The organism is Nevskia sp. (assembly GCF_051860985.1).
In the GTDB taxonomy this organism is placed as follows: Bacteria; Pseudomonadota; Gammaproteobacteria; order Nevskiales; family Nevskiaceae; genus Nevskia.
Genome location: NZ_JBIMKV010000014.1, coordinates 60,789 through 117,119, shown reverse-complemented (window position 1 = coordinate 117,119; position 56,331 = coordinate 60,789). Strand labels below are relative to the sequence as shown.

The 56,331-nt window shown below is 68.6% G+C and carries 51 protein-coding genes and 1 tRNA gene (1 of these 52 cut by a window edge); 19 read left to right on the top strand and 33 right to left on the bottom strand.

The genetic code is table 11. The features are described 5' to 3' along the window. The 13 genes from odhB to ccmA form a co-directional block, all read right to left on the bottom strand. Positions 1–808, bottom strand: the 5' portion of a protein-coding gene (gene odhB / locus ACTIGJ_RS14590) for a 2-oxoglutarate dehydrogenase complex dihydrolipoyllysine-residue succinyltransferase (protein ID WP_439641057.1). Its footprint begins 419 nt before the window's first position; 808 of the gene's 1,227 nt are visible here — the first part of the coding sequence; the start codon lies at positions 806–808; its stop codon lies off the left edge, out of view. A 67-nt stretch (positions 809–875) separates the two neighbouring features. Next, a complete protein-coding gene (locus ACTIGJ_RS14585) occupies positions 876–3,737 on the bottom strand; it encodes a 2-oxoglutarate dehydrogenase E1 component (RefSeq protein ID WP_439641056.1) in 2,862 nt (953 codons plus the stop codon). 30 nt (positions 3,738–3,767) lie between these two features. Then, a complete protein-coding gene (galU, locus tag ACTIGJ_RS14580) occupies positions 3,768–4,688 on the bottom strand; it encodes a UTP--glucose-1-phosphate uridylyltransferase GalU (protein ID WP_439641055.1) in 921 nt (306 codons plus the stop codon). A gap of 87 nt (positions 4,689–4,775) precedes the next feature. Continuing rightward, complete coding sequence (locus tag ACTIGJ_RS14575) at positions 4,776–5,666, bottom strand: MaoC family dehydratase (RefSeq protein WP_439641054.1); 891 nt, start codon at positions 5,664–5,666, stop codon at positions 4,776–4,778. A 94-nt stretch (positions 5,667–5,760) separates the two neighbouring features. Continuing rightward, complete coding sequence (gene ccmI / locus ACTIGJ_RS14570) at positions 5,761–7,023, bottom strand: c-type cytochrome biogenesis protein CcmI (RefSeq protein ID WP_439641053.1); 1,263 nt, start codon at positions 7,021–7,023, stop codon at positions 5,761–5,763. Further along, entirely contained in the window at positions 7,020–7,487 is a 468-nt protein-coding gene (locus ACTIGJ_RS14565; RefSeq protein ID WP_439641052.1) for a cytochrome c-type biogenesis protein, read from the bottom strand. The genes ccmI and ACTIGJ_RS14565 overlap by 4 nt, the downstream gene beginning before the upstream one ends. Next, positions 7,484–8,029: a DsbE family thiol:disulfide interchange protein gene (locus tag ACTIGJ_RS14560; protein ID WP_439641051.1), complete on the bottom strand. Its 546-nt coding sequence runs from the start codon at positions 8,027–8,029 to the stop codon at positions 7,484–7,486. Before ACTIGJ_RS14560 ends, ACTIGJ_RS14565 begins: the two co-directional genes overlap by 4 nt. A gap of 10 nt (positions 8,030–8,039) precedes the next feature. Next, positions 8,040–10,016: a heme lyase CcmF/NrfE family subunit gene (locus ACTIGJ_RS14555; protein ID WP_439641050.1), complete on the bottom strand. Its 1,977-nt coding sequence runs from the start codon at positions 10,014–10,016 to the stop codon at positions 8,040–8,042. After that, on the bottom strand, positions 10,013–10,492 hold the full coding sequence (ccmE, locus tag ACTIGJ_RS14550) for a cytochrome c maturation protein CcmE (RefSeq protein ID WP_439641049.1): 480 nt from the start codon (positions 10,490–10,492) through the stop codon (positions 10,013–10,015). Before ccmE ends, ACTIGJ_RS14555 begins: the two co-directional genes overlap by 4 nt. After that, a complete protein-coding gene (gene ccmD / locus ACTIGJ_RS14545; RefSeq protein WP_439641048.1) occupies positions 10,489–10,638 on the bottom strand; it encodes a heme exporter protein CcmD in 150 nt (49 codons plus the stop codon). Before ccmD ends, ccmE begins: the two co-directional genes overlap by 4 nt. Beyond that, entirely contained in the window at positions 10,635–11,453 is an 819-nt protein-coding gene (locus ACTIGJ_RS14540) for a heme ABC transporter permease (RefSeq protein ID WP_439641047.1), read from the bottom strand. Before ACTIGJ_RS14540 ends, ccmD begins: the two co-directional genes overlap by 4 nt. A gap of 146 nt (positions 11,454–11,599) precedes the next feature. After that, positions 11,600–12,265 (bottom strand): heme exporter protein CcmB, encoded by a 666-nt coding sequence (gene ccmB / locus ACTIGJ_RS14535; RefSeq protein ID WP_439641046.1) that lies wholly within the window; start codon positions 12,263–12,265, stop codon positions 11,600–11,602. Next, a complete protein-coding gene (gene ccmA, locus ACTIGJ_RS14530; RefSeq protein ID WP_439641045.1) occupies positions 12,262–12,861 on the bottom strand; it encodes a heme ABC exporter ATP-binding protein CcmA in 600 nt (199 codons plus the stop codon). Before ccmA ends, ccmB begins: the two co-directional genes overlap by 4 nt. A 119-nt stretch (positions 12,862–12,980) precedes the next feature. Here ccmA and folD point away from each other — a divergent pair, with 119 nt between their 5' ends. Further along, the gene (gene folD / locus ACTIGJ_RS14525) at positions 12,981–13,838 is read left to right on the top strand and encodes a bifunctional methylenetetrahydrofolate dehydrogenase/methenyltetrahydrofolate cyclohydrolase FolD (RefSeq protein WP_439641044.1); all 858 of its coding nucleotides are present in this window, start codon (positions 12,981–12,983) and stop codon (positions 13,836–13,838) included. 1 nt (position 13,839) lies between these two features. On the opposite strand, the gene ACTIGJ_RS14520 is transcribed toward folD, so the two are convergent. After that, complete coding sequence (locus ACTIGJ_RS14520; RefSeq protein ID WP_439641043.1) at positions 13,840–14,955, bottom strand: substrate-binding domain-containing protein; 1,116 nt, start codon at positions 14,953–14,955, stop codon at positions 13,840–13,842. Positions 14,956–15,135: 180 nt separating this feature from the next. Here ACTIGJ_RS14520 and ACTIGJ_RS14515 point away from each other — a divergent pair, with 180 nt between their 5' ends. The 6 genes from ACTIGJ_RS14515 to ACTIGJ_RS14490 are packed head-to-tail and all read left to right on the top strand — an operon-like array spanning position 15,136 to position 22,965. Continuing rightward, positions 15,136–16,794 (top strand): OFA family MFS transporter, encoded by a 1,659-nt coding sequence (locus ACTIGJ_RS14515; RefSeq protein WP_439641042.1) that lies wholly within the window; start codon positions 15,136–15,138, stop codon positions 16,792–16,794. A gap of 22 nt (positions 16,795–16,816) precedes the next feature. Continuing rightward, positions 16,817–17,335, top strand: a complete 519-nt coding sequence (locus ACTIGJ_RS14510; protein WP_439641041.1) for a formate dehydrogenase subunit gamma — start codon at positions 16,817–16,819, stop codon at positions 17,333–17,335. Beyond that, positions 17,332–18,936 carry a formate dehydrogenase beta subunit gene (locus ACTIGJ_RS14505; RefSeq protein WP_439641040.1) on the top strand — a complete coding sequence of 535 codons (1,605 nt, stop codon included), beginning with the start codon at positions 17,332–17,334 and terminating at the stop codon, positions 18,934–18,936. The genes ACTIGJ_RS14510 and ACTIGJ_RS14505 overlap by 4 nt, the downstream gene beginning before the upstream one ends. 15 nt (positions 18,937–18,951) lie before the next feature. Further along, positions 18,952–21,891 (top strand): formate dehydrogenase subunit alpha, encoded by a 2,940-nt coding sequence (gene fdhF / locus ACTIGJ_RS14500; RefSeq protein ID WP_439641039.1) that lies wholly within the window; start codon positions 18,952–18,954, stop codon positions 21,889–21,891. After that, positions 21,866–22,753 carry a formate dehydrogenase accessory sulfurtransferase FdhD gene (fdhD, locus tag ACTIGJ_RS14495; protein ID WP_439641038.1) on the top strand — a complete coding sequence of 296 codons (888 nt, stop codon included), beginning with the start codon at positions 21,866–21,868 and terminating at the stop codon, positions 22,751–22,753. Before fdhF ends, fdhD begins: the two co-directional genes overlap by 26 nt. Further along, on the top strand, positions 22,750–22,965 hold the full coding sequence (locus ACTIGJ_RS14490; RefSeq protein WP_439641037.1) for a formate dehydrogenase subunit delta: 216 nt from the start codon (positions 22,750–22,752) through the stop codon (positions 22,963–22,965). The genes fdhD and ACTIGJ_RS14490 overlap by 4 nt, the downstream gene beginning before the upstream one ends. 15 nt (positions 22,966–22,980) lie before the next feature. Here ACTIGJ_RS14490 and ACTIGJ_RS14485 read toward each other — a convergent pair whose 3' ends face one another. Together ACTIGJ_RS14485 and ACTIGJ_RS14480 are read right to left on the bottom strand one after the other, a co-directional pair. Next, positions 22,981–24,282 carry a patatin-like phospholipase family protein gene (locus ACTIGJ_RS14485; RefSeq protein ID WP_439641036.1) on the bottom strand — a complete coding sequence of 434 codons (1,302 nt, stop codon included), beginning with the start codon at positions 24,280–24,282 and terminating at the stop codon, positions 22,981–22,983. Positions 24,283–24,441: 159 nt separating this feature from the next. Then, the gene (locus ACTIGJ_RS14480) at positions 24,442–25,299 is read right to left on the bottom strand and encodes a bile acid:sodium symporter family protein (protein WP_439641035.1); all 858 of its coding nucleotides are present in this window, start codon (positions 25,297–25,299) and stop codon (positions 24,442–24,444) included. A 141-nt stretch (positions 25,300–25,440) separates the two neighbouring features. On the opposite strand from ACTIGJ_RS14480, the gene ACTIGJ_RS14475 reads away from it, so the two are divergent. Continuing rightward, positions 25,441–26,895: a M20 family peptidase gene (locus ACTIGJ_RS14475; protein ID WP_439641034.1), complete on the top strand. Its 1,455-nt coding sequence runs from the start codon at positions 25,441–25,443 to the stop codon at positions 26,893–26,895. Positions 26,896–26,905: 10 nt separating this feature from the next. Here the strand turns inward: ACTIGJ_RS14475 and ACTIGJ_RS14470 are convergent, their stop codons facing one another. Then, complete coding sequence (locus tag ACTIGJ_RS14470) at positions 26,906–27,673, bottom strand: glucose 1-dehydrogenase (RefSeq protein WP_439641033.1); 768 nt, start codon at positions 27,671–27,673, stop codon at positions 26,906–26,908. Positions 27,674–27,994: 321 nt separating this feature from the next. Here ACTIGJ_RS14470 and ACTIGJ_RS14465 point away from each other — a divergent pair, with 321 nt between their 5' ends. Next, positions 27,995–29,278 carry an OmpP1/FadL family transporter gene (locus ACTIGJ_RS14465; protein ID WP_439641032.1) on the top strand — a complete coding sequence of 428 codons (1,284 nt, stop codon included), beginning with the start codon at positions 27,995–27,997 and terminating at the stop codon, positions 29,276–29,278. Here the strand turns inward: ACTIGJ_RS14465 and malQ are convergent. Genes malQ through glgB form a run of 3 tightly spaced genes read right to left on the bottom strand, consistent with a single transcriptional unit; the run spans position 29,262 to position 35,649 of the window. After that, positions 29,262–31,346 (bottom strand): 4-alpha-glucanotransferase, encoded by a 2,085-nt coding sequence (gene malQ / locus ACTIGJ_RS14460; protein WP_439641031.1) that lies wholly within the window; start codon positions 31,344–31,346, stop codon positions 29,262–29,264. The genes ACTIGJ_RS14465 and malQ overlap by 17 nt on opposite strands. After that, complete coding sequence (gene glgX, locus ACTIGJ_RS14455) at positions 31,346–33,454, bottom strand: glycogen debranching protein GlgX (RefSeq protein ID WP_439641030.1); 2,109 nt, start codon at positions 33,452–33,454, stop codon at positions 31,346–31,348. Before glgX ends, malQ begins: the two co-directional genes overlap by 1 nt. Next, positions 33,451–35,649, bottom strand: a complete 2,199-nt coding sequence (glgB, locus tag ACTIGJ_RS14450) for a 1,4-alpha-glucan branching protein GlgB (protein ID WP_439641029.1) — start codon at positions 35,647–35,649, stop codon at positions 33,451–33,453. Before glgB ends, glgX begins: the two co-directional genes overlap by 4 nt. A 210-nt stretch (positions 35,650–35,859) precedes the next feature. Between glgB and glgC the strand changes: the two genes are divergently transcribed. The 3 genes from glgC to cysC all read left to right on the top strand — a co-directional run bounded on the left by glgC (position 35,860) and on the right by cysC (position 39,272). Beyond that, the gene (gene glgC, locus ACTIGJ_RS14445) at positions 35,860–37,116 is read left to right on the top strand and encodes a glucose-1-phosphate adenylyltransferase (protein ID WP_439641028.1); all 1,257 of its coding nucleotides are present in this window, start codon (positions 35,860–35,862) and stop codon (positions 37,114–37,116) included. 28 nt (positions 37,117–37,144) lie between these two features. Further along, positions 37,145–38,572, top strand: a complete 1,428-nt coding sequence (glgA, locus tag ACTIGJ_RS14440; RefSeq protein WP_439641027.1) for a glycogen synthase GlgA — start codon at positions 37,145–37,147, stop codon at positions 38,570–38,572. A gap of 79 nt (positions 38,573–38,651) precedes the next feature. Next, a complete protein-coding gene (gene cysC, locus ACTIGJ_RS14435; RefSeq protein WP_439641026.1) occupies positions 38,652–39,272 on the top strand; it encodes an adenylyl-sulfate kinase in 621 nt (206 codons plus the stop codon). Between the two features lie 61 nt (positions 39,273–39,333). Here the strand turns inward: cysC and ACTIGJ_RS14430 are convergent, their stop codons facing one another. From ACTIGJ_RS14430 to ACTIGJ_RS14390, 9 genes are all read right to left on the bottom strand, one after another. Beyond that, positions 39,334–40,116 (bottom strand): SapC family protein, encoded by a 783-nt coding sequence (locus ACTIGJ_RS14430; protein ID WP_439641025.1) that lies wholly within the window; start codon positions 40,114–40,116, stop codon positions 39,334–39,336. A 95-nt stretch (positions 40,117–40,211) separates the two neighbouring features. Then, the gene (locus ACTIGJ_RS14425; protein WP_439641024.1) at positions 40,212–40,565 is read right to left on the bottom strand and encodes a hypothetical protein; all 354 of its coding nucleotides are present in this window, start codon (positions 40,563–40,565) and stop codon (positions 40,212–40,214) included. A 122-nt stretch (positions 40,566–40,687) separates the two neighbouring features. Continuing rightward, on the bottom strand, positions 40,688–41,437 hold the full coding sequence (locus tag ACTIGJ_RS14420; protein ID WP_439641023.1) for a PP2C family protein-serine/threonine phosphatase: 750 nt from the start codon (positions 41,435–41,437) through the stop codon (positions 40,688–40,690). A gap of 216 nt (positions 41,438–41,653) precedes the next feature. Beyond that, positions 41,654–41,727 (bottom strand) — tRNA-Gln (locus ACTIGJ_RS14415). Positions 41,728–41,799: 72 nt separating this feature from the next. Further along, positions 41,800–42,207, bottom strand: coding sequence for a 30S ribosomal protein S9 (gene rpsI / locus ACTIGJ_RS14410; protein WP_439641022.1), 408 nt, complete (start codon positions 42,205–42,207; stop codon positions 41,800–41,802). Positions 42,208–42,210: 3 nt separating this feature from the next. Next, positions 42,211–42,645: a 50S ribosomal protein L13 gene (gene rplM, locus ACTIGJ_RS14405; RefSeq protein ID WP_439641021.1), complete on the bottom strand. Its 435-nt coding sequence runs from the start codon at positions 42,643–42,645 to the stop codon at positions 42,211–42,213. A gap of 192 nt (positions 42,646–42,837) precedes the next feature. Continuing rightward, complete coding sequence (locus tag ACTIGJ_RS14400; protein WP_439641020.1) at positions 42,838–43,899, bottom strand: PilT/PilU family type 4a pilus ATPase; 1,062 nt, start codon at positions 43,897–43,899, stop codon at positions 42,838–42,840. Positions 43,900–43,934: 35 nt separating this feature from the next. Beyond that, a complete protein-coding gene (locus ACTIGJ_RS14395; protein ID WP_439641019.1) occupies positions 43,935–45,101 on the bottom strand; it encodes a PilT/PilU family type 4a pilus ATPase in 1,167 nt (388 codons plus the stop codon). 23 nt (positions 45,102–45,124) lie between these two features. Beyond that, positions 45,125–46,165: a type IV pilus twitching motility protein PilT gene (locus ACTIGJ_RS14390; protein ID WP_439641018.1), complete on the bottom strand. Its 1,041-nt coding sequence runs from the start codon at positions 46,163–46,165 to the stop codon at positions 45,125–45,127. A gap of 90 nt (positions 46,166–46,255) precedes the next feature. Between ACTIGJ_RS14390 and ACTIGJ_RS14385 the strand changes: the two genes are divergently transcribed. The 3 genes from ACTIGJ_RS14385 (at position 46,256) to ACTIGJ_RS14375 (ending at position 47,981) form a co-directional block, all read left to right on the top strand. Then, positions 46,256–46,963 (top strand): YggS family pyridoxal phosphate-dependent enzyme, encoded by a 708-nt coding sequence (locus tag ACTIGJ_RS14385; protein WP_439641017.1) that lies wholly within the window; start codon positions 46,256–46,258, stop codon positions 46,961–46,963. Between the two features lie 69 nt (positions 46,964–47,032). Continuing rightward, the gene (gene rpiA, locus ACTIGJ_RS14380) at positions 47,033–47,695 is read left to right on the top strand and encodes a ribose-5-phosphate isomerase RpiA (protein WP_439641016.1); all 663 of its coding nucleotides are present in this window, start codon (positions 47,033–47,035) and stop codon (positions 47,693–47,695) included. Positions 47,696–47,702: 7 nt separating this feature from the next. Continuing rightward, positions 47,703–47,981: a hypothetical protein gene (locus ACTIGJ_RS14375; RefSeq protein WP_439641015.1), complete on the top strand. Its 279-nt coding sequence runs from the start codon at positions 47,703–47,705 to the stop codon at positions 47,979–47,981. 74 nt (positions 47,982–48,055) lie between these two features. Here the strand turns inward: ACTIGJ_RS14375 and ACTIGJ_RS14370 are convergent, their stop codons facing one another. Together ACTIGJ_RS14370 and ACTIGJ_RS14365 are read right to left on the bottom strand one after the other, a co-directional pair. Beyond that, positions 48,056–48,334: an RNA recognition motif domain-containing protein gene (locus ACTIGJ_RS14370; RefSeq protein ID WP_439641014.1), complete on the bottom strand. Its 279-nt coding sequence runs from the start codon at positions 48,332–48,334 to the stop codon at positions 48,056–48,058. Positions 48,335–48,402: 68 nt separating this feature from the next. Continuing rightward, entirely contained in the window at positions 48,403–49,803 is a 1,401-nt protein-coding gene (locus ACTIGJ_RS14365) for a DEAD/DEAH box helicase (RefSeq protein ID WP_439641013.1), read from the bottom strand. 606 nt (positions 49,804–50,409) lie between these two features. On the opposite strand from ACTIGJ_RS14365, the gene ACTIGJ_RS14360 reads away from it, so the two are divergent. Together ACTIGJ_RS14360 and ACTIGJ_RS14355 are read left to right on the top strand one after the other, a co-directional pair. Next, a complete protein-coding gene (locus tag ACTIGJ_RS14360) occupies positions 50,410–51,174 on the top strand; it encodes a serine aminopeptidase domain-containing protein (protein ID WP_439641012.1) in 765 nt (254 codons plus the stop codon). Then, entirely contained in the window at positions 51,171–52,001 is an 831-nt protein-coding gene (locus ACTIGJ_RS14355) for a hypothetical protein (RefSeq protein ID WP_439641011.1), read from the top strand. Before ACTIGJ_RS14360 ends, ACTIGJ_RS14355 begins: the two co-directional genes overlap by 4 nt. On the opposite strand, the gene ACTIGJ_RS14350 is transcribed toward ACTIGJ_RS14355, so the two are convergent. Continuing rightward, positions 51,979–52,665 (bottom strand): 4'-phosphopantetheinyl transferase family protein, encoded by a 687-nt coding sequence (locus tag ACTIGJ_RS14350; RefSeq protein ID WP_439641010.1) that lies wholly within the window; start codon positions 52,663–52,665, stop codon positions 51,979–51,981. The two genes, ACTIGJ_RS14355 and ACTIGJ_RS14350, sit on opposite strands and share 23 nt — an antisense overlap. Positions 52,666–52,687: 22 nt before the next feature. Continuing rightward, positions 52,688–53,596, bottom strand: a complete 909-nt coding sequence (locus tag ACTIGJ_RS14345) for an alpha/beta fold hydrolase (RefSeq protein ID WP_439641009.1) — start codon at positions 53,594–53,596, stop codon at positions 52,688–52,690. Between the two features lie 73 nt (positions 53,597–53,669). Between ACTIGJ_RS14345 and ACTIGJ_RS14340 the strand changes: the two genes are divergently transcribed. Both ACTIGJ_RS14340 and ACTIGJ_RS14335 read left to right on the top strand, forming a co-directional pair. After that, positions 53,670–54,539: a mechanosensitive ion channel family protein gene (locus tag ACTIGJ_RS14340; protein WP_439641008.1), complete on the top strand. Its 870-nt coding sequence runs from the start codon at positions 53,670–53,672 to the stop codon at positions 54,537–54,539. 96 nt (positions 54,540–54,635) lie between these two features. Then, on the top strand, positions 54,636–56,048 hold the full coding sequence (locus ACTIGJ_RS14335) for a YdgA family protein (protein ID WP_439641007.1): 1,413 nt from the start codon (positions 54,636–54,638) through the stop codon (positions 56,046–56,048). The last annotated feature ends 283 nt before the right edge of the window (positions 56,049–56,331 follow it).

Sequence of the window (56,331 nt, the reverse complement as noted above, 5' to 3'; positions counted from 1 at the left end):
AGTAGCCGTGGTAGACCACGTCATTGCCGTCGATCGAGGCATTGACGGCCGGATACTTCTTCAGCGCTTCGACGGCGGCGCGGACGAAGAAGCTCATGAAGCCGAGCTTGACGCCGTGGGCCTTCTCGAACGGTTCCTTGTACTTGGCGCGGATGTCGCCGACCGCCTTCAGGTCCACTTCGTTGAAGGTGGTCAGCATCGCGGCGGTGGCCTGGGCTTCGACCAGGCGCTCGGCGATGCGGGCACGGATGCGGGTCATCGGCACGCGCTGTTCGGTACGGGCGCCGAGCACGGCCTTCGGCGCGGCGGCAGCGGCCACCGGGGCAGCGGCCTTCGGCGCAGCAGCAGCGGCAGCCGGCGCGGCCTTCTGGCGCGCTGCGTAGGCCTTGACGTCGTCAGTGGTCAGGCGGCCGCCCTTGCCGGTACCGGTGATGGCCGAAGCCGACAGGCCGAGCTCGGCCAGCAGCTTGCGCACTGCCGGACCCTGGCCATCGTCATCGGCACCGGCAGCCGGGGCGGTGGCAACGGCAGCCGCCGGCGCAACCGCTGCGGCAGCAGCAGCAGCGGCGGCCCCTTCGGCAACCACGCCGATGACGTCACCGGCCTTGACCGTCTGGCCCGCCTGCACGCGGATTTCCACCAGCACGCCATCGGCCGTCGACGGCACTTCGAGCATCACCTTGTCGGTTTCCAGATCGACGAGGTTCTGCTCGCGGCTCACCCGATCACCGGCCTTCAGGTGCCAGGTGGCGACGGTGGCCTCGGAAACCGATTCCGGCAGGTTGGGGACTTTGATCTCGATACTCATGCTCGCTCCGCTGTTCGTTCTTTTCTGGTGTAGGGGTCGCGGGCCCGCAGGCCCGCCGTGATTCGGTTCAGGCGCCGCCCTGCAGCGGCAGGCCGCCGCTGAGCGCGGCCTCGACCAGTTCTTCCTGTTCCTTGTTGTGCACCTTCAGGTAGCCGACGGCGGTCGTCGCGCTGCCCTTGCGGGTGACGTAGAACAGCTGGTGGTCGGCGGCCAGATAGGCGCGCAGGCGGTGCTTGATCTGGTACCAGGCGCCCTGGTTTTCCGGTTCTTCCTGCGCCCAGACGACATCCTTGGCGTTTGGATAGGCGGCGATGATCGCTTCGTAGTCGACGCGCGGGAACGGATACAGCTGCTCCAGGCGCACCAGCGCCACGTCGTCGCGGCCCGATTTCTGGCGAGCTTCGTAGATGTCGTAATAGACCTTCCCGGAGCAGAACACGATGCGCTTGACCTTGTTCTTGTCGACTTCGGCGTCGTCGATCACGTACTGGAAGCTGCCGCTGGTGAGGTCGTCGAGCGTCGACACCGACAGCTTGTGGCGCAGCAGCGACTTCGGCGTCATCACGATCAGCGGCAGGCGAAGCGAGCGCTTCATCTGCCGGCGGATCATGTGGAAGAACTGCGCCGGGGTCGACGGCACGCAGACCTGGATGTTGTTCGCGGCGCACAGCTGCAGGTAACGCTCCAGACGCGCCGAGGAATGCTCCGGGCCCTGGCCTTCGTAGCCGTGCGGCAGGAACATCGTCAGGCCGCTGAGACGGCCCCACTTGACGTAGCCCGACGAGATGAACTGGTCCACCACCACCTGGGCGCCGTTGGCGAAGTCGCCGAACTGCGCTTCCCAGATGACCATGCAGTCCGGATCGGTGGTCGAGTAGCCGTACTCGAAGCCGAGCACCGCTTCTTCCGACAGCAAGGTGTCGCTGACGATGAACTTGTCCTTGTCCGCTTCCAGGTGACGCAGCGGCGTGTAGCTGTAGCCGGTCTTGGTGTCATGCAGCGTGGCGTGGCGGTGGAAGAAGGTGCCACGGCGCACGTCCTGGCCGGACAGGCGCACGTTGAAGCCTTCGGTGACCAGACCGGCGTAGGCGGTGATCTCGGCGAAGCCCCAGTCCATCGGCAGTTCGCCGGCCGCCATCTTGGCGCGGTCCTCGAGAATCTTGGCGACGCGGGCGTGCGGCGTGAAGCCTTCCGGAAGCGTCAGCAGGCGCTGGTTCAGCGACTGGATCATCTCGCGGCTCATCGCGGTGTCGGCCGGCGTGGCCCAGTCACCCTTCGAGTAGTTCGCCCAGTTGACGGTGTGCTTGTTGCCGACCAGCCCCAGGGTGCTGCGGGCAATGTTCTCGCCGCGGTCCAGCGCATCGCGGTAGGCGCGCACCAGCTTTTCCGGTTCGTCCTTCGGCACCACGCCTTCCGCCACCAGCCGCTGGCCGTACAGCGTCAGCGTGGTCGGCAGCTTGCGAATGGTGTCGTACATCACCGGGCTGGTGACGCTCGGCTCGTCGGCCTCGTTGTGGCCGAGACGGCGGTAGCAGCAGATGTCGACGATGACGTCCTTGTGGAAGGCGTTGCGGAAGTCCATCGCCAGACGGGTGACGAACACCACGGCATCGGGGTCGTCGCCATTGACATGGAACACCGGCGCTTCCGACATCTTGGCGAGGTCGGTGCAGTAGCGGCTGGTGCGGCTCTCGTGGCCTTCGCGGGCTTCGATCGGGTTCGGCGTGGTGAAGCCGATCTGGTTGTTGACGATGAAGTGCATCGTGCCGCCGGTCGCGTAGCCCTTCGACTGCGACAGCTGCAGCGTTTCCATGACCACGCCCTGGCCGGCGAACGCGGCATCGCCGTGGATCAGCACCGGGATCACCTGGTCGCCGCGCTCGTCCTTGCGGCGCGTCTGGCGGGCCTTGACCGAGCCTTCGACGACCGGGTTGACGATTTCCAGATGCGAAGGGTTGAAGGCCAGCACCAGATGCAGGCGCTTGCCGGCCACCTCGACATCGGTGGAGAAGCCCATGTGGTACTTCACGTCACCGGCGCGCGACAGCGATTCCGCCGAATACTTGCCTTCGAACTCGGCGAACAGGTCCTTCGGCGACTTGCCGAGGACATTGATCAGCACGTTCAGGCGGCCGCGGTGGGCCATGCCGATCATCACTTCCTCGGCATTGGCGTAGGCGGCGGTGCGCATCACCTCGTCCAGCGCCGGGATCAGCGACTCGCCACCTTCCAGCGAGAAGCGCTTCTGGCCGACGTACTTGTTGTGCAGGTAGCGCTCGATGCCTTCGGCGGCGACCAGCTGGGTCAGCACTTCGCGGCGGCGATCCGGTGCCAGACGCGGCAGGAAGGCGCGGGTTTCGAGGCGGGCCTGGATCCAGCGCTTCTGCGCCGTCTCGGTCACGTACATGTACTCGGCACCGATGGTGTCGGTGTACACGGCCTTGCAGATGCGGATGATCTCGCGCAGCGGCAGGCGGTCGGCAGCGGCCAGGGTGCCGGTGTTGTAGACGGTGTCCATGTCCTCGGGCATCAGCCCGTGGAACACCGGGTCGAGGTCGGCGATCGCCGGGACCGGCGTCAGGCCCAGCGGATCGAGCTTGGCGGCCTGGTGGCCGCGGACGCGGTAGTAGTTGATCAGCCGCAGCACAGCCGCCTGCTTCTCGGCGGCGACCAGATCTTCCGAGCTGGCCCGGCCGGCGACCGCCACCTTCGGCTCGCGCGCCAGCTTCTCGAACTGGGCGCGGATCGGGCCGTGGGCGGTGTCGTTGCCGCCGTCGGCGCCCTGCACGCTGCGGAAATAGGCCCGCCACTCGGGATCGACCTGATTCGGGTCGTCCAGATACTGCTCGTAGAGGTCCTCGACGTAGACGGCGTTGGAGCCCTGGATGGAGGACGACTCGATCAGGCTGTGATACTTGCTTCCGCTCATTGCTTTCCTCGCGCCCCCTGGCGCTTGCACTTACTTCCGGGCTGTCGTGGCAGCCGCTTCGAGATTGCCGGCCGTATGCCAGTCGGCGGTGTATTGGGTCAGGTACTCGCGGAACTCGCCCGCCAGTTCCGGGTGCTTCAGCGCGTACTCGACATTGGCCTTCAGGTAGCCGAGCTTGGAGCCGCAGTCATAGCGCGTGCCCTCGAACTCGTAGGCGAGCACGGTCTGCTCCTGGATCATCATGCTGATCGCATCGGTCAGCTGGATCTCGCCGCCGGCGCCGCGCGGCGTGCGCTCCAGCAGCTTGAAGATGCGCGGCGTCAGGATGTAGCGGCCGACCACCGCGAGATTCGACGGCGCATCGGCCGGCTTCGGCTTCTCGACAATGCGGCGAATCTCGCCGAGCCCCGGGCCGACCGGCTGGGTGTCGACCACGCCGTAGCTCGAGATTTCCTCCATCGGCACCCGCTGGGTGGCGATCACGCTGGTGCCGTATTCCTGGTAGACGCGCTGCATCTGCGCCAGGCAGGGCCGCAGGCGGCCGTCGATGAGATCGTCGGCGAGGATCACCGAGAAGTCCTCGTCACCCACCGCCGGCCAGGCGCACAGCACGGCGTGGCCCAGGCCCAGCGCTTCGGCCTGGCGGATGAAGATGCAGGTGATGCCCGGCGGCAGGATTTCCTGCACCGTTTCCAGCAGCTTGCCCTTGCCGCGCGAGGCCAGTTCAGCCTCCAGTTCGTAGGCCTTGTCGAAGTGATCCATGATCGAATTCTTCGAACGGCCGGTGATGAAGATCAGCTCTTCGGCACCTGCGGAAATCGCTTCCTGTACGGCGTACTGGATCAGCGGCTTGTCGACCACCGGCAGCATTTCCTTGGCGCTGGCCTTGGTGGCCGGCAGGAAGCGGGTACCAAGTCCGGCGACCGGAAACACTGCTTTTCTGATCCGCATGTGGGGACAGCCTCGGCTATGAGCGTTTGATGGGAGGAGGCGATCGACCAGGGTCGACGCGCAAGAGAAAAATCATCGTCAAAAAGTCTATCGCAGGGTCCCGGACAGATGGACCTTGCCGCCCTGGGCTTCGACCAAAGAACAGTCGATGCCGTCGGCGCCCTGGACATGGCGCAGGGTCGCGCGGCCCGGCAGCAGCAGCGGCTGGCGGAACTGGATGTCGAAACGGCGCGGCGCCTCGGGCAGCCTCGGCGACAGCTCGGCCAGCACCCGCGCCTTGGTCCAAAGGCCATGGGCGATGGCCCGCTTGAAGCCGAACAGCTTGGCGGACGTGGCGTACAGGTGGATCGGGTTGAAGTCCTGCGAGATCCGCGCATAGCGGCGGCCGATGTCTTCCGGCGCGCGGATCGTCAGGTACTGGGCGATGCCCGGCTCCTGCGCCGCACCGGCCGCGGCAGCCGGCGTCCGCGCGGCGGGTTCGCCGTCACGCTTCACGCCCCGGCGCAGCAGCGTCATCGTGGCCTGCCAGATCACATCGCCATCGAGATCGCTGAAGCTGACGATCAGGTCCAGCTCCAGGCCAGCCCGCACTTCACGGCTGTCGCCGAGCCGGACCGACGCATCGAAGTTCTCGTCGATCGCCAGTTCGCGGCGCGACTCGATGGTGTTGCGGACATGCACCAACCCCATCAGCGGCAGCGGAAAGCCGGGCCGGGTCATCAGGTTCAGGTACAGCGGGGTCGCCAGCACCTGCGGGTAGGTCATGGCGATCTGGTCGGCACGCGGGAAGCCGCACAGCGCGTTGTAGGCGGCGACATGCTGGCGATCGAAGCCAAGGCTGGCGACGCGGACCGTCCACTGGGGAATTTCGACCGGCGATTTCACCTTCCGGGATGCTGACAGCGCGGCGCGTGCGAAGGCGGGCAACACCGGCGGCAAGGCCGGGAGGTCGAAAACGCGGGCAGTCGTGGTGCTCATCGGGGTCCGGGAGTCGGCGAATCACTTCGCCGCGCGCGAATGTTACGCGCCTTGCTCGGGAAATTGGATATTTTCAGCCGCTTATCAGCGGAATTCAGGGCACGACCGTGTCGATGGTCACGCTCACCGGAGCTTCGGAAGCCGTCGCCCGGCGCGCTTCGGCACGCCCCTCCAGATCGCCCGGCTGCGCCTGCACGCTGCCGCCGGCGCTGAGCCGCGCGGTGATCACGTACTGATCGAAGGCCGACAGCTTCAGCCCCGGTGCCATCGCCATGCTGTCGTCGAGCGTGACGGTCAACGGCAGGCGGGCATCAGCGAGCCGCTGCACGGCCAGCGGCATCGGCGGCCCGGACGCCGCCTTGGCGAACACGAACAGGATCGCGCCGGCGGGCACCTTGCCGGCCAGGGCCGGCGCCAGCGCCACCTGCACCCGCAGGCTGACCGCTGCGGCAGTCGCGGCCGCCGCTGGTGCGGCGGCCGGCGCTTCGGCGGCACTCAGGCCCCGTTCGGCCAGCGCCTTGTCGAGCGCGGCCACCCGTTCGCGCAGCACCGTGCGCATGTTCTCGTCGAGATCCGGCTGGGCGATCAGCTGCTGCCAGCGGGCGCGCCCGGTCGCGTAGTCGCCGGCGCCAACCGCGCCGAGACCGCCGTACCAGAGCGCCTTCGGGTAGGCCGGGTCCAGCTTCAGCGCTTCCTCGAAGCGTTCGGCCGCCGGGCCGCTGACATCCTCGCCACCGGCGAACGCCAATGCTTCGCCTTCATCAGCCAGCCAGTCGGCGCGCGGTGCAGCGGCGCGCTTGTTGGCCTCCGCCATCGCGGCGGCGGCTTCGGCGAAGCGCTGGGTGACCATGTACGAGCGGCCGAGCATCGACCAGCCTTCGGCGTCGTCAGGATTGGCCTTCAGGCGGGTCGCCAGCTTGTCGACCATCGCGGCGATCGCCGGGTCGATCGCCGGTGCCGGCGGCGGCCCGGCGGCAATCTGCTGCTGCGTCTCCCAGCCACCGCGCCACAGGTACCAGCCGCTGGCGAACATCGTCAGCAGCAGCGCCACCAGGACGATCGCGCCCGGACGGCGCTCGATCTTCTGGGCCAGTTCCGGCTCGGTGCCGTCGGCATCGGTCAGCACCCGAGCGTCGAGTTCGGCGCGCAGTGCGGCGGCTTCATCGGCCGGGATCAGGCCGGCGGCCGTCTCGTTGTCGATCTCGGCGACCCGCAGCCGGTAGGCCGCGACATTGGCGGCGCGGCGGTTCTGGCGGCTGCCGCCCCCCTGGCTGCGCCACCACGGATGGGTGGCCAGCAGCACGGCCAGCAGCAGCAGGCCGGCCATCGCCAGGCCGGTCAGGAGTGTCGCGTTCATTCGTCGAGCAGTTTCTTCAGCGCCGCGTCATCGACCGGCGGGGGCGGAGCAGCGGCTGCGGCGCGGCGGCTACCCCGGATCTGGCGCAGCAGCACCCACAGCGCCAGCAGCACCAGCCCGATCGGCCCGAGCCAGAGCAGCCAGGTGCGGGGATCGAACGGCGGCCGGAACAGCACGAAATCGCCGTAGCGGTCGACCAGGTACTGCTTGATTTCCGGGGCCGACTTGCCGGACGCCACCAGCCCGCGCACTTCGTACTTGAGGTCCAGCGCCAGCGGTGCCCGCGATTCGGCCAGCGATTCGTTCTGGCAGACCAGGCAGCGCAGGTCCGGCAGCAGTTCCGCCAGCCGCGCTTCCTGCTCGCTGCTGAGCGGAATCTCCGGCTTTTCGACGGTCACCTGCGCCTCGCTGACGGCGGTCAGCGACAGTCCGAGCGCGAGCAGCGCCGCCGCCCACGACCTCACGAGCCGGCTCCGAGCAGCGGCTTGAAATCGTGCTCGAAGGCCTCCGGCGTCAGCGGCCCGACGTGCTTGTGCAGCACCCGGCCATCGGCGCCAACCAGAAAGGTTTCCGGCACGCCGTAGACGCCGAAGTCGATGCCGGCCCGGCCGTCGAGGTCGACGAGGATCGGCGCATACGGATTGCCCCGGGCCGCCAGCCACTGGCTGACATCAGCCTGGGCGTCCTTGTAGTCGACGCCGACCAGGGTCACCACGCCCTGGCGGGCCAGCGTCATCAGGTAGGGGTGTTCGACCTGGCAGCCGGCGCACCAGCTGGCGAAGAAATTGACCAGATACGGCTTGCCGGCGAAGGCGGCATTGCCGAGCCGTTGCGGCGCGGCAACTGCCGTATCGGCCGCCGCCGGCGCGGCCAGCACCGGCAGATCGAAGGCCGGCGCGGCCTTGCCGATCAGCGGGCTCGGCAGCAGCCGGGGATCGCGGTTCAGGCCGACCGCGAAGAAGCCGATCAGCACCGCCAGCACCACCAGGGGAATCGCGTAGCGCATCGGGACTCCGTCAGGCTGCCTGGGTGCCGCCGTCGACCGCGAGCCGACGGTCCGCCGCCTTCGCAAGGCGATAGCGCCGGTCGCTGGCCGCAAGGCAGCCGCCGAGGAACATCAGCACGCCGCCGAGCCAGATCAGCCGGATCATCGGCTTGACATAGATGCGCAGGCTCCACGAGCCGTCTTCGAAGCCTTCGCCGAGCGAGACATAGAGATCGCGCAGCAAGGTGGCGTCGACCGCCGATTCGGTCATGACGTTGCGCTGCGACGGGTAGAAGCGCTTCTGCGGGTACAGCGTGGTCACCGAGTGGTCGCCGCGCTCGATCGTCACCTCGCCCTGCTGGGCGATGAAGTTCGGACCCTTGGCCTCGGTGGCGCCGACGAAGCCGAAGCTGAAGTCACCGATCTCGGTGCGGGCATTCGGCGCCAGCCGCACGTCCTTCTCGTAGCCGTAGCTGATCACGAAGGCAACGCCGAGCGCCCAGACGCCAAGGCCGGCGTGGGCCAGGGTCATGCCCCAGCTGGCGCGCGGCACCGAGGCCAGACCGGCGGCGAACGAGGGCTTGGCGCGAATCCGCCGCCAGACATCCTGCGCCGCCGCGACGATGGTCCAGGCGCCGAGCAGGCCGCCGGTCACCGCCAGCAGCGCCGCCCGGCCGTGCAGCGCCAGCGGCACGACGATCGCGAAGGCCACCGCGAACAGCGCCGGCAGCTTCAGCCGCTGCCAGGTTTCGCCGGCCCGGCCCTTCTTCCATGGCACCACGGCGCCGAAGCCCACCAGCACGAACAGCGGCACCATCAGCGGCAGGAACACGGCGTTGAAGTACGGCGGGCCGACCGAGATCTTGCCGAGCTTCAGCGCATCGATGACCAGCGGATACAGCGTGCCGACCAGGATCGCCGCGCAGGCCACGACCAGGAACACGTTGTTCAGCAGCAACAGCCCTTCGCGGGAAAACAGGTGCAGTTCGCCGACGGTCGCCAGCTTCGGCGCACGCCAGGCGTACAGGGTCAGCGCGCTGCCGGTGACCAGCGCCATGAACACCAGGATGAACAGGCCGCGCGCCGGGTCGCTGGCGAAGGCATGCACCGACACCAGCACGCCGGAACGAACCAGGAAGGTGCCGAGCAGCGACAGCGAGAAGGTCAGGATCGCCAGCAGCACGGTCCAGCTTTTCAGCAGGCCGCGCTTTTCGGTGACCGCCAGCGAATGGATCAGCGCGGTGCCGGCCAGCCAGGGCATGAACGAGGCGTTCTCGACCGGGTCCCAGAACCACCAGCCGCCCCAGCCCAGCTCGTTGTAGGCCCACCAGGAGCCGAGCGTGATGCCCAAGGTCAGGAACATCCAGGCGGTGGTCGTCCACGGCCGGGTCCAGCGCGCCCAGGCGGCATCGAGCTTGCCGGTGATCAGCGCCGCGACCGCGAACGCGAACGCCACGCTGAAGCCGACATAACCCATGTAGAGCGTCGGCGGATGGATCGCGAGACCAAAGTCCTGCAGCAGCGGATTGAGATCGCGGCCCTGCAGCGGCACCGGGAACAGGCGCTCGAAGGGGTTGGAGGTCAAGAGCATGAACAGCAGCAGGCCGGTACTGATGACGCCGAGGATGGCGATCACCAGTGCGCTCAATTCGGCCGGAATCCGCCGGTTGAACACCGATACCGCGAAGGTCCAGCCGGACAGCATCAGCATCCACAGCAGCAGCGAGCCCTCGTGCGCGCCCCAGACCGCCGACACCCGGTAGATCATCGGCAGGTCGGTATGGGCGTTCTGCGCGACATAGGCGACCGAGAAATCGGTGTTGACGAAGGCGATCGTCAGGCAGGCATAGGCGAACGCGATGCAGAAGAATTGCGCCTGCGCGGCCGAGCCGGCGAAGGCCAGCAGCTTGGCATCGCGACGCTGGTAGCCGAGCAGCGGCGCGACGGTCTGCAGGAAGGCGATGCCGAGCGCCAGGATCAGCGCGAAATGGCCGAGTTCCGGAATCACGACGCGGCCACCGTCTTGTCGACCGCCTTGAAGGGCATGCAGGAATGCTTACCGGTGTCCGGGTTGCCCTTCAGCGCATCGGCCACCTGCGGCGGCATGTAGTTCTCGTCGTGCTTGGCGAGGATGCGGGTAGCGATAAACACGTGCTCGGCATTCATGTAGCCATCGGCGACCACGCCCTGCCCTTCGCGGAACAGGTCCGGCAGCACGCCTTCGTAGCGGACCGGAATGTTCTTCGCGCAGTCGGCGACCCGGAATTCCACCTTCAGGCCTTCGCCTCGGGTCAGGCTGCCGGTCTCGACCAGGCCGCCCAGCTGGGCCGCCGCGCCGACCGGCACGGTGCCGGCCACGAGGTCGCTCGGCGTGTAGAAATACATCATGTTCTTGCGGAAGGCGGTGAAGCCGAGCGTGGCGGCCACACCGACCCCGATCAGCAAGGCGGCCACACCGAGCAGCCGCTGGTTACGCTTGGTCATTCCTGGGACTCCTCGTCGGGCGCGTCCTCAGACAAACGCCGCTGCAAATCGTTGCGCGTCAGCCACGGGCTGAGCCAGTTCCAGAGCAGCAGCACGGCGGTCAGGCCGTAGCTGGTCCAGATGAAGATGGCGTGCTTTTCGTTCATGTCCGATCCCCGCGCTTGGCCGTGCCCGGTCCTCCCGCCAGCGGTCGGGCATTCGGCAGATCAGCCGGCACTGCCGGAAACGCGATCTCCCTCACCCACTTGGCCCGCCGCTCGCGCAGCAGCACGCCGTTCTGCATCCGCCGCAGCCAGACCGCGCCGAAGAACAGGTAGTTGCCGGCCATCGACAGCAGCAGCGGCTTGAGCATGCTGGGTGCCATCTTCGGGTTGGCGATCGCTTCGGCGCTGAGCAGGGTCGAGCCCTGGTGCAGCGAGTTCCACCACTGCACCGAGTAATGGACGATCGGCACGTTGACGACGCCAACCAGCGCCAGCCAGGCGCAGGCCCGGGCCGCCGTGCGGGCATCGGAATAGGCCTGCTGCAGGCCGATCACGCCGAGGTACAGGAACAGCAGCACCAGCTCGGACGTCAGCCGCGCATCCCAGACCCAGTAGGCGCCCCAGGTCGGCTTGCCCCAGAGCATGCCGGTGACCAGCGCCAGCGCCGTGAAACTGGCGCCGATCGGCGCCGCCGACACCACCGCGACCTCGGCCAGCTTCATGCGCCAGATCAGCGCGATCGCGCCGGCCACCGACATCGCGGTGTAGATCGACAGGCTCAGCGCCGCCGCCGGCACGTGCACGTAGATGATCCGGAAGGCGTCGCCCTGCTGGTAGTCGGCCGGCGCGACGAACAGGCCCAGCCAGACGGCCCAGCCGATCAGCAGCAGCCCGGACACCAGTAGCCAGGGCGCAAGCCGGTCGGCGAAACGGTAGAAGCTGGGCGGCGAGGCCAGTCGGTGAAACCAGGTCCACATGGTCCGGGCGCGGTCCTGCAGGATTCGGATGGGAGACGGATGGCGCGAGGCGGGCGTTTCGCGCCGGCGCATTATGCCCGTTCCCCCCGCCGGCCCGAATGAACATCGGGTGAGGTTCTCAGACCCGCCGATACCGTCCGCCGGGATCAGCCGAGCGCGTTGCGCAGCGCGCCGGCGGCGGCCATCGGCAGCAGGGTCAGGCTCAGGGCCAGCAGCGCGCCGAGGAAATACAGCGGCGCATCCGGCGGCAGGCCGGCGGCCGCTGCCCGCACCGCGCCGCCGCCGAAGATCACCGCCGGCGTCATCAGCGGCAGCACCAGGATCGGCAGCATCAGCCCGGCGCGCGGCGCGCCGACGGTCAGCGCCGCCGCGAAGCCGCCGGTGAAGATCAAGGTCGGCGTACCGAGCAGCAGGCTCCAGAACAGGATCGCCACCGGGCCGGGCTCAAGCCCCAGCCCCAGCCCGAGCAGTGGCGAGGCCAGCACCAGCGGCGCGGCGGTCAGCAACCACTGGGCGGCCAGCTTGGCGGCGATCAGCAGCGCCAGCGGCACGTCGGCGATCAGCATCTGCTCTAGGCTGCCGTCGTCGAGATCGGCCCGGAACAGCCGCTCCACGCCGAGCAGCGCCGCCAGCAGCGCGCCGACCCAGATGATGGCCGGCGCGAACACCTTCAGCGCCGGCGATTCCGGCGCGATGCCGAGCGGAAACAGCAGCGCGACGATGCCGTAGAAGACCAGCGGCTGGACCCATTCGGCACGCCGGCGCAGGGCGATGCGCAGTTCGCGGCGGAACACGGCGACGGCGGCGCTCATGCGGCGGCGCTCAGGTCCAGATGGCGCAGGCTCGGCAGCTCGCCGGGCAACGGCTGGTGGCTGGTCACCAGCACCGCGCCGCCGCCGGCCAGATGCCGGCCGAGCAGTTCGGCGAACAGCGCCAGCCCCTGCACGTCGAGCCCGGCCAGCGGCTCGTCGAGGAACCACCAGGGCCGCGGCACGGCGACCAGCCGGGCCAGCGCGGCACGCCGCTTCTGGCCGGTCGACAGCTGACCGGAGGGCCGGTGCTGCTGCGGCTTCAGCAGGCCGACCGCCGCCAGCGCGGCGCGCGGATCATCGAGCCGCTCGCCGTTCAGCGCCGCCCAGAACTGCAGGTTCTCGAGCGCCGACAAACTCGGGTTCAGCGCATTCTTGTGGCCCACCCAGTGGCGCTCGCGCGCGTCCGGCTGCGGCCCGATCCGGCCGCTGTCGGCCCGGCGCAGACCGCACAGCACTTCCAGCAGCGAGGTCTTGCCGGCGCCGTTGCGGCCGAGGATGTGCAGCACCTCGCCGGCGGCGACCGAAAAGCTGAGGCCATCGAGCACGACCCGGTCGCCACGGCTGACGACGAGCTGGTGGACTTCGAGGCGGGACATGGACGGCGCGGATCAGCGTTCTGGCACGGGCGGCGCAGTGTACGTGAAGGCCTCCGGGCACAAGGGCCAGCCCCCGGCATGCGAGAATCCGCGTCCAACCAGCAGCGGAGCGAACAGGCGTGACGGCACAACTCATCGACGGCAAGGCGGTGGCAGCGCAAGTCCATGAGCGCGTCCGCCAGGCGGTCGCCGCGCGGGTCGCGGCCGGCCAACGCGCACCGGCGCTGGCCACGGTGCTGGTCGGTGCCGATCCCGCCTCGGAAATCTACGTCCGCAACAAGCGCCTGACCTGCGAAAAGATCGGCATCCGCTCGGTGCCGAACCATCTCGATGCCACGGTCAGCGAGGCCGAGCTGCTGGCCGTGGTCGACCGGCTCAATGCCGACGACGGCATCGACGGCATCCTCGTGCAGCTGCCGCTGCCGAAGCACATCGACGCCGACAAGGTCATCGAGCGCATCCGGCCGGACAAGGATGTCGACGGCTTCCATCCGTACAACTTCGGCCGTCTGGCCCAGAAGACGCCGACCTTGCGGCCGTGCACGCCCTGGGGTTGTGTCGAACTGCTGAAATCGACCGGCGTGCCGCTGGCCGGCAAGCGGGCGCTGGTGGTCGGCCAGTCGAACATCGTCGGCCGGCCGATGGCGCTCGAACTGCTGCTGCTCGGCTGCACGGTCACCGTTGCCCACAGCCGCACCCGCGATCTGGCCGAGGAAGTCGGCCGCGCCGAGATCCTGGTGGTCGGCACCGGCATTCCGGAGATGATCAAGGGCGCGTGGCTGCGCGACGGCGCGATCGTCATCGACGTCGGCATCAACCGTCTGCCGAGCGGCAAGCTGTGCGGCGACGTCGAGTTCGCGGTAGCCGCCGAACGCGCCGCGTTCATCACGCCGGTGCCGGGCGGCGTTGGACCGATGACCGTGGCGATGCTGATGGACAACACGCTGACCGCCGCGCGGCTGCGCGCCGGCGGCTGATTCAGCCCAGGCGGGCGCGCGCCGCGCTGCGGCCTTTCGACATCCGCCCGAACTCCGGGAAGGCTTCGTCGATCGCCAGCACGGCGCCGCAGTGGGCGGCGTCATAGCCTGGCAAGGCATTGACCAGGTTGCGGAAATCCGGATTGCACAAGGTGTCGATGACGCTTTGCAGCGCCGGCGTCTTGAGCGCCGACTTCGAGCACAGGAAGAAATAGCGCTCGCCGGCCAGCGGCACGAAGCCGAGATCGAAGCGCTTCGCCGCCGCTTCCACGCCGACGCCAGCGTCGGCCATGCCGCTGGCGACATAGGCAGCCACGGCCGCGTGGGTGAATTCGCCGCTGTCGAAGCCGCGGATCTGGCTGCCGTCGAGGTGGGCGCGCTCCAGCATCAGGTCGAGCAGCATGCGGGTGCCGGAACCCGGCTGGCGGTTGACGAAGCGGACATCCTCGCGGGTCAGGTCGGTTAGCGATGCGATCCGCTTCGGGTTGCCGGGCGCCACGATCAGGCCCTGGCGGCGCGTGGCCAGCATGATCAGCCGCTGGGTCTGCGGCTTCAGCCAGGCGGCGTACTGGCTCAGCGCCTGCGCTTCGAAATCGCCGACCGGCACATGGAAGCCGGCCAGATCGCAGGCCGCGCCCTTCAGCGAGCTGAGCGCCTCGAAGCTCGACCGGTACTTCAGGTCGATCGGAATCCGGCTGCGCACGAACCAGTCACGCAGTGTTTCCACCGCGAAACCATGGCTCGCCTGCACGCGCAGGATGGCGCCGGTGTCGCTGAGCGCCCGTTCCAGTTCCACTTCCAGTTCTGAGGCCAGGCTGTCGAGCAGCGGCGCCAGCCGGGCGTTGATGCGCTTGTCGGCCCAGACCAGCTTTTCGGCCAGCGGCGTCAGCACCGCGCCCCGGCCGCGCTGCATCGTCACCAGCGGGGCGCCGAAGGTGCGCGTGCCGTCCTGCAGCAGACCCCAGGCGTAGCGGTACGACAGCCCGGCCTGCACGCAGGCTTCGGCCAGCGTGCCGGTCTCGCGGACGCGGGCCAGCAACTCCACCAGCCTCGGCAGCGACTGCTTGCCGTCCGGCTGTTCGAGCTGCCACTGCGGCTGGATCGAGACCTTGAACATCGTGTTATCCGCCGTGGCAGGGATGGAGGTGGGAAAGCCGGATTCGCAACGGCTTTACGATACATATTTTCATCGTCGGGAGCGAAGACTACCGTACGTCCTGGCGGGTGAACGGCCGCATTTTCATATGTCTTGCAGCACATAAAAAGCGACGGCTTGCCGTCCAACCCCGGAGGAGGAATGAGCAGCATCGCGCAGGACCGCGCCACCGGTTCGGCAGTGGATTTTCTGTCCAAGGAACGGACCATCGCCGGCCCCGGCTTCAACCGCTGGCTGGTGCCGCCGGCTGCGCTGGCGATCCATCTGTGCATCGGCATGGCCTACGGTTTCAGCGTGTTCTGGCTGCCGCTGTCGAAGGCGGTGGGCATCAGCGCGCCACAGGCCTGCCCCAACGGCACCGGCTTCCTCGGCGAACTGGTCGCCACCGGCTGCGACTGGCGGGTGTCGACGCTGGGCTGGATGTACACCCTGTTCTTCGTCTTCCTCGGCTCGTCGGCAGCCGTGTTCGGCGGCTGGCTGGAACGCGCCGGCCCGCGCAAGGCCGGACTGGTGTCGATGCTCTGCTGGTGCGGCGGCATGCTGGTGTCGGCGCTCGGCATCCACCTGCACCAGTTCTGGCTGATGCTGCTGGGCTCCGGCGTGATCGGCGGCATCGGCCTGGGCCTTGGCTACATCTCGCCGGTGTCGACCCTGATCAAGTGGTTCCCGGATCGCCGTGGCATGGCTACCGGCATGGCGATCATGGGCTTCGGCGGCGGCGCGATGATCGGCTCGCCGCTGGCGCAGCTGCTGATGACGCGCTTCGCGACGCCGACTTCAGTGGGCGTCGCCGAAACCTTCGTCGCGATGGCGCTGCTCTACGCCCTGTTCATGACCGCCGGCGCGCTGGCCTACCGCGTGCCTGCCGCCGGCTGGAAGCCGGCTGGCTGGACGCCGCCGGCCCCGGCAGCCAACGCCATGATCGCCAGCCGCCACGTCCACCTCGACAACGCCCACCGGACGCCGCAGTTCTGGCTGGTATGGGCGGTGCTGTGCCTGAACGTCACCGCCGGCATCGGCGTGATCGGCATGGCCTCGCCGATGCTGCAGGAAGTGTTCGGCGGCCGGCTGATCGGCGTGGACGCGGTGATCGGCGCGCTCGATGCGACGCAGGCGGCGCAGATCGCCGCGATCGCCGCCGGCTTCACCGGCCTGCTGAGCCTGTTCAACATCGGCGGCCGCTTCTTCTGGGCGTCAATGTCGGATCGCCTGGGCCGCAAGGCCACCTACGCGATCTTCTTCGTGCTCGGCACCGCGCTGTACGCCTCGGCCCCGAGCGCCGGCCACGCCGGCTCGATCGCGCTGTTCACCGGCGCCTTCTGCCTGATCCTGTCGATGTACGGCGGCGGCTTCGCCACAGTACCGGCCTATCTCGCCGACCTGTTCGGCACCCAGTTCGTCGGCGCGATCCACGGCCGCCTGCTGACCGCCTGGTCGGTGGCCGGCATCTTTGGCCCGGTGATCGTCAACTACCTGCGCGAGTTCCAGATCGGGCACGGGGTCGAGAAGGCGCAGGCCTACGACACCACGATGCTGATCCTGGCCGCGCTGCTGGTCGCCGGCTTCATCTGCAACCTGCTGATCCGGCCAGTGGCACCGAAATGGCAGATGAGCGACGAGGAACTCGGCAGCGCCAGGAAACTGGCACATGAAACTGTCGCCGCCGGCACCGCATCGGCAGCCGTTCCCGCAGCCGCCAGCCCTGTCGCGCTGGTCCTGATCGCCTGGCTGGCGGTCGGTATTCCGCTGGCTTGGGGCGTGGCGCAGACCGTCGCCAAGGCCGCGATCCTGTTCCAGTAGTCACCGAACCAAGACGAATCCCATGTCGACCACCACCTTCGAGCGCAAACCGCCGATCAAGCTCGCCGAGCTGTCGAACCTGAGCACCGCGCAACGCGCCGCCATCGACGACGTGCTGGCCCGCCTCGGCCAACTGCCCGGCGCGCTGCTGCCGGTGCTGCATGGCATCCAGCACGCGCTCGGCCATGTGCCGAAGGACGCGGTGCCGATCGTCGCCAAGGCGCTCAACCTGTCGCGCGCCGAAGTGCACGGCGTGGTCTCGTTCTATCACTGGTACCGCAGCGAACAGCCCGGCGAGCACGTCGTCCACCTGTGCCGCGCCGAAGCCTGCCAGGCGGTCGGCGGCCGGGCACTGGAAGCCCATGTGAAGACGCGCCTCGGCATCGACTTCCACGAAACGACCGCCGACGGCCGCTACACGCTGGAACCGGCCTACTGCCTCGGCAACTGCGCCACCGGCCCGAGTCTGCTGATCGACATGCAGCTGAAGGGCCGCGTGACGCCGGAACGCTTCGATCGCCTGACCGGAGCAGTTGTATGAGCGCCGCCGTGAAAGTGTTCGTGCCGCGCGATTCGACGGCGATCTCGCTGGGCGCCGACGAGGTTGCCGCCGCGATCACCGCCGAAGCCACGAAGCGCGGCATCGCCATCGAACTGATCCGCAACAGCTCGCGCGGCCTGTTCTGGCTGGAACCGCTGGTCGAGGTCGCCACCCCAGCTGGCCGCATCGGCTACGGGCCAGTCGATGCCGCCGATGTCGCCAGTCTGTTCGCGGCTGGTCTGGGTGCCGCGCATCCGCTGTCGATCGGCGTGGTCGACGAACATCCCTACCTGAAGACGCAGGAGCGCCTGACCTTCGCGCGCGCCGGCATCACCGATCCGGTCAGCCTCGCCGACTATTTGGCGCACGGCGGCTATCGCGGCCTGAGCCATGCGCTGGCGATGGCGCCGGCCGACATCGTGGCGGCGGTCACCGAGTCCGGCCTCAGAGGCCGCGGCGGCGCAGCGTTTCCGGCCGGCATCAAGTGGAAGACGGTGCTCGGCACGCCGGGTGCGGCCCCCGGTGTCGCGGGTGCCGATGCGGCGCAGAAGTACATCGTCTGCAACGCTGACGAAGGCGATTCCGGCACCTTCGCCGACCGCATGGTCTGCGAAGGCGATCCTTTCCTGCTGATCGAAGGCATGACCATCGCCGGCCTCGCCGTCGGCGCCACGCGCGGCTACATCTACCTGCGCTGCGAATACCCGTATGCGGAAGTTGCGCTGAACCAGGCGATCGCCGCCGCAACGCGCGAGGGCTGGCTCGGCGACGACATCCGCGGCAGCGGCAAGCGCTTCCATCTGGAAGTGCGCATGGGCGCCGGCGCCTACATCTGCGGCGAGGAAACCGCGCTGCTGGAATCGCTGGAAGGCAAGCGCGGCATGGTCCGCTTCAAGCCGCCGCTGCCGGCAATCAAGGGCCTGTTCGGCTGCCCGACGGTGATCAACAACGTGATCACGCTGGCCTCGGTACCGGTGATCCTCGACAAGGGCGCGGAGCACTACAAACACTTCGGCGTCGGCCGCTCGCGCGGCACCCTGCCGGTGCAGCTGGCCGGCAACGTGAAGCACGGCGGGCTGGTTGAAAAGGCCTTCGGCGTCACTCTGCGCGACCTGCTCTACACCTACGGCGGCGGCACGCGATCGGGACGGCCGATCCGCGCCGTGCAGGTCGGCGGCCCGCTGGGCGCGTACATCCCGGAATCGCAGTTCGACCTGCCGCTCGACTACGAGGCCTACGCCAAGCTCAACAACATGGTCGGCCACGGCGGCATCACCGTGTTCGACGACACCGTCGACATGGCCGAGCAGGCGCGCTTCTCGATGGAATTCTGCGCCGCCGAGTCCTGCGGCAAATGCACGCCCTGCCGCATCGGCTCGACCCGCGGCATGGAAGTGATCGACAAGCTCGTGGCCGGCGACGAAGCTGTGAAACAGGAAGCACTGCTGCGGGACCTCTGCGACACGATGCTCGCCGGCTCGCTGTGCGCGCTCGGCGGCATGGCGCCGTTCCCGGTGCTGTCGGCGCTGAATCATTTTCCCGACGACTTCCGGAAGTCGTCGACTCCGCAACCGGCGCCCCGTGCCGGCGCTGCGGCCTGAAAGAGGTAGACCGTCATGTTCTCGATCATCGACCGCGATCTCGGCACCCCCGCGCCGCGCCCGCCGCGCAATGTCGGCCAGAAGACCACCATCGCCGCCGAAGCCCCGGCGAAGCAGGTCACGCTTTCCATCGACGGCCGCGAGGTCACCGTGCCGGAAGGCACCTCGGTGATGCGGGCTGCGGCGCTCGCCGACATCAACATCCCCAAGCTGTGTGCGACCGACACGCTGGAAGCGTTCGGCTCCTGCCGGCTGTGTCTGGTGCAGATCGAGGGCATGCGCGGCTACCCGGCCTCGTGCACGACGCTGGTCGCCGATGGCATGAAGGTGGTCACTCAGAACGACAAGCTGGCCGATCTGCGCCGGGGCGTGATGGAGCTGTACATCTCCGATCACCCGCTGGACTGCCTGACCTGCCCCGCCAATGGCCACTGCGAGCTGCAGGACATGGCCGGTGCCGTGGGCCTGCGCGAGGTGCGCTACGGCTATGACGGCGACAACCACGTCCATGCCAAGGTCAATGGCAAGGCCAACGAGCGCTTCCAGCCTAAGGACGAGTCCAATCCCTACTTCACGTTCGATCCGAGCAAATGCATCGTCTGCTCGCGCTGCGTCCGCGCCTGCGACGAGCAGCAGGGCACCCTGGCGCTGACCATCCAGGGCCGCGGCTTCGACTCCAAGGTCAGCCCGAGCCAGAACGATGACTTCATGGCCTCCGAGTGCGTGTCCTGCGGCGCCTGCGTGGCCGCCTGCCCGACCGCCACGCTCAGCGAAAAGACGCTGATCGCCAAGGGCCAGGCCGAGCACAGCATCACCACCACCTGCGCCTACTGCGGCGTCGGCTGCAGCTTCCGCGCCGAGATGAAGGGCGAGGAAATCGTCCGCATGGTGCCGAACAAGGATGGCCACGCGAACCATGGCCATTCCTGCGTCAAGGGCCGTTTCGCGATCGGCTACGCGACGCACAAGGACCGGATCACCCAGCCGATGATCCGCGCCAAGATTTCCGACCCATGGCGCGAAGTGAGCTGGCAGGAAGCGATCGATCACGCCGCCGCCGAATTCAAGCGCATCCAGGCCAAGGCCGGCCGTGGCGCGGTCGGCGCGATCACGTCGAGCCGCTGCACCAACGAAGAGGTGTACGTGGTCCAGAAGATGGTCCGCGCCGCGTTCGGCAACAACAACGTCGACACCTGCGCGCGCGTCTGCCACTCGCCCACCGGTTATGGCCTGAAGCAGACGATTGGCGAATCGGCCGGCACCCAGACCTTCGATTCGGTGATGCAGAGCGACGTCATCGTGGTCATCGGCGCCAACCCGACCGATGGCCATCCGGTGTTCGCCAGCGCAATGAAGCGCCGGCTGCGCCAGGGCGCGAAGCTGATCGTCGCCGACCCGCGCGGCATCGATCTGGTGCGCACGCCGCACATCGAGGCCGACTACCACCTGAAGCTCAAGCCCGGCACCAATGTCGCGCTGATCAACAGCCTCGCCCACGTGATCGTCACCGAAGGGCTGGTCAAGGAGGACTACGTTGCAGAGCGCTGCGATGTCGCCTCGTTCAACAAGTGGCGGGACTTCGTGGCCCAGGCCCGCAACTCGCCAGAAGCGATGGAAGCGGTCACCGGCGTGCCGGCGGCGATGGTGCGTGGTGCGGCAAGGCTCTACGCGACCGGCGGCAACGGAGCCATCTACTACGGCCTCGGCGTCACCGAACACAGCCAGGGTTCGACGATGGTGATCGGCATCGCCAACCTGGCGATGGCCACCGGCAATGTCGGCCGCGAAGGTGTCGGTATCAACCCGCTCAGAGGCCAGAACAACGTGCAGGGCTCCTGCGACATGGGCAGCTTCCCGCACGAGCTGCCGGGCTACCGGCATGTGTCCGATGCCGGCGCGCGCCGCGAGTTCGAGCAGGACTGGCAGGTCACACTGTCCAACGAGCCGGGCCTGCGCATTCCGAACATGTTCGAGGCCGCACTCGACGGCGAATTCCTGGGGCTCTACGTGCATGGCGAGGACATCGCCCAGAGCGATCCCAACACCCAGCATGTCACCGCCGCGCTCAGCGCGATGGAATGCGTCGTCGTCCAGGACCTGTTCCTGAACGAAACCGCGAAGTTCGCCCACGTGTTCCTGCCCGGCTCCTCATTCCTCGAGAAGGACGGCACCTTCACCAATGCCGAGCGGCGCATCTCGCCGGTGCGGCAGGTGATGCGGCCGAAGAGCGGCGTCGGCGAATGGGAAGCGACGCAGATGCTGTCGAACGCGCTCGGATATCCGATGCACTACACGTCATCGGCGGAGATCATGGACGAGATCGCCCGGCTGACGCCGACCTTCAAGGGTGTGTCGTTCGCCAAGCTCGATGCGCTGGGTTCGGTGCAGTGGCCCTGCAACGACGAAGCGCCGCTCGGCACGCCGACCATGCACATCGACGCCTTCGTGCGCGGCAAGGGCCGCTTCCTGCTGACCGAGTACGTACCGACCCACGAGAAGGTCAACGCCCAGTACCCGCTGATCCTCACCACCGGCCGCATCCTGTCGCAGTACAACGTCGGCGCGCAGACCCGGCGCACCGCCAACAGCCAGTGGCACAGCGAGGACGTGTTCGAGATCCATCCGCACGACGCCGAAACCCGTGGTGTGGCCGACGGCGACTGGGTCGGCATCGAAAGCCGCTCGGGCAACACCGTGCTGCGCGCCCGGGTCACCGAGCGCGTGCAGCCCGGTGTCGTCTACACCACCTTCCACCACCCGTTCTCCGGCGCCAACGTGATCACCACCGACAACTCCGACTGGGCGACCAACTGCCCGGAGTTCAAGGTCACCGCCGTGCAGGTGACGCGGGTCAGCCAGCCCAGCGAATGGCAGCGCCGCTACCGCGCCTTCAGCGACGAACAGCAGCAGCTGCTGCGCAAGGCCCACGATGCCGACGCCGCGATTGCCAAGTAGACCGACGCTGGATGTCGACTCGGCAGCCGGCTACGCCCTGCTGCCGGTCACCAGCGTGCGTGACGGCCTGCACCAGACGACGCAGGACTGCGTGGCCGAGGAAGTGCCGGTGGCGCTGCAGCTCAACGGCCTGCCGCATGTGGTGATGATGGCCACGCCGGGCGACCTCGCCGACTTCGCGCTCGGCTTCTGCCTCAGCGAGGCGATCGTCGGGCAGGCGCAGGACATCGAGGACCTGCGGATCACCGCGCTCGACAACGGCTACGAGGTATCGCTGCGGATTCCCGAAGACCGCCATGCGCGGCTGGCCGACCGCCGACGCAACCTGCCCGGCCGCAGCGGCTGCGGCCTGTGCGGCTCGGAGTCGATCGCCGAGGCCATGCGTCCGGCACCGCGCGTGCCGGCCGGCATGCCGATCGCCGAGGTGGCGGTGCACCAGGCCTTGCAGGCGCTGCGCCAGCGGCAGCCGATCAACGCGGTCACCGGCGCCACCCACGCGGCCGGCTGGGCCGATCCTTCCGGCCGGCTGCTGCTGGTGCGCGAGGACGTCGGCCGCCACAACGCGCTCGACAAGCTGATCGGCGCGATGAGCCAGGCGCAGCTCGACGCGGCGCGCGGCTTCGCGGTGATCACCTCGCGCGCCAGCTACGAGATGGTGCTGAAAGCGGCGACCGTCGGCATGCCGCTGCTGGCGGCGATCTCGGCACCGACGGCGCTGGCGGTGCGGATCGCCGAGGACGCCGGGCTGACCCTGGTCGGCTTCGCGCGCAACCATCAGCACGTCGTCTACGCCTGCGCGGCCCGGCTGACCGCCACGGCCGGCCAGCCGGCTGCTCCCCATTCCGAGAAGATTCCCGCATGAACCCGCAGAACCTCAGCGAGATGGCCAACAACATCGCCGATTTCTTTGCCGCCGAGCCGGATCACGCCGAAGCGGTGGCGGGCGTGGCCAATCACATCGACAAGTTCTGGGAGCCGCGGATGCAGAAGCAGCTGCGGGCCAGCGTGGCGCGCGGCGAGGCCACGCTGAATCCGCTGGTCGTCGAGGCGCTGGCCAAGCTCGCGGCCGCCTGAGCCGCGCTGCTCGCCTCAGCTGCCGTCCTGGTTGCGCAGCTGGGCCTTGAGCAGGCGCAACTGCTTGTAGTTCGCCCAGTTAAAGCCGTCGAGAAACGCGGCCGCCGCCTTGGCGCCTTCACGGAACAGGTCGACCTTGGCGGCGTTCGACAGGTTGAAGTTCAGCCAGTTGTGCTTGCCGGTGTCGATGTAGGTGATCAGGTGGCGGTAGTCGGGATTGCCGACGAGAAAATCCTGGTCGAGCGCGCCACGGGCCGCGTTGAAGACGCCCGCCAGCAGCTCGGTCGGTGAATCGATCACGGCCGGCTCGGCGGCCGGGATTCCCAGCTTGACGCCGAAGGTCGGGCTGCGCGGCACCTTGGCGTGGTTGTGGAACACCGCGATCGGGAAGTTGGAAATGATCCCGCCGTCGACCAGCACGCACTCCTTCGGCAGGCGCTGGCCCTTGTAGCTGGTCATCTCGGTCCAGCGCTGCTGCGCCGCCGGCCCCTGCGGAATGCCCTTCACGCGGACCGGGTGGAAGAAGCCCGGCACCGACATCGAACTGCGGACGAAATCGGCCGGACTCAGCGCTGCCGGATCGGCCCAGTACAGCGGGGCCATCTTCGGGAACTCGACCTTGGTGCCGGTGGTGACGTCGGCGGCGATCACCGCCAGCCGACCCCGCACATTGCCGGTGTCGGCGTCCTGCGCCGGGCTGCGCTGCTGCGAGGGATGCAGGCGCTCCGGCGCCGGCCGGACCCGATAGCCGCCGGGCGGATGCACCGATTGCATGGCGTCGAGATCGGCCAGCGTGGCGATGCCGTTGGCGGCCAACTGGTCGCTGAGCCAGGCGCGGAACTTCCGTCCCGGATGCAGCCCGAGGTCGTCGGAGAAATTGTCGATCACCTGAGCGCCCTTCATCGCCAGCTTGAACTTGCCGGCACCGTTGACGATCGCGTCGGTGAAGTCGCGGGCATCGCCGTCGCCGTCGATGAAGCTGGCCATCGGCACGTTGGCCACCACCTCCGCCACCCGCTGGCTCTTGGCGGCATGCGGCGGGCCGAGCGCGGCGATCACCAGCGCATTGATCGAACCGGCCGAGGTGCCGCCGAGGCCCAGGAAACGAATGCCGGCCGATTCGAGCACGTAGGAATAGCCGGCCAGCGCGACGCCGAGCACGCCGCCGCCTTCCATGACCAGATCGACGTACTGATGGCCGTCGGCATCCAGCAGGTCGGAAATCGGGTCGGCGGCGACACGCGCCTTGGCGCGGGCCACCGCCGCGACCACGTCTGGATCAAGGATCAGTGCTTCTACTGCCAGCGGTTTCGCCATCGTCGTCTCCCAGGGTCTGCGCAGGTGCGGGAACAGCCTTCGGTGCGGCAGCCGACTCTAGTCCCGGCGCCGTCGGCACCGACAGGACGGCGATCACACTGGCGCACACCGAATCAGGCGAGATCACACGGAGCGCGGCAGCGCGGCGCTGGAAACGGCTCAGCGCCGGCGGGTCAGCCACCAGGCGAACGCGCCCGCGGTCAGCATCATGATCGGGCTGTACAGGGTCGGCGGGATCGCCATCAGCGGCGAGTTCAGCAGCAGCGGCGACAGCGCCAGCGAGATCGCCAGCGCCGAGTTGTGGACGCCGATCTCCATGCCGATCGCGGTCGCCTGCGGGCGGCCCAGCCCAGCGAGCTTCGCCAGCTGGTAGCCAATCGCGAGGCTCAGCAGGTTGAAGGAGAGCATCGCGCCGCCGACGCTCGGCAGGTGGGCGACGATGGCCTTCCAGCCGGTCACCATCACCATCGCCACGATCGCCAGCAGGAAAAGCAGCGAGAACAGCTTGACCGGCTTCTCGAAGCGGATCGCCAGCACCGGCCGGCGATGGCGCAGCAGCATGCCGATCAGCACCGGCACGATGACGATCGCCACCACCTGCGCCACCTTGCCGAACTGCAACGGCACGCTCTTGTCTTCGCCGATGAAGTGCAGCAGCGCCAGGTTGATCATCAGCGGCAGCGTGATGATCGCCAGCAGCGAATTGACGGCGGTCAGCGTGATGTTCAGCGCCACGTCGCCCCGTGCCAGATGACTGAACAGGTTGGCGCTGGTGCCGCCCGGTGACGCCGCCAGCAGCATCAGGCCAACGGCGAACTCCGGCGTCAGCGCGAACAGGTAGCAGAGACCGAAAGCCACCGCCGGCAGCAGGATCACCTGCACCAGCAGCGCCACCGCCACGGCCTTCGGCTGGGTCAGCACGCGGCGGAAGTCATCGACGGTCAGCGATAGGCCAAGGCCCAGCATGATGATCGCCAGCGCCATCGGCAGGTAGATCGTCGAGATCGTGCTCATCATTGCGGCGGGACTTTTCGTGGACGGGTCAGGGCGCGACTGTCCGCGTTGCTGCACTGCGCTGGCAAGGGCATTGCGGAATACGGTTCCGATCGTCGACGGAATATCCGATGCTCTGTCCGGGCACCCCAACGGCCGCGATCCATGCGCCTGATCCTGTTCTCGCTGCTCGGCCTTGTGGCGCTGTCAGCCGTGCTGGCTGCCAACACGCTGCGACTGCCGGCGCTGTCGCCGGAACCAGCCGCGATCGACACTGACTCGATCGACGAGCAGGCCGCTGCCGGGCGGCTTGCCGAGGCGCTGCGCATCGCCACCGTGTCGACCGCCGGCGGCCAGCCGGCCGATACCACCACCTTCGCCGCGTTCGCCGAACTGCTGCAGCGGCAGTTCCCCAATGCGCACCGGGTGATGCGCCGCGAACGGATTGCCGACGGCAGCCTGCTCTACACCTGGGCTGGCCAGGACAACACGCGCAAGCCGGTGCTGCTGCTGGCGCATATGGATGTGGTGCCAGTCGAGCCGGGCACCGAGTCGCGCTGGCAGCAGCCGCCGTTCGGGGGCGTGATCGCCGACGGCTATGTCTGGGGCCGTGGCGCGCTGGACGACAAGCTCAATGTCACCGGCCTGCTGGAAGCCGTCGACGCGCTGGCGGCGCGGGGCTGGCAGCCGCCGCGCACGTTGCTGTTCGCGTTCGGCCACGACGAGGAGATTGGCGGCAGCGGCGCGCGGGCCATCGCCGCCGCACTGAAGGCGCGGGGCGTGCACGCCGGATTCCTGCTCGACGAAGGCGGTGCGCTGACCGTCGGGGTCATGCCCGGCGTCACCCGCCCGGTGGCCACGATCATGGCGGCGGAGAAAGGCTACGCCTCGTTCCGGCTGACTGCGACGGCCGTCGGCGGCCATTCCTCGCAACCACCGCTGGACACGGCGATCAGCCGCCTGGCCCAGGCCCTGGTGCGCGTGCAGGAGCACCCGATGCCGCCCCGCATCGCAGCGCCCGTCGACGAGATGCTGGCGCGGGCGGCGCCCGCGATGGGCCTGCTGAACCGCGTGGCGATCGCCAACCGCTGGCTGTTCGAGCCGCTGCTGATCCGGCAGCTGGCGGCCGGGCCGGTATCGAACGCGCTGATCCGCAGCACCATCGCGCCGACGCTGCTGCGCGCCGGCATCAAGGACAACGTGCTGCCGTCGGAAGCCAGCGCGGTGATCAACGTCCGGCTGCTGCCCGGCGACAGCACCGAAGCCGTCGCCACGCACCTGCACCAGGTGATCGGCGACGACGGCATCAAGATCAGCACCGAAGGGCCGTTCGCCAGCGAGGCCTCGGCGGTCTCCGATCCGGATTCCGCCGCCTTCCGGCACCTCGCCGACGTGACCCGCGCGCTGTTCCCGGACGCCGTGGTGACCACCGGGCTGATGCTCGGCGCCACCGACGCGCGCCACTACGAAGGGTTGTACGACAACCGCTACAACTTCATGCCGGTGACCTTGAACGCCGAGGACCTGCAGCGGGTCCACGGCAGCAACGAGCGGATCGCGGTGGCCGACTACGCCCGGCTGGTGCGCTGGTACCGGCGGATGCTGGAAACGCTGCCCTGAACGGCCGGCCTTACTGGGCGGTGTAGCCGCCGTCGATGACCAGTTCGGCGCCGGTGACGAACTTCGATTCGTCGCTGGCCAGGTACAGCACGCCGTAGGCGACATCCATGACCTCGCCGACGTGGCCGATCGGATGCAGCGCGTCGAGCGCGGCGCGCCCTTCGGCGAGATCGCCGATCGATTTCACGTAATCCTCGACCATCGGCGTCCAGATGTAGCCGGGGTGCACCGAATTGACGCGCACCTTGAGCCCGCTCTTGCCGCAATGCAGCGCCGCCGACTTGGTGAACAGCCGCACGCCGCCCTTGCTGGCGTTGTACGAGGCCAGGTTGGGGTCGGCGACGATGCCTTCGATCGACGAGATGTTGATGATTGAACCGTGCTTGCCGGTCATCGCCGGAATCGCGTACTTGGTGCCGAGAAACACCGCGTCCAGATTCACCGCGAGGGTCTTGCGCCAGTCGGCCAGCGTGCAGTCGGCAGCGTTGCCGGGAATGGCGATGCCGGCATTGTTGACCAGCACGTGCAGCGCACCAAAGCGCTGCTCGGCCGCCGCGATCACCGCCGGCCAGCGGGCTTCGTCGGTGACGTCCTGCTCGATGAACATCGCCTCGCCGCCAGCGGCGACGATCTTCGCCACCACTGCTTCGCCAGCGGCGCGTTCGAGGTCGCTGACCACCACCTTCGCGCCCTCCTTCGCCAGCAGCAGTGCGCAGGCTTCGCCGATGCCCTTCGCCGCGCCGGTGACCAGCGCGACCTTGCCTTGTACTCGACCCATGAAAATCTCCTCGACGCGATGCCCGTCACGCGGGCGGATGGCGAGGTCGGCCACGGTGGCGGCGCCTCGCTCGTGCACCGGAGGCTAGCAGCGCGCGGCGGCCACGCGGGCTACCCGTCCGGATAGCGCACATGGCGGGTCTGCCCCTGGCCGTCGCCGCCCTTGCCCAGCGCACCCGCCGCGCGGGTACCGGGCTATCGGAAGCAATTGGTAATGAACCATACTAAACACCTTGTTCAATTTGAATCGACAGCGCGTTGATCGTGACTGTCGGCCGCGCCGCCGTCCCGGTGGCCGCCATCGCAAGGGAGGAAGTACCGGATGTCGATGCCGTCGCCGAGGGCCGTGGCCCTGCTGTCCCTGTCCATTACCGCTGTCGTCGGCGGGCCGGTTCTTGCCGGCAACGGCCTGAATGTCACCGGCGTCGGCGCGCAGTCGCTGGGCATGGGCAGCGCCGATCTCGCGGTCCCCGGCTCGTCGGCGGCGGTGACCATCAATCCGGCCAACCTGACGCAGATTCCCGGCTCGCGGCTCGATGCCTCGATCGAGCCGTTCGTCACCAACGGCTTCAGCCATCGCGACAGCCTCAACAGCCGCAAGCGCTCGGACGAGCAGTACGGCGCGCTGCTGAACGCCAGCTACGCCCGCAAGCTGTGGCGGCCGGACCTGACGCTGGGCGTCGGCATGTTCGTCGCCGGCGGCTCGGGCTCGGAATACGAGGACCTGAACACGGCGTTCGGCACCACGGATGCCTATGCGGTGACCTTCGGCGTCACCCGCCTGGCCACCGGCATCGGCTGGCAGCTGACGCCCCAGCTCAGCCTCGGCGCTGCGTTCAATGTCTCCTACGCCTCGCTGCGTCAGAAGCTGTTTCCGAAGACGTCCGACGCCGCGTCCGGCTTCTACGGCCTGCGGCTCGATGGCGCCGATGGCGTCAGCTACAACGGCCGCGTCGGCCTGCTGTACCGCTTGAGCCCGACGATCGCGATCGGCGCCAGCTATGCATCGATCAACAAGCTGAAGCTCGAAGGCGGCGAGCTGAGCGTCAACTACGAAGCGCTCGGCGAAGGCGTGGTCCGCTACGGCGAAGCGCGCGTGAAAGGCTTCGCGCTGCCGCAGGAATTCGGTATCGGCATCGCCTGGCGGGCCACGCCGAAGTGGCTGCTGTCGACCGAAGTCACCTGGCTGGACTGGTCCGGCGCCGCGAAAAGCGTGCGCCTCAGCGCCCGCGATCCGGAGACCGGCAACGCCAACGTGCCGCAGTCGGTGGCGTTCGACCAGGCGCTGGAATTCCGCGACCAGTTCGTGTTCGCGCTCGGCACCGCCTACGACCTCAGCGACAAGACCCGGCTGATGGCCGGCATCAACCTGGCCCGCAATCCGGTGCCGAACCGCAATGTCACGCCGACCATCAACGTGACGCAGGAACTGGAGCTGAACCTCGGCATCCGGCAGGTGCTGTCGGACCGCTGGGAGTTCGCCTCGGCGATCCAGTACCAGCCGTCCAAGACCGAGGCCGCCAACAACCCGGCCCAGCCGTTCACCAACGCCCGCGACGGCTACGGCGTGATCGCCTGGACGTTCGAGTTCAGCCGCCGCTGGTAGCGTCGCCGCGCGGCCGGCGGGCGACGATCGCCGCGATCCGCGCCGCCACGCGCGGCGTGTCGAGCCCGCCATCGAGCCGCCGCCGCCAGTTCGGGTGCTCGTCGATGGTGCCCGGCACGTTCGGCTGCTCGATCACACCCAGCAGGTCTTCGAGCGGAACCAGCGCCAGCGGAGACGGCGTGGCCGCGACGAATGCGCAGGCGGCATCGACCACCGCCTGCGGCTGCTCCGGCGCCGGCATCGGCCCGGCCGCAACCCCGGCGTGGACGAACGCCCCCCAGAGCTTGTCGCGGTCCTCGGCGCGACTGCGCCGATCCCAGGCTTCATCCTGCCCTTCGCCGTACAGCGCCAGCTGCGCGCGCCAGTCGATGTCGCGGCCGGTCCACCAGCCGGCGACGGTCGGCAGGTCGTGGGTGGTGGTCATCGCCACCACATCGGCCGGCCAGCGCGCCGGCTCGACGAAATAGCCCCAGTCGCGCTCGAACCACAGCACCCGCATGCCGAGCACGCCGGCCGGGCTCATCCGCTGGCGGAAGCCATCCGGCACCGTGCCCATGTCCTCGCCGATGATCACCGCGCGGTGTCGCCAGGATTCCAGCGCGATCAGGCCGAACAGCGCATCGATCGGGTACTGCAGGTAGGCGCCTTCGCGCGGCCCGGCGCCGTCCGGGATCAGCCACAGCCGGCCGAGGCCGATCACGTGGTCGATGCGCAGGCCGCCGGCATGGCGCAGCTGGGCGCGCAGCAGTTCCAGGAACGGCGCGTAGGCGGATTCGATCAGCGCGCGCGGTGAGTAGGCGGTCAGCCCCCAGCCCTGGCCGAGCGCGTTCAGCGCATCGGGCGGCGCGCCGACCGACAGCCCCTGCAGGAAGTCCTGCGGCCGGCTCCAGCCGTGGCTGCCGCCGCCATCGGCACCGACCGCCAGATCGCGGATCAGGCCGATCGCCATGCCGCCGGCCTTGGCTTGCGCCTGCGCCGTCGCCAGGCCGCGGTCGGCCAGCCATTGCAGGCGCAGGTGGAAGGCCACCTCGTCGGCCTGGGCAGCGGCAAACGCGTCGACCTCGGCGCTGCGCGGATCGCGGAATGGCGTCGGCCAGTCGGTCCAGCGCCAGCGCGGCGGCGACTGCGCCAGGAAATGCGCGTGCAGGGCCTCGAAGCGGGCGTGGTCGCGAAGTGCGGTGCCGCCGGCGGCAATGAACGCCGCACAGTCGGCGCGCAGCGCGTCCGGCAAGGCGTCGAAGCCGGCCAGCAGCCGGCGTGCCAGCGTGAGCCGCAACGCGGCGGCACGCGGCCAGTCGACCAGCGGCAGCGCTTCCAGCTCGGCGGCGACGGCGGTCGCGCCTTCTTCAGCCAGCGCGACGGCCACCGCTGCGGCGCCGAACACCTCGGCCAGATCGACGTGCAGCGTATTGACGAACAGCCGGCTCGATGGCGAGTACGGACTGAAGCGTTCGACATCGGCCGCGAACAGTGCATGCACCGGACTGACTGCCAGCGCATCGGCGCCGCGTTCGCCGAGCGCCTTCGCGCAGGCGCCGAGGCCGGTGAAGCTGCCGATGCCGCCATCGCCCGGTGCCCGCAGCGCATAGAGCTGCGCGGTGCAGCCCCAGAGCCGGCGTTCGCCGGCCAGGTCCTGCACGGTGAACGCCCGCGCCGGCACGATCGCCAGCTGCACGGTCTGGCCGTTGATGGTCAGCCGGTGATAGCCGAGCGGCAGCAGCGCCTCGATCCGGCAGCTGCCGTCGGTGTCACGGTCGGCCACGCCTTCGAGTTCGCGCCCGTCCTCGAGCCGCAGCTGATAGGCGCGCTGCGCCGGATCGGCGATCGCGCCGACCTCGATCGCCATGCCTGCCCGCACCACCACCATCGGCGGCAGCCGCGCCGTAGTGCGTTCGGCGGCGAGCCGCGCCAGTTCCACTCCGCAGGCGCCGTCGTCGCCGGCGCGGTAGCCGAGCGCGCCGAGCACCGCCCGCAGGGTGTCGTCGCGCACGTCGCGATGCACACCCTGCCAGTCGATCCAGCGGGTCGACAGGCCCGCTGCAGCGGCCAGTTCCTGCAGCGCGGACATCAGGCTTCGTCTCCTCGGGGCGGCTGCACGCAGGCGGCGATCAGCACGGCGCTGTGGGCGCTGACCATCACCTGCTCGGCGTCGATCGGGTCTTCCGCCGCACGCGGCGCGGCGCTGTCGATCAGCCGGCGCCAGGCGAAGCGCGGCGCCGGCAGCCGGAACGGCGCGTCCTCGTGAGAGCCGTTGACCAGCAGCAGGGTCACGTCGACGGCGGTCGGATTGATCGCCACCGCGCGGCGCAAGATCATCCGGCGGCCATGGATGTCCTGCCAGGCCTCCGGCGACAGGCTGTCGGCGCGCTCGTCGAACCAGGCGATGTCGGCGACGCCGGGCAGCGGCTCGGACCGGCCGTGCAGGTAGTGCGCCGCGCTCAGCGACGGATGCGCCTTGCGGGCGGCAATCAGCCGCGCGGTGTAGTCGATCTGGAGCCGGCCTTCGTCGGTCTCCGCCAGCGACCAGTCCAGCCAGGCCGTGCGGTTGTCCTGGCAGTAGGCGTTGTTGTTGCCGCCCTGGGTCTGGCCGAACTCGTCGCCGGCCAGCAGCATCGGCGTGCCGTTGGCGGTCAACAGCGTGGCCAGCAGCGCGCGGCGGATGCGCGCCCGCTGCGCGTTGATCGCCGCGTCGTCGGTCGGGCCTTCGGCGCCCCAATTGGCGCTGTGGTTGTCGGAATGGCCGTCGCGGTTGTCCTCGCCGTTGGCGAGGTTGTGCTTGGCCGAGTACGCGACCAGATCGGCCAGGGTGAAGCCGTCATGGGCGGTGACGAAGTTCAGCGAGGCCGCCGGCCGCCGGGTGCTGTGATCGAACAAGTCGGCCGAACCGCTGAGCCGTGCCGCCAGCGCCGGCCGCTGGGCGGCATCGCCGCGCCAGAAGCGACGGACGTCATCGCGGAAGCGGTCGTTCCATTCGCTGAAGCCGGGTGGATGGCGGCCCAGCTGGTAGCCGCCGGGGCCTATGTCCCAGGGCTCGGCGATCAGCTTGACCCGCGACAGCACCGGGTCTTGGCGCAGCGCGTCGAAGAAACCGGCGCCGGGATCAAAGCCGCCGGCCTCGCGGCCGAGCGTCGAGGCGAGATCGAAGCGGAAGCCATCGACATGGAACATCTGCACCCAGTAGCGCAGGCTGTCCATGACCAGCTGCAGCACCCGTGGATGGCTCAGGTTCACCGTGTTGCCGCAGCCGGTGTCGTTGATGCAGTGGCGTTCGGCCCCTGGCACCAGCCGGTAGTAGCTGGCGTTGTCGAGGCCACGGAAGCTCAAGGTCGGCCCCAGTTCGCTGCCTTCGCCGGTGTGGTTGTAGACCACGTCGAGGATCAGCTCGATGCCGGCTTCATGCAGCCGGCGCACGGCGGTGCGGATCTCGCGGAAACCGCCCTCGGTGATGTAGCGCGGCTCCGGTGCGAAGAAGCCCAGCGTGTTGTAGCCCCAGTAATTGCGCAGCCGCCGGGCCAGCAGTTCGCGGTCCTGCACGATCGCGTGGATCGGCAGCAGCTCCACCGCCGTGATGCCGAGCTTGACCAGGTGCTCGATCATCCGCGGATGGCCGAGCGCGGCGAAGGTGCCGCGCTCCGGCGTGCGCAGGTCGCCGCGCAGCATGGTCAGGCCGCGCACGTGCGCCTCGTAGATCACGGTCTGCGACCACGGCCGGTTCGGCGGCCGGTCATCGCCCCATTCCATCACCGTTTCGCTGACCACCGCCTTCGGCATCGCGCTGGCGCTGTCGCGGCGGTCGTAGGACAGATCGTGCTTGGCCGAGCCGAGCCGGTAGCCGTACAGCGCGTCGGACCAGGCCAGCGCACCGGCCAGCCACCGCGCGTAGGGATCGAGCAGCAGCTTGTGCGGATTGAAGCGGTGGCCGCGATGGGGGTCGTAGGGCCCGTGCGCGCGGAAGCCGTACTGCTGGCCGAGCCGGGCGTTCGGCAGGTAGCCGTGCCAGACCTGGTCGGTGCACTCCGGCAGCGCCAGCCGTTCCAGCTCGCGCCGGCCGCTGCTGTCGAACAGGCACAGCTCGATCTTCTCGGCATGGGCCGAAAACACCGCGAAGTTGACGCCGCTGCCGTCCCAGGTGGCTCCGAGCGGATACGGGCTGCCCGCGTCCAAGCGCCGGCTCATGTCACGAGTTCCAGCCACAGGCTGGCCAGCGGCGGCACGGTCAGGCACAGGCGGGCCGGCTGGCCGTGGCTCGGCTGCGGCTCGGCGTGCAGCTCGTCGGCGCTGCCGACGCCGCTGCCGCCGTAGATCGCGGCATCGCTGTTCAGCACCTGCCGCCAGCGGCCGGCCGCCGGTACACCGACCCGGTAGCCGTGCAGCACGGCGGGCGTGAAGTTGCAGATCACCAGCAGCGGCGGGTGCTCGCCGTGCGGGTCCAGCCGCAGCCAGGCGAACACGCTGTTGGCGTGGTCGTCGACCACCACCCAGTGGAAGCCGCGCGGGTCGCAGTCGCCAAGGTGCAGCGCCGGATGTGCGCGGTAGTGACGGTTCAGGTCGGCGACGTAGCGCTGCAATCCGGATTTCAGCGGATCGCCGAGGCCGAACCAGTCCAGTTCGCGGTCGTGGTTCCACTCGCGTTCCTGGGCGATCTCGCCGCCCATGAACAGCAGCTTCTTGCCCGGATAGCCCCACATCAGCCCGTAGTAGGCGCGCAGCCCGGCGTGGCGCTGCCAGGCATCGCCCGGCAGCTTGGCGACCAGCGCTCGTTTCAGGTGCACGACCTCGTCATGCGACAGCGGCAGCACGAAGGCTTCGGCATGGGCATACATCAGCCCGAAGGTGATGTCGGCATGGTGGAAACGGCGATGCACCGGCTCGCGCGCCATGTACTGCAAGGTGTCGTGCATCCAGCCCATGTTCCACTTGTAGGCAAAGCCCAGGCCACCGTGGGCGACCTCGGCGGTGACGCCGGGCCAGGACGTCGATTCCTCGGCGATCACGATGGCGCCCGGGCAGCGTTCGGCGATCACCGTGTTCAGCTCGCGGACGAAGGCCACCGCTTCCAGGTTCTCGCGGCCGCCGTAGCGGTTCGGAATCCACTCGCCGGGCTTGCGCGAATAGTCCCGGTGCAGCATCGAGGCGACCGCGTCGACCCGCAGGCCGTCGACGCCGTACTGCTCGATCAGCTGCAGCGCGGCGCCGATCAGGAAGCCGCGGACCTCAGGCCGGCCGTGGTTGTAGATCAGCGTGTTCCAGTCCGGGTGATAGCCCTCGCGCGGGTCCTCGTGCTCGTAGAGCGCGGTACCGTCGAAGCGGCGCAGGCCGTGGGCATCGGCCGGGAAATGCGCCGGCACCCAGTCGACGATCACGCCGAGGCCGGCGGCATGCGCGGCGGCGACGAAGCGGGCGAAGCCGGCCGGTTCACCGTGGCGCGCCGTCGGCGCGTACAGGCCCAGCGGCTGGTAGCCCCAGCTGCCACCGAACGGGTATTCGGCGATCGGCAGCAGCTCGACATGGGTGAAGTGCAGGCCGGCCACGTACGGGATCAGCCGCGCGGCCAGCGCGTCCCAGTCGGGCACCGGCCCGCGGCCGTAGTCGTCGCGCTGCCAGGACCCGGCATGTACTTCGTAGATCGCAACCGGTGCGTCGCGCTGCTGGCGGCGGGCGCGCTCGGCCGGTGCTGCCACCGGCGCGACCGGCGCCGCGACCACCGATGCGGTGCCGGGCGGCGCTTCGGTCTGGCGGGCGAATGGATCGGCCTTCAACCAGCGGTCGCCATCGGCGCCGAGCAGTTCGAACTGGTAGCGCGCGCCGGCCGCAAGCCTCGGCACGAACAGCTCCCAGATGCCGGCCTCGACGCGCCGTCGCATCACGTGGCGGCGGCCGTCCCAGAGATTGAAGTCGCCGACCACCGACACCCGCCGCGCGTTCGGCGCCCAGACCGCGAAGCGGACGCCGGGCACGCCGTCGAGACACAGCAGCTGCGCGCCCATCACCCGGCCCAGTTCGCGATGGCGGCCCTCGCCGAACAGATGCAGGTCCAGTTCGCCGAGCAGCAGGCCGTAGCTGTACGGGTCTTCGGTGTCCTGCACGGCGTCCGGCCAGTGGATGCGCAGCCGGTAGCCGTCCGGCACCGTCAGGCTCACCTCGAACAGGCCGTCGCCACGCGGGCCGTGCAGCGCGCCGAGCAGCCGGCCGTCGGCGTCGAGCACCTCGACCTGCCGGGCACCGGGCTGGAAGCTGCGCAGCCGGCCGTCGTGGCGGCCGAGCACGGCAAAGGCGTCGACCGGCTCGCCACGCACCAGCGCATCGAGCCGGCCGTCGCGCGGCAGTTCCTGGGGCATCGGTGCGGCCGGGGATTCGAAGGGGCGACTCATGGAAGGGCGCGGTCGCGGGCGGTGAACGATGATGGGGCGCGAACGCCGCCGGTCGGCGTCCGCTGGCATCGAATTCGCATGCTTCGTGCCTGCCGTCGCACCGGACAGGTGCACGGCAGCGGCCACCGGGTCCGCCGGCGCCATCGGCGTACGCGCACCGGGCGATCATAGTTCAAGCCACAGGGGCCAAAGCCCCGGAGACCTGCAGCAGTGTCGACACCACCGGAAGGACGTTTTGTCAGCCGCGCGACGCGCGAAACCCTGGCGCTGGTAATGGCCGGCGGTCGCGGTTCGCGGCTCAAGCAGCTGACCGCCAACACCGCCAAGCCGGCGGTGCCGTTCGGCGGCAAGTTCCGGATCATCGATTTCACGCTGTCCAACTGCATCAACAGCGGCGTCCGCCGCGTCGGCGTGCTGACCCAGTACAAGAGCCATGCGCTGATCCGCCATCTGCAGATGGGCTGGGGTTTCATGCGCGGCCAGTTCGGCGAGTTCGTCGAACTGCTGCCGGCCGAACAGCGCAGCGAAGGCACCAGCTGGTACGTCGGCACGGCCGACGCGGTCTACCAGAACATTCCGTTCATCCGGCAGCACCAGCCGGCGCATGTGCTGATCCTGGCCGGCGATCACATCTACAAGATGGACTACGGACCGATGATCGCCCAGCACGTCGCCAACAACGCCAAGGTGACGGTCGGCTGCCTCGAAGTCCCGCTGGGCGATGCCACCGAATTCGGCGTGATGACGGTGGACGCCAGCAACCGCGTGGTGGCCTTCGATGAAAAGCCGCTGCAGCCGAGGCCGATGCCCGGCAAGACCGACGTGGCACTGGCCAGCATGGGCATCTACGTGTTCGACGCCCGCTTCCTGCTCGACACGCTGTCGAAGGATGCCGGCGTCAGCGAATCCAGCCACGACTTCGGTCACGACATCATTCCCCGGGCGATTGCCGAATCCGAGGTCTTCGCCTACCCGTTCCGCGATCTCTACGACGCGAGCCGCCAGGGCTACTGGCGCGATGTCGGCACGGTGGACGCGTTCTGGAAGGCCAACCTGGAACTGACCGACGTGCTGCCGGAGCTGAATCTCTACGACACCCAGTGGCCGATCTGGACCCACGCGGTGCAACTGCCGCCGGCCAAGTTCATCCTCGACAAGCCGGACGCGCGCGGCTACGCGATCGATTCGATGGTCAGCGCTGGCTGCATCATCGCCGGCGCGGAAGTGCGCAACTCGGTGCTGTTCAACAACACCCGCGTGGAGACCGGCAGCACGATCGCCCAGTCGGTGGTGCTGCCCGGCGTCACCATCGGCCGCAACTGCCGCATCAACAAGGCGGTGATCGACGAAGGCTGCGTGATCCCGGACGGCACCGAAATCGGCGAAGGCACGGCCGGCAACGCCAGCTGGTACCACGTGACGAAATCCGGCGTCACCCTGGTCACCCCCGAGATGCTGGAAGATTGAGGCCCGCATTGTCCGGATGATCGTGCCGATGAAGCTTCTGTTCGCTGCCAGCGAAGCCGTGCCGCTGGTCAAGACCGGCGGTCTCGCCGATGTGGCCGGCGCCCTGCCAGGCGCGCTGGCCGCGCTCGGTGTCGACGTCCGCGTGGTGCTGCCGGCCTATCGCGGCGCGCTGGCCCGGCTGGTCGAGCCGCAGCGGCTTGGCGAACTGGTGGTGCGCGGCCAGCGCTTCACGGTGTGGAGCGGCTGCCTGCCCGGCTCGACGCTCGTCCACTGGCTGATCGACTACCCCTGGCTGTACGCCCGCGACGGCGACCCCTACCACGATCCGCAGCACCAGCCGTGGACCGACAACGCCTGGCGCTTCGGCTGCTTCAGCGAAGCGGTGGCGCGGCTGGCGATGGGCGAAGCCGGCGGCTGGAAGCCGGATGTCGTGCACTGCCACGACTGGCAGACCGGGCTGGTGCCGGCCTGGCTCAAGCTGCGCGACGGCGCGCCGCGCTGCGTGTTCACGATCCACAATCTCGCCTACGGCGGCGTGTTTCCGCGCAGCCAGTTCAATGCCCTGGGCCTGCCGCCCGGCTGGTGGTCGCTCGACGGGGTCGAGTTCCATGGCCAGCTGTCGATGCTGAAGGCGGGCCTGGTGTTCTCCGACGCGATCACCACCGTCAGCCCGACCTACGCGCGGGAAATCCGCACGCCAGCCTTCGGCCACGGTTTCGAAGGGCTGCTGGAGCACCTGTCGCCACGGCTGTCCGGGATTCTCAACGGCATCGACGACAGCATCTGGAACCCGGCCAGCGATCCGCATCTGGTGCAGACCTACAATGCCGGTTCGGTGCGCGTCGGCAAGCGCGCCAATCGCCGCGCGATCCAGCAGGAACTGGGCCTGCCGCAGGACGAGGACGCGGTCGTGGTCGGCATGATCGGCCGGCTGACCGACCAGAAGGGCTTCGATCTGCTGCTCGCTGCCCTGCCCGGACTGCTGAAGCTGCCGATCCAGCTCGTCGTGCTCGGCAGCGGCGACAAGCAGCTGGAGAATGCGCTGGCCCGCGAGGCGCTGCAGGCACCGGGGCGGATCGGGCTGAAGCTTGGTTTCGACGAAGGCCTGGCGCATCGCATCGAAGCCGGTTCTGACCTGTTCCTGATGCCGTCGCGCTTCGAGCCCTGCGGGCTGAACCAGATGTACAGCCAGCGCTACGGCACGGTGCCGGTCGTCCATCGCACCGGCGGCCTGGCCGATACCGTCACCGATGCCACGCCGCGCACGCTCAAGCAGGGCACGGCGACCGGTGTGGTGTTCGAGCATGCCGATGCCGGCGGCCTGGTCTGGGGTATCACCCGAGGCGTCGAGCTGATGCGCAACGACCTCGCCGCGCTGGGCCTGATCCACGCCGGCATGAGCCGTGATTTCGGCTGGCCGGCCGCCGCCCGCCAGTACCGCGCGCTGTACGGCTGAATCCCCGCCAGTTTCCATGCCGCGGCGCGCCCGGTAGAGTCGCGCCGCTTTCGACCCCCCACCGCAGTCAGGAACCCGCATGACCGAACAGATCGCCACCAACGTCCACTGGCACCACGGCGAAATCAGCCGCGCCGACCGCTATCGCGTGCTCGGCCAGAAGGGCGCCACCCTGTGGTTCACCGGCTTTTCCGGCAGCGGCAAGAGCACCGTGGCCGTGGCGCTGGAAGCGGAACTGCTGAAGCGCGGCCGGATCAGCTACCGGCTCGACGGCGACAACATCCGCCTCGGCATCAACAAGAACCTCGGCTTCTCGGCCGCCGACCGCACCGAGAACATCCGCCGCATCGGCGAGATCGCCAAGCTGTTCACCGACGCCGGCGTGATCGCGCTGTCGAGCTTCATCAGCCCCTACCGCGCCGACCGCGATGCAGTGCGTGCGCTGCATGCCGAGAGCGGCATGGACTTCATCGAGATCTACGTCGACTGCCCGCTGGAAGAGGCCGAGAAGCGCGATCCGAAAGGCCTCTACAAGAAAGCCCGCGCCGGCCAGATCAAGAACTTCACCGGCATCGATGATCCGTACGAAGCGCCGAACGCGCCGGAACTGGTGCTGAAGACCGCCGAGATGAGCCTGCAGCAGGAAGTCGACGCGGTGCTCGCGCTGATGACCCAGCGTGGCCTGATTCTCGACGTCTGAGATCAGCCTGCCGCTGCCGTCGGCCTGCGACGGCAGCGGCGCGGCGAGCCTGCCGGCCGTTTCAGCCGGCTGTGCTGCGGCGCGCCGCCAGCCGGTCGACCAGCGCCGGCAGGCTGCGCAGGCTGGCGAAGTGGTGGTGGATCATTTCCAGCCACTCGCTGCCGAACAGTTCCAGCTTCACCGCATCCGGCAGCCGCTGCAGCGCCTCGCGCGACACCACGCGCAGGCCGGACAGCGCGAACTGCGCACCGGCCGGGGTGCGGATGTCGGCATCGACGGCAGCCAGCAGATCCAGTTCCGCCATCTTGCGGGCGAACTGCCGGGCCAGGGTCATCTGCACCTGGTACTCGCCGAGGAACTGCACCATGTGCGTCAGGGTCGGCGACTGCGCGCCCTCGGCGTCGAACAGCGGCGCACCGTCGGTGTCGCCGAGCGTGTCGGCGGTCGGATCGATGGCCACCACGTAGGCGTCATCGCCGCCGTTGGCCTGTCCGAGCACGAACGGATAGCTGCGTACGTACGCCGGCACGTAGCGGCCCAGCCAGCGGCCGTCGTCGTCGACGAACAGGTTGTCGCCGCTGGCCAGCCCGACCAGGGCCACCAGATGCAGCCATTCGCCCTCGCCCGCGAACACGATCGGATACTCCTGCGCGGCCAGCGGAATCTCGCTGAAGGTCAGCGGCACGGCGTTGCTGCCGCGCGCGAACGCATGCGACTGCCTAGGTTCGAGGCGCAGCCGTCGATGGGCAGCGGAATCCAGCGCCTCGATCGCCCGGAAGAACAGCGGCAGCCGGGTGGCGGCGGGCGTGGCCGGAATGGCGACGTCAGGGGCGGTTTCGGTCATCGCGGACTCCGGGTGCTCACCCGGCAGCCGGGCGGTTCAATGGGGCGCAGACGATATCGCAAGCGCGGGGGCTGTCGCCGCCGCGCCGCACAGGATCAGAACGCAAGGACCGGCAGCGGCGGTGTGGCGCCAGCGAACGCCAGGCCGGCGACCAGCAGCAGCGCCAGCAGCACCACGGCGATGCCATAGCGATACCCGCGTGCGCCGCTCGCTGATGGTGCGGATACAAGGGGCGGAGGCTCGCGATGCCGGTCCGCCGCCTGCAACGCAACGGCCGACACATCAGGCAGTACGACCGACGCAGCCGCAGGCTGATCGCCGATCGCCTGCCAGCCGGCCAGCACCTGGCGGCGGCGGGCGCGGTACTCGGGCCGCTGGATATGGCCCAGACGGTAGGCGTCGGCCAGGATCTGCAGGTCCTGGTTGATCGCCTGTTCGCGATGGTTCACGTCACCTCCGTCAGCGGGCGGGCGCACCGGGCACCGCCCGATCCGTTCATCGTTGGCCGTCTGCGCTGGTGGTGAAGCCCGGCAGGCGGCGTCATCGGGCGGGATGATCGACCGGCTGGCGTTCAGCCGGCAAGGCGCACCACGACTGCCGTGACATTGTCACGCGCGCCGCGCGCCAGCGCCGTGTCGAACAGGCGGCCGATCAGTTCCGGCGGCGTCAGATCGGCGCGAAACAGTGCTTCCAGTTCGCGGTCGCCGATCTCTTTGTTGACGCCGTCCGAGCAGAGCAGGAACTGCACGCCGGGGCGGCGCGTGGCGACCACCCAGTCGATGTACAGCTGCTCCTCGGCGCCGACCGCCCGAGTCAGCACGCCCCCGCCGGGCTGCGGCGGCGGACGCCGGGCATCGCCGCCGGTCTCGGCCTGCCATCCGTTGTCGACGCCATGCGCATGGTCGCGGGTCGCCTGCCGCAGCCGGCCGTCCTCGAAGCAGTAGACGCGGCTGTCGCCGACCCAGCCGCACAGCATGTAGTCGTGGTGCTGGACCAGCACGGCGACCGTCGAGCCGATCAGATCGACGCCGCGCGCGCGCGCCGTGCGCCGCAACTCGGCGTTCACTGCTTCGAGCGTGTCCTCGATCGCCTCGACGAAGTCCTCGATGCGCGCCGGCCGCTGCAGCCGGCCCAGGCGCTCGACGATCATCTGGCTGGCGTAATCGCCCGCCGCGTGGCCGCCGAGGCCGTCGGCGACCGCCCACAACCCGAGATCATCGCGAACCAGCAGCGCATCCTCGTTCCGGCTGCGGACATGGCCGGTGTCGGTGCGGCCGCAGGAGCGGCAGTCGGTGGCGGGCGCGTCGGCGGCGGCGGTCATCGGGCGCGTGCAGCGCGGTACGGCCGGCACGGGGCGAGGGGCAGCTTCGACGATCGCGGCATGAGCATCGACAGGACGGAAGAGACCGGCAGATTAGCAAAGCAGGGCCGGCACGCTGTCCGCCACGGCGCCTCGTGCCGTGGCTTGCACGCGACTGCCAGCCGGTCGAGCGGCCAAAAAAAACACCCGGCAGCAAGCTGCCGGGTGTTTCCGTGTTGGCTGGGAGACTAGGACTCGAACCTAGATAAACAGAGTCAGAATCTGTTGTCCTGCCATTAGACGATCTCCCAAGAATCGGACGGTCGTTGCTCTGACCGTCTTGTCCGGCATCCGGTTCATCGCCGGATGCCGAACGAAGCGCATTAACGCTTCGAGTACTGCGGTGCGCGACGGGCGCCGTGCAGGCCGACCTTCTTGCGCTCGACTTCGCGGGCGTCGCGGGTGACGAGACCAGCGGCGCGCAGGCCCGGGCGCAGCGCCTCATCGTACTTGATCAGGGCGCGGGTCAGGCCGTGGCGGATCGCGCCAGCCTGGCCATTCGGGCCGCCACCGGCGACCGTCACCTTGATGTCGAAGCGGCCGACGCAGTCGGACACTTCGAGCGGCTGGCGAACCAGCATGCGCGAGGTTTCGCGGCCGAAGTAGGCCTCGACGGTCTTGCCGTTGATCGAAATCTCGCCCTTGCCCGGACGGATGAAGACGCGGGCGGCGGCGGTCTTGCGGCGACCGGTGCCGTAATGCTGATCAGCAGGCTGCTTGAGCGTGGCCATGGATTAACCCTTGAGCGTGAAAGTGACAGGCTGCTGCGCGGTGTGCGGGTGCTCGGCACCGGCATAGACCTTCAGCTTGCGGTACTGCGCGTAGCCCAGCGGGCCCTTCGGCAGCATGCCCTTGATCGCCTTCTCGATGACGCGCTCCGGGTGCTCGGCCATCATCTTGCCCAGCGTGGTCGACTTGATGCCGCCCGGGTATTCGGTATGACGCCAGTAGACCTTGCCTTCCGCCTTGTTGCCGGTGGCCTTGATCTTGGAAGCGTTGATGACGATGACGTAGTCACCGGTATCGATGTGCGGAGTGAACTCCGGCTTGTGCTTGCCGCGCAGACGGCGCGCGACTTCGGAGGCGAGACGGCCGAGAACGACGCCTTCGGCATCGATCACCGTCCATTCGCGCTTCGCATTCTCGTTGGTTGCGAAATAAGTGCTCATGAATCCTGCTCGTGGACCCCGCGGGCCGGATGGCCGGGAGGCGATTATTGTTCAGTCGGCCGGTGCTTCAGGACGACCTCGGGCAAAACGAGCGCGGAGTTTAGTGAGGTGCGCCCGGGCTTGCAAGACACCGGCGCCACAAATTGCATCGCGGCGGTCGAAATCCGCCGAGCCCGGCGATCGGCGGGCCCATCAGTGTCCGAAATTGATCTTGCCCTCCAGATTGGCGCGCGAATCGGCGTGGGCCAGCGCTTCGTCGAGCCCGATCACACCCTCCGAGTACAGCTTGTAGAGCGCCTGGTCGAAGCTCTGCATGCCGCGTTCGGAGGACTGCGCGATCGCTTCTCGCAGCGCGTCGATGCGACCGGCGACGATCAGATCCTGGATGTACGGTGTGTTGATCAGCACCTCGACGGCCGCCACCCGCCGGCCATCGCCGGCACGCACCAGGCGCTGCGAAATGATCGCGCGCAAGGTCAGCGACAGGTCGAGATACAGCTGCTGACGCTGGCCGTCCGGATAAAGGTTGACGATGCGCTGCAGCGCCTGCCACGCGTTGTTGGCGTGCAGGGTCGAGATCGCCAGGTGGCCGGTGTTGGCCAGCTGCAGGCAGGCATCCATGGTGTCGCGCGACCGCACCTCGCCGATCAGGATCACATCCGGCGCTTCGCGCAGGCTCGACTGCAGCGCCCGCGCATAGCTTTCGGTGTCGACGCCGACCTCGCGCTGGTTGACAATCGACCGCTTGTTGCAGTGCACGAACTCGATCGGGTCCTCGATGGTCAGGATGTGGCCGGCGGCCTGCGCATTGCGGTGGTCGATCATTGCCGCCAGCGTCGTCGTCTTGCCCGAGCCGGTCGCGCCGACCATCAGGATCAGGCCGCGCTTGTGCAACGCCAGTTCGCGCAGCACGTCCGGCATGTTCAGCGCGTCCAGCGTCGGAATCTCCGCGCGCACATGGCGCAGCACCATCGCCAGGCTGCCGCGCTGGGTGAACAGGTTGACCCGGAAGCGGCCGAGCCCGCCGGCATCGGTAGCGATGTCGAGCTCATGCTCGGCCTGCAACCGCGCCTGCTGCGCCTCGGTGAGGATCGACAGCGCCAGCTCGCGGACCTGCTCGCGGCTCAGCAGATTGCGGCCGACCGCGCGCAATTCGCCTTCGATGCGCAGCATCGGCGTGGCGCCGGCGCTGAAGTAGAGGTCCGATGCGCCCTGCTCCACGCAGAGCTTCAGGTAAGGAATGATCTTCTGCACGGGCGTATCTTCCGGTTGCGCGGGGGCGTGCGCGATCAGCGGCGCAGCAGCTGGCCGGCGTCGTCGTCCTTCATGCGCAGCCCCTTCACGGTCGGATCGTCGAGCAGGTTGTCGCGCATCCGTCGCGATTCCAGCTTGATCTTCAGCCGCAGCTCGTTCTGCGAATCGGCATTGCGGATCGCTTCGTCGTAGCCGATCAGGCCCTGCTCGAACAGCCCGAACAGGTACTGGTCGAAGGTCACCATGCCATGCTCGTTGGAGCGCGCCATCACCTCCTTGATGCCGGCCACTTCGCCCTTGAAGATCAGGTCGGCGATCAGCGGCGAGTTCAGCATGATCTCCACTGCCGGCACCCGGCCGCCGCCTTCCTTGCGGATCAGCCGCTGCGAGATGATCGCGCGCAGATTCAGCGACAGGTCCATCAGCACCTGTTCGCGCTTCTCCTCGCCGAAGAAATTGATGATGCGGTCGAGCGCCTGGTTGGCGCTGTTGGCGTGCAGGGTCGACAGCACCAGGTGGCCGGTCTCGGCGAAGTTGATCGCGTACTCCATGGTTTCGCGACTGCGGATTTCGCCGATCTGGATCACGTCCGGCGCCTGGCGCAGCGTGTTCTTCAGCGCCGCTTCCCAGCTCAGCGTGTCGCTGCCGACTTCGCGCTGCGTGACCATGCAGCCGAGATGCGGGTGCACGAATTCGACCGGGTCCTCGATGGTGATGATGTGGCCTCTGGAGTGGGCATTGCGGTGGCCGAGCATCGCCGCAAGGCTCGTGCTCTTGCCCGAACCGGTGGCGCCGACCATCAGGATCAGGCCGCGCTTGGCCATCACCACTTCCTTCAGGCTCGCCGGCAGCGCGATCTGGTCGAAGCCCGGAATCTCGGTGGTGATCGTGCGCAGCACACCGCCCACCTGCCCCATCTGCACGAAGGCGCTGACGCGGAAGCGGCCGATGCCGGGCGGATGGATCGCGAAGTTGCACTCGTGGGTGGCTTCGAATTCCTTGAGCTGGCGATCGCTCATCAGCGCACGCATCAGCAGCGCCGCGTTCTGGCCGGACAGCGGCTTGTCGCCAACCGGGGTCATCTGGCCGTCCAGCTTGATCGCCGGCGGAAAGCCGGCGGTGATGAACAAGTCAGAAGCGCCGCGCGCCTTCATCGCGGCGAGCAGCTGCTGGATCAGCCGGATGGCTTCGTCGCGTTCCATGTGCGGTCTCTCGGCTGCGTGGCTCAGGACGCGAAATCGAGCTTGTTCTCGGCCTTCGAGCGCGCCTCGGCCGCCGTGACGATGTTCCGCCGCACCAGATCCTTCAGGCACTGGTCGAGCGTCTGCATGCCGTCCCGGGCGCCGGTCTGGATCGCCGAATACATCTGGGCGACCTTGTTCTCCTTGATCAGCGAACGCACGGCCGGCGTGCCGATCAGGATCTCGTGCGCCGCGACACGGCCGCCGGTCGCCTTCTTCAGCAAGGTCTGGGCGATCACCGCCCGCAGGCCGGTCGACAGCATGGCCCGCACCATGTCCTTCTCCGCTGCCGGGAAGACATCGACGACGCGGTCGATGGTCTTGGCGGCCGAGGTCGTGTGCAGCGTGCCGAACACCAGATGCCCGGTCTCGGCAGCAGTCAGCGCCAGCCGGATGGTTTCCAGATCGCGCATCTCGCCGACCAGGATCACGTCCGGGTCCTCGCGAAGTGCGGAGCGCAGCGCTTCGTTGAAACCCAGCGTGTCGCGGTGCACCTCGCGCTGGTTGATCAGGCACTTCTTCGACGGATGAACGAACTCGATCGGGTCCTCGACGGTGAGGATGTGGCCGTAGTCGTTCTCGTTGATGTGGTTGATGATCGCCGCCAGCGTCGTCGACTTGCCGGAGCCGGTCGGCCCGGTCACCAGCACCAGCCCGCGCGGCGTCTCGGCGATGTCCTTGAAGATCGGCGGACAGTTCAGATCCTCCAGCGACAGGATCTTCGACGGAATGGTGCGGAACACGCCGCCGGCACCGCGCGACTGCGTGTAGGCGTTGACGCGGAAGCGTGCGAGGCCGGGAATCTCGAACGAGAAGTCGGTCTCCAGGAACTCGTCCCAGGCCTTGCGCTGCTTGTCGTTCATGATGTCGTAGAGCATCGCGTGCACCTGCTTGTGCGAAAGCGCAGGCAGGTTGATGCGCTTCATGTCGCCGTCGACGCGGATCATCGGCTCCACGCCAGCCGACAGATGCAGGTCCGACGCGCCCTGCTTCACGGCGAAGGTCAACAGTTGCGCGATGTCCAATCCTGATTCTCCTCGAGCGCTGCGGACGACGCCCAAATGGCGGTTGTTGCTGGCAAATTACCGACGTATCAAACCTTACCCCAACTGCCCATGACCACTGTTTCCGACCGGCTGCAGGCGATCCGCCGACGACTGGCGGCGGCCTGCGCACGCGCCGGGCGCGACCCGGCCGAGGTGCGCCTGGTCGCCGTCTCCAAGACCTTCGATGCCGACGCCGTCGCCGAAGTCGCCGAGCTGGGCCAGATGTCGTTCGGCGAAAGCTACATGCGCGAAGCGCTGGACAAGATCGGGCTCGCCGAAACGCTGACCGGCGCGCGGCTCGACTGGCACTTCATCGGCCCGATCCAGGGCAACAAGTGCCGCGCGCTGGCCGGTGCCTTCGCCTGGGCGCACGGCGTCGACCGCCTGAAGATCGCCGAGCGGCTGTCGGAGCTGCGCGGCGAGGACCTGCCGCCGCTGCAGATATGCGTGCAGGTGAACATTTCCGGCGAGGCCAGCAAGGGCGGCGTGCCGCCCGACGACGCGGCCTCGCTGTGCACGGCGATCGCCCGGCTGCCCCGGCTGCGACTGCGCGGGCTGATGTGCATCCCCGCGCCGGTCGATAATCCCGAAGACGCGCGGGCCGCGTTCCGCCACCTGCGCGAACTGCACGACGCGATCCGCGCCGCCGGCGGCGTCGACGCGGTGGACTTCGATCAGCTGTCGATGGGCATGTCGGACGATTTCGAGGTCGCCATTGAGGAAGGCGCGACCCTGGTCCGCATCGGCTCGGCGCTGTTCGGCGCCCGGCCCGGCTGAACGCCCGGCATGCGCATTGCGCAGGGCTGATTCACACTTCGCGCCCCCAACCGCCCGCTGCCTTCGACCATGGACCAGAACCAAGCCAAGCAAGCCGCCGCCCTCGCCGCCCTGAAGTACCTCGTGCCGGGCGAACTGCTCGGCGTCGGCACCGGCTCCACCGTCAACTACTTCATCGACGCGTTGGCGGATCACCGCGCCGACATCCCGGGCGCCGTGTCATCGTCGAACGCCTCGACCGAGCGGCTGAAAAAGGTCGGCATTCCGGTGGTCGAGCTGAACGAGGCCGGTACCTTGTCGATCTATGTCGACGGCGCCGACGAAGCGGATCACCACCTGCGCCTGGTCAAGGGCGGCGGCGGCGCGCTGACGCGCGAAAAGATCGTCGCCGCAGCCAGCACCAAGTTCATCTGCATCGCCGACGAATCGAAGCTGGTGCCGGTGCTCGGCCACTTCCCGCTGCCGGTGGAAGTGGTGCCGATGGCCCGCTCCTACGTCGCCCGCGAACTGGTGCGGCTCGGCGGCACGCCGAAGCTGCGCGCCGGCTTCATCACCGACAACGGCGGCGAGATTCTCGATGTCTCCGGCTTCTCGATCACCGATCCGAAGACGCTGGAAACCACCATCGGCATGCTGGCCGGCGTGATCAGCTGCGGCCTGTTCGCCCATCGCGGCGCCGACGTGCTGCTGCTCGGCGGTGCCAGCGGCGTGCGCGAGATCCTGCCAGCCTGATCCGGCGATGAGCGACGATCCGGACCGCTGGCAGACGGTGGCGCGCCTGTCCGATGCGGTCGAGGCGCAGGTGCTGCTGGGACGCCTGCTGGCCGACGGCATCGACGCCCAGCTCGCCGACCAGAATCACGTGCAGGCCGACCCGCTGATCGCGCTGGCGCTCGGCGGCGTGCGGGTGCAGGTCCGGCGTCGCGATCAGGCGATCGCGCAGTCGATCATCGAGGCGCTCGCTTCCGGTGACTACGCGCTGGACGAGGATTTCGATCCCGGCGCCAGCGTCGACTGAGCGATCCCGGACGACGCCCACAAAAAAGCCCGCAGCACCTTGCGGTGCGCGGGCTTCGGGGACCGCGGGCAGCCTTAGCGGCGGGCGCCCGGACGGCCACCGCGCTTGTCGTCGCGCGGCTTTTCCTCGTTGACGCGCAGCAGGTTGCCGCGCAGTTCCTTGCCGTTCAGGCCGGCGATCGCGGCACGCGCTTCGTGGCCTTCCATCTCGATGAAACCGAAGCCGCGGCACTTTCCGGAAAACACGTCGTGCGCCAGCTTGATCGAGCGAACCTTGCCGTGCGTCGAGAACAGCTCGGTCAGTTCCTTTTCAGTCGTGTCGGTCGGCAGGTTGCCGGCATAGATGCGCTTCATCCAGTGACTCCTTCTTCTCGGTTAATCGGTTGAAACAATTCGTGTCGCGTGTCGGTTGATGCCGTGAATCAGCGCGGGCGCTGGCCCTGTCCGCCATTGCTGCTGCGGCCGGCCGGACGGGCACCGCCGCCGTCGCGGGACGGACGGGCGTGGCGGGCCGCGCCATTGCCGCCGGGGGCTGCGGCGCCGGGACGACGTCCGCCGCCCGGGGCATGACCGCGGCCGCCGGGCGCACCGCCGCGCGGACGTTCGCCACGCTCGCGCTCCGGTGCCGGCGGCCGTGCCGCAGCGGCGGCGCGTTCTTCCGCCGTCGGCTGCGAACCCGGCTCGTAGCCGGGCACCGGCGACGACGGAATCGACCGCCGCAGCAGCCGCTCGATGTCCTTCAGGAACGCCTTTTCGTCGCTGGAGACCAGGCTGATCGCCTCACCCTCGGCGCCGGCGCGACCGGTACGGCCGATGCGGTGGACGTAGTCCTCCGGCACGTTTGGCAGCTCGTGGTTGATGACGTGCGGCAGCTGGTCGATGTCGATGCCGCGGGCGGCGATATCGGTGGCCACCAGCACGCGGATCTTGCCGCTCTTGAAGTCGGCCAGCGCGCGGGTGCGGGCGTTCTGCGACTTGTTGCCGTGGATCGCGTCGGCCAGGATGCTTTCGCGCACCAGCTGCTCAGCCAGCCGGTTGGCGCCGTGCTTGGTGCGGGTGAAGATCAGCACCTGCTTCCAGTCGCCCTGCTTGACCAGATGGGCGATCAGCGCGGTCTTGCGGCTCTTGTCGACCGGGTGCACGCGCTGGGCGACCGTTTCCGCCGCCGTGTTGCGCGGCGCCACGTCGACGCTGGCCGGATCGTGCAGCAGGCCTTCGGCCAGCGCGCGGATCTCCGGGTTGAAGGTCGCCGAGAACAGCAGGTTCTGACGCTTCGCCGGCAGCGCCTGGATGACCCGGCGGATGTCACGGATGAAGCCCATGTCGAGCATGCGATCGGCCTCGTCGAGCACCAGCATCTGGATGCCGGACAGGTTCACCGTGCGCTGCTGCAGGTGGTCGAGCAGGCGGCCCGGGGTGGCAACGATGATGTCGACGCCACGGCGCAGCTGGTCGATCTGCGGATTGATGCCGACGCCGCCGAAGATGACCGCCGTCTTGATCGACGGCAGGTGGCGGCCGTAGGTGCGCGCCGAGTCGCCGACCTGGGCAGCCAGTTCGCGGGTCGGGACCAGCACCAGCACCTTCGGCGGCGCGGCGCGCGCCGTGGTGGCGGCTTCGCGCGGCTGCGAGGCGAGGCGGTTGAGGATCGGCAGGGTGAACGCGGCGGTCTTGCCGGTACCGGTCTGGGCGGCGCCCAGCAGGTCACGGCCAGACACCACCACGGGGATCGCCTGAGCCTGGATCGGCGTGGGCTTTTCGTAACCCTCGTCGGCGAGGGCGCGCAACAGTTCCGGGCAAAGGCCCAATTCGGCAAACGACATGATTCAGACGACTCCTGAAGCCGCCACACCATGAACAGCCCTTGAGAGCTGCACGGCACCGGTTCAGGCAGTGGGAAAAGGGTTTCGAATAGCGCCGGCTGGCGCGTCGATGGTTTGCTACCAGAAGCTCTTGATAACGGCGCCAGACGGCAGCCGGAGGGGGACTTCAAGCAGGGGCGCAACCGGAGCGCCTCACCAAACGCTGCGGAGTATACGCGATCAGTCCCGGCCACGCCGGCTGCCCGGGCGCCACCGATCCGCCGGCGACTGCCGGCGCACCGATGCTTGCCCGTCAGCGAGTCGATGCACACGCGCCGGGCGGCGACCAAGCGGCCGGAAATCGGCCTCGCTGCTGCTGTAAAGACCGTTCATCCGCCGCGCGCCACAGCTCGACGGGCCGCGCTTCGACCGTCGTCGCGACGACCGCACCGTTCATCGAATCGCTGCGGCGGACGCAGCGTTCAATTCCATAATTCCGCCGATGTCATCGAGATTGTCCCCTCCCTCCGGTGGCGATGCCGACGGTTCGCCGCCGCCCGCCATCCACCGAAGCGTCGCGCCGATGACCGCTGGCCTCCTCTCCGTCTGCCTTCGCGACTCCGGCGCTTGAACAACCCGCTCTACTTCGGCTCGGCCAGCCAACCGCTGTTCGGCATGCTGCATCGCCCGCAAGGCGCGCTGAGGCAGACCGGCATCGTGCTGTGCCCGAGCTGGGGCACCGAAGCACTGCGCAGCTATCGCGGCCTGCGTCAGCTGGCGCAGATGCTCAGCCAGAGCGGTTTCCCGGTGCTGCGCTTCGATTACAGCGGTACCGGCGATTCGGGTGGCGACGGCCGCCAGGCGGGCGTCGCGACCTGGCTGGATGATCTGCGCGAGGCGGCGGCGCTGCTGCGGACCGAAACCGGCGTCACCGGCCTGTGCCTGACCGGCCTGCGCTTCGGCGCGCTGCTGGCGCAGGAGGCGGTAGCCAGCGGCGCGGTCAGCGCCCAGTCGGTGGCGCTGTGGGATGCACCGCCGAACGGCGAGGTGTTCGTCGCCAACCTGCAGCAGATGGATCAGGCGTTCAACGAGAAGCTGGCGCAGCAGCGCAAGCTGCGCTCGCAGCTGGCCGCGCCGGCGCGCGACGAGCTGCTCGGCCATGACTGGCCGGACGGCCTCGACGCCGACATCGCCCGCCTGCCCGGCCTGCGCCGGGACCTGCCCGGCCGGGTGATCTTCGTCAGCCGCGACCGCACGCCGCCGGACAGCGTCGAATCGATCCGCCTGCCGGATGCCGGGCACTGGAGCGATGTCGACCGCATCCACGCGCCGTGGCTGCCGGTGGCCTCGTTCCGGATCGTCAGCCAGCGGCTGGCCGACGGGCTGCCATGAACGAACGGGCCATCTCCTTCGGCGAAAGCGGCGCGCTGTTCGGCATTCTCGGCGCACCGGAAGTGCCCGATCCGGCACGGCCGGCCGTGCTGATCCCGAACACCGGGCTCACCCACCGGGTCGGCCCCGGACGCATGCACGTCGAACTGGCGAGAGCGCTGGCGGCGGCCGGCGTGGTGTCGCTGCGGCTCGACAACGCCGGCCTCGGTGACAGCGAAGTGGTGCCGGGGCGCCAACCGGCGCTGTCGGCGTCCGACCTGTGCGCGGCAATGGATGCGCTGGACGCCCGCAACATCGCCAGCGGCTACGTGGTGATCGGCAGCCATACCGGCGCCCACGACGCCCATCAGGCCGCGCGTCTGGACCCGCGCATCGTCGGCGCCGTATTCGTCGACGGCTACATCCACGGCACGCCGCGCGTCTGGCTGAACCGGCTGCTGGGCCGGGTCCGGGATCGCCAGCGCGGCGATGCCGAGCGTTCCGACCTGCACCTGAGCCCGCGCTCCGGTGATGCGCTGCATGCCGCCGTCGACGCCGAGATCCGCTGGTTCGACACGCCGTCGCATGCGCGGATGGAAGCGGACCTGTTCGATTTCGTCCGCCGCCAGCTGACCCTGATGTACATCTACACCGGCGATGTCGAACGCGACTACCAGTACGCCGCCCAGCTGATCGACGCCTTTCCGCTGCTGCGCAACTACCGGCGGCTGACCTTGCGGCACATCCCGGAAGCCGACCATCGCTACAGCCGGCGCAGCACCCGCGAAGCGATGATCGACGTGCTGGTCGACTGGACGCTGAGCATCAGCGGCCGGCCAGCAGGCTGAACAGCAGGCCATCCTGGCGCCGCCACTGGCCGCGCCAGTCGCGGCCGGCCAGCGCCGCGCGTGCCTTGTCGGACAAGGCCTCGACGGTGAACCCGGCCGGCGCCGGCATGGCCGGGCCGGGCTCGAAATGGATCGCCACCTCGTCGAAGGCCAGATAGACGCCGCTCAGCGGATGCACGCACTTGTGCACGCACTCCTTGGCGGCGAAGGCCGGCAGCGCCCACTGCGCCAGCCCGCCCGGCAGCGTCGCAAAGCGGGCGCGCTCCGGTTCGGCCAGCACATAGGCGGCGGCATCGTCGGCCAGCGCGCGGTCGGTTTCGACATCCACCCCCAGCGCGGCCCAGTCGCGGCGATCGGCGACCACGGCCACCGCGGCCTCCGGGCAATGGGAAATGCTGCCGACCACACCAGCTGGCCACAGCGGCGCGCCATCGGCATTGCGCAGCAGCGCCTCGACCGGATGCCCCAGCGCCGCCAGCGCCGCATGCGCGCAGGCGCGGCCGGCAGCGAAATGGGCGCGGCGGCGCGGCACGACATCGACCACCAGCGCCTGCTCCAGCGGATGCAGGGCCGCTGCGTGCGCCGGCTGCGGCAGCGCCGTCCAGCGAAGCCGCGTGCCGGGGAACCCCGGCAGCGATAGCAGCGCCGCAGCAGCCTCGCCCATTGCCGTCGCTCGGTGTCGGCGCTCAGTGCCGGCGCAGGAAGTCGAGCACCGCATCGGCGAAGCGTGCCGGCGCTTCGAGGTTCATGAAGTGGCCGACATCGTCCAGCCGCACCGATTCGTAGCCGGCACTGAACAGATGCTCGGAGTCGGTGAACGACTGCGGCAGGATGCAGCCGTCGTTGGCCCCGTGGATCACCCGCGCCGGCACCGCGATCGGCTGCAGCAGGAACTGCCAGGCGACGCGCGTGAAGAACATCCGTGGCAGCGCGCGGTAATAGCCGATCGCCGCCTTCAGCCGTTCCGGCTCGGCGAAATTGGCCTTCAGCGGCACCAGGTAGTCATCCCCCGGAATCCAACCCGGCGACCAGCTGCGTGCCAGATCGACCAGCCAGGCGAAATCGTCTTCGCGGATCTTGCGTTCCGGCCACAGCGGCAGCTGGAACTTGAAGATGTAGTGGGAGGCCGCCAGCTGCGCCCGCGACGGCCGCAGCATGAAGCGGCGCAGATGCGGCACGGCGGCAGTGACGATGGCCCGCACGCGATCGGGGCGCAGCGCCGCCGCCGCGTAGGTGGCCACCGCGCCCCAGTCGTGGCCGACCACGAAGGCGCGATCGACACCGAAGTGCTCGATCAGCGCCAGCACGTCCTGGCCCAACGTGGCGATCGAATAGTCCGGCCGTTCCGGTACCTCGGTCGGCGCGTAGCCGCGCATCGACGGCGCGATCGCCCGGTAGCCGGCGGCGGCCAGCCGATCCAGCAGGTCGACGAAGCTCCAGGCGGTATCGGGGAAGCCGTGCAGCACCAGCACCAGCGGCGCGTTGTCGGGGTCGACGGCCGGACGGGCTTCGAGGTAGGCGAACTCGATGCCGTTGGCCTGGATGTAGCGCAGCGTCGGCGCGGCGGCCGGCACCACTTCGAGATCAGTGGTCATGTGTCGCGATTCGGGGCTGAACAGAGCGGATCAAGCCACTAAACTACCCGATCAAGACCAACGCAGGTGTGCCGTGGAACTGACTCTGGAGAAGTTGAAGTCGCCCGAACACTGGCTCGCCCTGGGCCTGCCGGTACTGCTGAAGATCGCGATCGCCATCCTGATCTTCTACTTCGGTCGCTACGTGGTGCGCGCGGCGGTCGGCGTGCTGCGCAACGTGCTGCAGCGCAGCCGGGTCGACGTCACGCTGACCGGCTTCCTGTGCAACGTCGCCTACGGCGTCGGCTACGCGATGGTGGTGATCTCGGCACTCGGCCAGATCGGCATCAACACCAACTCGATGGCAGCGGTGGTCGGCGGCGCGGCACTGGCCGTCGGCCTGGCCTTGCAGGGCCAGCTCAGCTCGTTCGCGGCCGGTGTGCTGCTGATCCTGTTCCGGCCATTCAAGGTCGGCGATTTCGTCGAGGCCGGCGGCGTCAAGGGCACGGTCGAGGAAATCAAGATCATCCACACCATCCTGCGCACCTCCGACAACCAGGAAGTGATCGTGCCGAACAACGCGATCACCACCGCGACCATCACCAATCACACGGCGCGCAGCACGCGCCGTCTCGACATCACCATCGGCATCGACTACGACGCCGATCTCAAGCAGGCCAAGGCGATTCTCGAGGATCTGCTGCGCCAGCATCCGCGGGTGCTGAAGGACCCGGCACCGGTCGTGCAGGTGCGGGCACTCGGCGCCAGCTCGATCGACTTCGCGGTCTGGCCATGGACGGCCACCAGCGAGTGGTTCTCGGTGCAGTGCGAGCTGCTGGAGCAGATCAAGCTGCGTTTCGACGATGCCGGCATCAGCATTCCGTATCCGCAGATGGACCTGCACCTGCGCGACACCCGCAGCGACGGCGACAAGACCACCCTGCAGGTCGAAAGCCGGAGCTGAGGCGCGCATCCGGTCACAGCCGGCGCGCGGAGGCGGGATCGCGGCTGCGCGGCGCGTGCTATCCATGACGCCCATCCCCTCGGCGCAGGAGCGCGCATGTCCCATCCCATCGTCAAGCCGCTGGCAGGCCTGGTCATCACCGCGGCACTGGGCGTCGGCCTGTCCTGGGTGATCGGCCGGAGGATCGAAGCCGACATCCGCGCCTTGATTGCCGAAGCGCCCGATCACTACCCCTACCCGGTCCGTCTGCTGCGCTACGAGCGCGGGCTGTTTTCGTCGGTCGCCGAGACGGAGCACCGTTACGATCTTGGCCCGGACCCCGGCGCGATCACCGTCGATGACAACGGTCAGGCGGTGCTGCCGCCGAATCGGATCGTGCCGCTGACCCTGCTGCACCGGATCAGCCATGGGCCGCGCCTCGACGGCCTGCGGCTGGCACGCATCATCAATACCGTGAAGTTCGACGGCGACCTGCAGGACCGCACGCGCCGCCTGTTCGGCGACGCCGAGCCGGTGCAGCTGACCGTCGATCTCGGCATCGGCGGCGGCATCAGCGGCGAACTGCTGTCGCCTGCGGTGGATGCCCGCCTGCCAGGCGATGGCGATGCGGCCAGCCGCCACCTGCAGTGGTCCGGCATCCGCGGCCGCTTCGACATATCCGGCGATCACGTGGTCGGCTCGCTCGACGCGCCGGGCCTGGACCTTGACGACGGCGGCGTGGTGATGGGCCCGGTGGCCGTCAAGACCGACCTGACGCTGATCGCCGACGGCGTCTTGATCGGCCGCGTCGGCAGCAGCTTTGCGTCGTTCAGCCACAAGGGCCCGGCCGGCGTCGTCGCGCTGAGCGGCATCCACATCGATGCCGACACGGCTGACAGCGACGGCCAGCTGAAGTCGACGACCACGATGGCGATCCGCGAACTGCGCTTCAACGACACCCGGGTCAGCGATGCGCAATTGCGGATGGTGTTCGACCGGTTCGGCACCCAGGCGATGTCGGACCTGAGTCTCGCAATCAATCGCTTCAGCGCGCAGCAGGTCGGCAAGCCGGCTGACGAAGCACAGGCGCAGCAGATGCTGGCGGCGATCAAGCCCTCGCTGGCGGCTGCTGCAGCCGACCAGCCGATCTTCGCGATCGAGGATCTGTCGTTCACCGCGCCGCAGGGCAAGCTGCAATTCAGCGGCAAGGTTCAATACGTCGGCGATGCCAACCTCGACGATTTCACGATCCGCACCGATGTCGCGGCGGACGCGAAACTGGCGATGCCGGTGGCGCTGATCGATCTGCTGCTGACGCTTCAGGCCGCGAAGGTCGTCGTTCCGGGCGCCCATGGCGAGCCGGTGCATCTGAGCCCCGAGCAGATTGCGGCGTTTGCACGGAGCAACCGCGATGGCGCGGTGGCGAAGGGAATGCTGGTGGTCGAAGGCGACCTCGCCAGCACCGCAGTCCAGTTCCGGGACGGCGCGTTGATCGTCAACGGCAAGCCGTTCGGCGCCGCGCCGCCCTGAACGTCAAAGCCACGAAAAAGCCCCGAAGCGATCACTCGCATCGGGGCTTTTTCGTGCGCGGGAAAGAATGCTTACTTGGCCTTCTTCTTGGCCTGCTTCTCCGCCTTCTTTTCCTTCATCGTCTTCAGCGGCGCCTTTTTCTCGTTCTTCTTGCTGTCCATGCCTTTGGCCATGGTCGTGCTCCGGTGGTGGGGTGGTGGTGAAATCTAGTGCAAGTCAGCGCGCGCCGCGCTGGGAACCGGTGCGCAACGCAGGCCGTTCAAGCGGATGAAGCGACAGCGCG

Coding starts and splice junctions, on each gene's coding strand:
- ACTIGJ_RS14540 (WP_439641047.1), bottom strand. CDS start 11,453: ATGTGGACCTGGTTTCACCGACTGGCCTCGCCGCCCAGCTTCTACCGT.
- ACTIGJ_RS14430 (WP_439641025.1), bottom strand. CDS start 40,116: ATGACCGAAACCGCCCCTGACGTCGCCATTCCGGCCACGCCCGCCGCC.
- ccmB (WP_439641046.1), bottom strand. CDS start 12,265: ATGAGCGCCGCCGTCGCCGTGTTCCGCCGCGAACTGCGCATCGCCCTG.
- ACTIGJ_RS14585 (WP_439641056.1), bottom strand. CDS start 3,737: ATGAGCGGAAGCAAGTATCACAGCCTGATCGAGTCGTCCTCCATCCAG.
- glgB (WP_439641029.1), bottom strand. CDS start 35,649: ATGAGTCGCCCCTTCGAATCCCCGGCCGCACCGATGCCCCAGGAACTG.
- glgA (WP_439641027.1), top strand. CDS start 37,145: ATGAAGCTTCTGTTCGCTGCCAGCGAAGCCGTGCCGCTGGTCAAGACC.
- ACTIGJ_RS14375 (WP_439641015.1), top strand. CDS start 47,703: ATGAGCGACGATCCGGACCGCTGGCAGACGGTGGCGCGCCTGTCCGAT.
- ACTIGJ_RS14385 (WP_439641017.1), top strand. CDS start 46,256: ATGACCACTGTTTCCGACCGGCTGCAGGCGATCCGCCGACGACTGGCG.
- ACTIGJ_RS14575 (WP_439641054.1), bottom strand. CDS start 5,666: ATGAGCACCACGACTGCCCGCGTTTTCGACCTCCCGGCCTTGCCGCCG.
- ACTIGJ_RS14560 (WP_439641051.1), bottom strand. CDS start 8,029: ATGCGCTACGCGATTCCCCTGGTGGTGCTGGCGGTGCTGATCGGCTTC.
- ACTIGJ_RS14465 (WP_439641032.1), top strand. CDS start 27,995: ATGTCGATGCCGTCGCCGAGGGCCGTGGCCCTGCTGTCCCTGTCCATT.
- galU (WP_439641055.1), bottom strand. CDS start 4,688: ATGCGGATCAGAAAAGCAGTGTTTCCGGTCGCCGGACTTGGTACCCGC.
- ACTIGJ_RS14510 (WP_439641041.1), top strand. CDS start 16,817: ATGTCGACCACCACCTTCGAGCGCAAACCGCCGATCAAGCTCGCCGAG.
- rplM (WP_439641021.1), bottom strand. CDS start 42,645: ATGAGCACTTATTTCGCAACCAACGAGAATGCGAAGCGCGAATGGACG.
- ACTIGJ_RS14520 (WP_439641043.1), bottom strand. CDS start 14,955: ATGTTCAAGGTCTCGATCCAGCCGCAGTGGCAGCTCGAACAGCCGGAC.
- malQ (WP_439641031.1), bottom strand. CDS start 31,346: ATGTCCGCGCTGCAGGAACTGGCCGCTGCAGCGGGCCTGTCGACCCGC.
- ccmE (WP_439641049.1), bottom strand. CDS start 10,492: ATGACCAAGCGTAACCAGCGGCTGCTCGGTGTGGCCGCCTTGCTGATC.
- ACTIGJ_RS14420 (WP_439641023.1), bottom strand. CDS start 41,437: ATGACCGCCGCCGCCGACGCGCCCGCCACCGACTGCCGCTCCTGCGGC.
- ACTIGJ_RS14350 (WP_439641010.1), bottom strand. CDS start 52,665: ATGGGCGAGGCTGCTGCGGCGCTGCTATCGCTGCCGGGGTTCCCCGGC.
- ACTIGJ_RS14480 (WP_439641035.1), bottom strand. CDS start 25,299: ATGATGAGCACGATCTCGACGATCTACCTGCCGATGGCGCTGGCGATC.
- ACTIGJ_RS14475 (WP_439641034.1), top strand. CDS start 25,441: ATGCGCCTGATCCTGTTCTCGCTGCTCGGCCTTGTGGCGCTGTCAGCC.
- fdhF (WP_439641039.1), top strand. CDS start 18,952: ATGTTCTCGATCATCGACCGCGATCTCGGCACCCCCGCGCCGCGCCCG.
- ACTIGJ_RS14395 (WP_439641019.1), bottom strand. CDS start 45,101: ATGGAACGCGACGAAGCCATCCGGCTGATCCAGCAGCTGCTCGCCGCG.
- ccmA (WP_439641045.1), bottom strand. CDS start 12,861: ATGTCCCGCCTCGAAGTCCACCAGCTCGTCGTCAGCCGTGGCGACCGG.
- ACTIGJ_RS14505 (WP_439641040.1), top strand. CDS start 17,332: ATGAGCGCCGCCGTGAAAGTGTTCGTGCCGCGCGATTCGACGGCGATC.
- ccmD (WP_439641048.1), bottom strand. CDS start 10,638: ATGAACGAAAAGCACGCCATCTTCATCTGGACCAGCTACGGCCTGACC.
- ACTIGJ_RS14345 (WP_439641009.1), bottom strand. CDS start 53,596: ATGACCACTGATCTCGAAGTGGTGCCGGCCGCCGCGCCGACGCTGCGC.
- ccmI (WP_439641053.1), bottom strand. CDS start 7,023: ATGAACGCGACACTCCTGACCGGCCTGGCGATGGCCGGCCTGCTGCTG.
- cysC (WP_439641026.1), top strand. CDS start 38,652: ATGACCGAACAGATCGCCACCAACGTCCACTGGCACCACGGCGAAATC.
- ACTIGJ_RS14485 (WP_439641036.1), bottom strand. CDS start 24,282: ATGGCGAAACCGCTGGCAGTAGAAGCACTGATCCTTGATCCAGACGTG.
- ACTIGJ_RS14470 (WP_439641033.1), bottom strand. CDS start 27,673: ATGGGTCGAGTACAAGGCAAGGTCGCGCTGGTCACCGGCGCGGCGAAG.
- ACTIGJ_RS14515 (WP_439641042.1), top strand. CDS start 15,136: ATGAGCAGCATCGCGCAGGACCGCGCCACCGGTTCGGCAGTGGATTTT.
- rpiA (WP_439641016.1), top strand. CDS start 47,033: ATGGACCAGAACCAAGCCAAGCAAGCCGCCGCCCTCGCCGCCCTGAAG.
- ACTIGJ_RS14370 (WP_439641014.1), bottom strand. CDS start 48,334: ATGAAGCGCATCTATGCCGGCAACCTGCCGACCGACACGACTGAAAAG.
- ACTIGJ_RS14365 (WP_439641013.1), bottom strand. CDS start 49,803: ATGTCGTTTGCCGAATTGGGCCTTTGCCCGGAACTGTTGCGCGCCCTC.
- rpsI (WP_439641022.1), bottom strand. CDS start 42,207: ATGGCCACGCTCAAGCAGCCTGCTGATCAGCATTACGGCACCGGTCGC.
- ACTIGJ_RS14355 (WP_439641011.1), top strand. CDS start 51,171: ATGAACGAACGGGCCATCTCCTTCGGCGAAAGCGGCGCGCTGTTCGGC.
- ACTIGJ_RS14335 (WP_439641007.1), top strand. CDS start 54,636: ATGTCCCATCCCATCGTCAAGCCGCTGGCAGGCCTGGTCATCACCGCG.
- ACTIGJ_RS14490 (WP_439641037.1), top strand. CDS start 22,750: ATGAACCCGCAGAACCTCAGCGAGATGGCCAACAACATCGCCGATTTC.
- glgX (WP_439641030.1), bottom strand. CDS start 33,454: ATGAGCCGGCGCTTGGACGCGGGCAGCCCGTATCCGCTCGGAGCCACC.
- fdhD (WP_439641038.1), top strand. CDS start 21,866: ATGCCGACGCCGCGATTGCCAAGTAGACCGACGCTGGATGTCGACTCG.